Source organism: Janthinobacterium sp. GW821-FHT03C10 (assembly GCF_059420865.1).
In genome coordinates this window covers 55,874-112,763 of record NZ_JBWKUN010000005.1, presented here as the reverse complement: position 1 = coordinate 112,763, position 56,890 = coordinate 55,874, and the positions used below count along the sequence as shown (strand labels likewise).

General features: G+C 64.1%; 49 protein-coding genes (2 of these 49 cut by a window edge). 24 read left to right on the top strand and 25 right to left on the bottom strand.

The window, feature by feature from the left end; translation table 11 throughout:
- On the top strand, positions 1-1,065 hold the 3' portion of the coding sequence (locus tag AC07VH_RS17580; protein ID WP_494787626.1) for an NAD+ synthase. It extends 651 nt beyond the left edge of the window; 1,065 of the gene's 1,716 nt are visible here — the last part of the coding sequence; its start codon lies off the left edge, out of view; its stop codon occupies positions 1,063-1,065.
- Positions 1,062-2,117, top strand: coding sequence for a bifunctional nicotinamide-nucleotide adenylyltransferase/Nudix hydroxylase (locus tag AC07VH_RS17575; RefSeq protein WP_494787627.1), 1,056 nt, complete (start codon positions 1,062-1,064; stop codon positions 2,115-2,117). The genes AC07VH_RS17580 and AC07VH_RS17575 overlap by 4 nt, the downstream gene beginning before the upstream one ends.
- A 24-nt stretch (positions 2,118-2,141) precedes the next feature.
- Here the strand turns inward: AC07VH_RS17575 and AC07VH_RS17570 are convergent, their stop codons facing one another.
- Both AC07VH_RS17570 and AC07VH_RS17565 read right to left on the bottom strand, forming a co-directional pair.
- Positions 2,142-2,969 carry a hypothetical protein gene (locus AC07VH_RS17570; RefSeq protein WP_494787628.1) on the bottom strand — a complete coding sequence of 276 codons (828 nt, stop codon included), beginning with the start codon at positions 2,967-2,969 and terminating at the stop codon, positions 2,142-2,144.
- A gap of 115 nt (positions 2,970-3,084) precedes the next feature.
- The gene (locus AC07VH_RS17565; RefSeq protein ID WP_494787629.1) at positions 3,085-3,987 is read right to left on the bottom strand and encodes a LysR family transcriptional regulator; all 903 of its coding nucleotides are present in this window, start codon (positions 3,985-3,987) and stop codon (positions 3,085-3,087) included.
- 127 nt (positions 3,988-4,114) lie between these two features.
- Here AC07VH_RS17565 and AC07VH_RS17560 point away from each other — a divergent pair, with 127 nt between their 5' ends.
- Together AC07VH_RS17560 and AC07VH_RS17555 are read left to right on the top strand one after the other, a co-directional pair.
- The gene (locus tag AC07VH_RS17560; protein ID WP_494787630.1) at positions 4,115-5,536 is read left to right on the top strand and encodes an MFS transporter; all 1,422 of its coding nucleotides are present in this window, start codon (positions 4,115-4,117) and stop codon (positions 5,534-5,536) included.
- A complete protein-coding gene (locus tag AC07VH_RS17555; protein ID WP_494787631.1) occupies positions 5,533-5,931 on the top strand; it encodes a DUF4440 domain-containing protein in 399 nt (132 codons plus the stop codon). The genes AC07VH_RS17560 and AC07VH_RS17555 overlap by 4 nt, the downstream gene beginning before the upstream one ends.
- 1 nt (position 5,932) lies before the next feature.
- On the opposite strand, the gene AC07VH_RS17550 is transcribed toward AC07VH_RS17555, so the two are convergent.
- The 5 genes from AC07VH_RS17550 to AC07VH_RS17530 all read right to left on the bottom strand — a co-directional run bounded on the left by AC07VH_RS17550 (position 5,933) and on the right by AC07VH_RS17530 (position 12,692).
- A complete protein-coding gene (locus tag AC07VH_RS17550; protein WP_494787632.1) occupies positions 5,933-6,508 on the bottom strand; it encodes a DUF1349 domain-containing protein in 576 nt (191 codons plus the stop codon).
- A gap of 25 nt (positions 6,509-6,533) precedes the next feature.
- On the bottom strand, positions 6,534-7,922 hold the full coding sequence (locus tag AC07VH_RS17545; protein WP_494787633.1) for an efflux transporter outer membrane subunit: 1,389 nt from the start codon (positions 7,920-7,922) through the stop codon (positions 6,534-6,536).
- Positions 7,919-11,017: a MexW/MexI family multidrug efflux RND transporter permease subunit gene (locus AC07VH_RS17540; RefSeq protein ID WP_494787634.1), complete on the bottom strand. Its 3,099-nt coding sequence runs from the start codon at positions 11,015-11,017 to the stop codon at positions 7,919-7,921. The genes AC07VH_RS17545 and AC07VH_RS17540 overlap by 4 nt, the downstream gene beginning before the upstream one ends.
- Positions 11,018-11,029: 12 nt before the next feature.
- Positions 11,030-12,142, bottom strand: coding sequence for an efflux RND transporter periplasmic adaptor subunit (locus AC07VH_RS17535; protein ID WP_494787635.1), 1,113 nt, complete (start codon positions 12,140-12,142; stop codon positions 11,030-11,032).
- 67 nt (positions 12,143-12,209) lie between these two features.
- Positions 12,210-12,692, bottom strand: coding sequence for a DUF2165 family protein (locus tag AC07VH_RS17530; protein ID WP_475416996.1), 483 nt, complete (start codon positions 12,690-12,692; stop codon positions 12,210-12,212).
- Positions 12,693-12,815: 123 nt separating this feature from the next.
- On the opposite strand from AC07VH_RS17530, the gene AC07VH_RS17525 reads away from it, so the two are divergent.
- Entirely contained in the window at positions 12,816-13,475 is a 660-nt protein-coding gene (locus tag AC07VH_RS17525; protein ID WP_475416997.1) for a helix-turn-helix transcriptional regulator, read from the top strand.
- On the opposite strand, the gene AC07VH_RS17520 is transcribed toward AC07VH_RS17525, so the two are convergent.
- Positions 13,472-14,737, bottom strand: a complete 1,266-nt coding sequence (locus tag AC07VH_RS17520) for an MFS transporter (RefSeq protein WP_494787636.1) — start codon at positions 14,735-14,737, stop codon at positions 13,472-13,474. The two genes, AC07VH_RS17525 and AC07VH_RS17520, sit on opposite strands and share 4 nt — an antisense overlap.
- A 112-nt stretch (positions 14,738-14,849) precedes the next feature.
- Here AC07VH_RS17520 and AC07VH_RS17515 point away from each other — a divergent pair, with 112 nt between their 5' ends.
- The gene (locus AC07VH_RS17515; RefSeq protein WP_489629331.1) at positions 14,850-15,749 is read left to right on the top strand and encodes a LysR substrate-binding domain-containing protein; all 900 of its coding nucleotides are present in this window, start codon (positions 14,850-14,852) and stop codon (positions 15,747-15,749) included.
- Here AC07VH_RS17515 and AC07VH_RS17510 read toward each other — a convergent pair.
- Together AC07VH_RS17510 and AC07VH_RS17505 are read right to left on the bottom strand one after the other, a co-directional pair.
- Positions 15,746-16,498 (bottom strand): SDR family oxidoreductase, encoded by a 753-nt coding sequence (locus AC07VH_RS17510; RefSeq protein ID WP_489629332.1) that lies wholly within the window; start codon positions 16,496-16,498, stop codon positions 15,746-15,748. The genes AC07VH_RS17515 and AC07VH_RS17510 overlap by 4 nt on opposite strands.
- Positions 16,499-16,615: 117 nt before the next feature.
- The gene (locus AC07VH_RS17505; protein WP_494787637.1) at positions 16,616-17,659 is read right to left on the bottom strand and encodes a methyltransferase domain-containing protein; all 1,044 of its coding nucleotides are present in this window, start codon (positions 17,657-17,659) and stop codon (positions 16,616-16,618) included.
- Between the two features lie 127 nt (positions 17,660-17,786).
- Between AC07VH_RS17505 and AC07VH_RS17500 the strand changes: the two genes are divergently transcribed.
- Together AC07VH_RS17500 and AC07VH_RS17495 are read left to right on the top strand one after the other, a co-directional pair.
- Positions 17,787-18,677 (top strand): helix-turn-helix domain-containing protein, encoded by an 891-nt coding sequence (locus AC07VH_RS17500; RefSeq protein ID WP_494787638.1) that lies wholly within the window; start codon positions 17,787-17,789, stop codon positions 18,675-18,677.
- 57 nt (positions 18,678-18,734) lie between these two features.
- On the top strand, positions 18,735-19,139 hold the full coding sequence (locus AC07VH_RS17495; RefSeq protein WP_494787685.1) for a VOC family protein: 405 nt from the start codon (positions 18,735-18,737) through the stop codon (positions 19,137-19,139).
- A 123-nt stretch (positions 19,140-19,262) separates the two neighbouring features.
- Here AC07VH_RS17495 and AC07VH_RS17490 read toward each other — a convergent pair whose 3' ends face one another.
- Positions 19,263-22,133 carry an insulinase family protein gene (locus AC07VH_RS17490; protein WP_494787639.1) on the bottom strand — a complete coding sequence of 957 codons (2,871 nt, stop codon included), beginning with the start codon at positions 22,131-22,133 and terminating at the stop codon, positions 19,263-19,265.
- A 282-nt stretch (positions 22,134-22,415) separates the two neighbouring features.
- Here AC07VH_RS17490 and AC07VH_RS17485 point away from each other — a divergent pair, with 282 nt between their 5' ends.
- From AC07VH_RS17485 to AC07VH_RS17465, 5 genes are all read left to right on the top strand, one after another.
- Positions 22,416-23,828: a HAMP domain-containing sensor histidine kinase gene (locus AC07VH_RS17485; RefSeq protein WP_475417003.1), complete on the top strand. Its 1,413-nt coding sequence runs from the start codon at positions 22,416-22,418 to the stop codon at positions 23,826-23,828.
- The gene (locus tag AC07VH_RS17480; protein WP_494787640.1) at positions 23,825-24,367 is read left to right on the top strand and encodes a hypothetical protein; all 543 of its coding nucleotides are present in this window, start codon (positions 23,825-23,827) and stop codon (positions 24,365-24,367) included. Before AC07VH_RS17485 ends, AC07VH_RS17480 begins: the two co-directional genes overlap by 4 nt.
- On the top strand, positions 24,364-25,731 hold the full coding sequence (locus AC07VH_RS17475) for a sigma 54-interacting transcriptional regulator (RefSeq protein WP_121670765.1): 1,368 nt from the start codon (positions 24,364-24,366) through the stop codon (positions 25,729-25,731). The genes AC07VH_RS17480 and AC07VH_RS17475 overlap by 4 nt, the downstream gene beginning before the upstream one ends.
- A gap of 277 nt (positions 25,732-26,008) precedes the next feature.
- A complete protein-coding gene (locus tag AC07VH_RS17470) occupies positions 26,009-26,371 on the top strand; it encodes a BON domain-containing protein (RefSeq protein WP_034752546.1) in 363 nt (120 codons plus the stop codon).
- 200 nt (positions 26,372-26,571) lie between these two features.
- Positions 26,572-27,585, top strand: a complete 1,014-nt coding sequence (locus AC07VH_RS17465) for a bile acid:sodium symporter family protein (RefSeq protein WP_494787641.1) — start codon at positions 26,572-26,574, stop codon at positions 27,583-27,585.
- Here AC07VH_RS17465 and AC07VH_RS17460 read toward each other — a convergent pair.
- Positions 27,537-29,000: a UdgX family uracil-DNA binding protein gene (locus AC07VH_RS17460; RefSeq protein WP_494787642.1), complete on the bottom strand. Its 1,464-nt coding sequence runs from the start codon at positions 28,998-29,000 to the stop codon at positions 27,537-27,539. The genes AC07VH_RS17465 and AC07VH_RS17460 overlap by 49 nt on opposite strands.
- On the bottom strand, positions 28,997-30,229 hold the full coding sequence (locus tag AC07VH_RS17455; protein WP_494787643.1) for a putative DNA modification/repair radical SAM protein: 1,233 nt from the start codon (positions 30,227-30,229) through the stop codon (positions 28,997-28,999). Before AC07VH_RS17455 ends, AC07VH_RS17460 begins: the two co-directional genes overlap by 4 nt.
- Before the next feature lie 214 nt (positions 30,230-30,443).
- Here AC07VH_RS17455 and AC07VH_RS17450 point away from each other — a divergent pair, with 214 nt between their 5' ends.
- The 7 genes from AC07VH_RS17450 to AC07VH_RS17420 all read left to right on the top strand — a co-directional run bounded on the left by AC07VH_RS17450 (position 30,444) and on the right by AC07VH_RS17420 (position 38,776).
- Positions 30,444-34,607, top strand: coding sequence for a DUF8616 domain-containing protein (locus AC07VH_RS17450; RefSeq protein WP_489629341.1), 4,164 nt, complete (start codon positions 30,444-30,446; stop codon positions 34,605-34,607).
- Positions 34,604-35,023: a hypothetical protein gene (locus AC07VH_RS17445; RefSeq protein WP_489629342.1), complete on the top strand. Its 420-nt coding sequence runs from the start codon at positions 34,604-34,606 to the stop codon at positions 35,021-35,023. Before AC07VH_RS17450 ends, AC07VH_RS17445 begins: the two co-directional genes overlap by 4 nt.
- Before the next feature lie 216 nt (positions 35,024-35,239).
- Positions 35,240-35,611 (top strand): hypothetical protein, encoded by a 372-nt coding sequence (locus tag AC07VH_RS17440; RefSeq protein ID WP_489629343.1) that lies wholly within the window; start codon positions 35,240-35,242, stop codon positions 35,609-35,611.
- A 203-nt stretch (positions 35,612-35,814) separates the two neighbouring features.
- The gene (gene modA / locus AC07VH_RS17435; RefSeq protein WP_489629344.1) at positions 35,815-36,573 is read left to right on the top strand and encodes a molybdate ABC transporter substrate-binding protein; all 759 of its coding nucleotides are present in this window, start codon (positions 35,815-35,817) and stop codon (positions 36,571-36,573) included.
- Between the two features lie 16 nt (positions 36,574-36,589).
- On the top strand, positions 36,590-37,261 hold the full coding sequence (gene modB / locus AC07VH_RS17430; RefSeq protein WP_046681783.1) for a molybdate ABC transporter permease subunit: 672 nt from the start codon (positions 36,590-36,592) through the stop codon (positions 37,259-37,261).
- The gene (locus tag AC07VH_RS17425) at positions 37,258-37,968 is read left to right on the top strand and encodes a sulfate/molybdate ABC transporter ATP-binding protein (protein ID WP_326457877.1); all 711 of its coding nucleotides are present in this window, start codon (positions 37,258-37,260) and stop codon (positions 37,966-37,968) included. Before modB ends, AC07VH_RS17425 begins: the two co-directional genes overlap by 4 nt.
- Before the next feature lie 40 nt (positions 37,969-38,008).
- Positions 38,009-38,776 carry a TOBE domain-containing protein gene (locus AC07VH_RS17420; RefSeq protein WP_494787686.1) on the top strand — a complete coding sequence of 256 codons (768 nt, stop codon included), beginning with the start codon at positions 38,009-38,011 and terminating at the stop codon, positions 38,774-38,776.
- Between the two features lie 78 nt (positions 38,777-38,854).
- On the opposite strand, the gene AC07VH_RS17415 is transcribed toward AC07VH_RS17420, so the two are convergent.
- Positions 38,855-41,929 (bottom strand): response regulator, encoded by a 3,075-nt coding sequence (locus AC07VH_RS17415; protein ID WP_494787644.1) that lies wholly within the window; start codon positions 41,927-41,929, stop codon positions 38,855-38,857.
- A gap of 239 nt (positions 41,930-42,168) precedes the next feature.
- Between AC07VH_RS17415 and fnr the strand changes: the two genes are divergently transcribed.
- Positions 42,169-42,927 carry a fumarate/nitrate reduction transcriptional regulator Fnr gene (fnr, locus tag AC07VH_RS17410; RefSeq protein WP_475417246.1) on the top strand — a complete coding sequence of 253 codons (759 nt, stop codon included), beginning with the start codon at positions 42,169-42,171 and terminating at the stop codon, positions 42,925-42,927.
- A gap of 126 nt (positions 42,928-43,053) precedes the next feature.
- On the opposite strand, the gene AC07VH_RS17405 is transcribed toward fnr, so the two are convergent.
- The 6 genes from AC07VH_RS17405 to ccoN are packed head-to-tail and all read right to left on the bottom strand — an operon-like array spanning position 43,054 to position 48,195.
- Positions 43,054-43,578 carry a FixH family protein gene (locus tag AC07VH_RS17405; RefSeq protein ID WP_475417245.1) on the bottom strand — a complete coding sequence of 175 codons (525 nt, stop codon included), beginning with the start codon at positions 43,576-43,578 and terminating at the stop codon, positions 43,054-43,056.
- Between the two features lie 54 nt (positions 43,579-43,632).
- Positions 43,633-45,015, bottom strand: coding sequence for a cytochrome c oxidase accessory protein CcoG (gene ccoG / locus AC07VH_RS17400; protein ID WP_475417244.1), 1,383 nt, complete (start codon positions 45,013-45,015; stop codon positions 43,633-43,635).
- 4 nt (positions 45,016-45,019) lie between these two features.
- Entirely contained in the window at positions 45,020-45,940 is a 921-nt protein-coding gene (ccoP, locus tag AC07VH_RS17395; RefSeq protein WP_489629348.1) for a cytochrome-c oxidase, cbb3-type subunit III, read from the bottom strand.
- A complete protein-coding gene (locus tag AC07VH_RS17390) occupies positions 45,933-46,136 on the bottom strand; it encodes a cbb3-type cytochrome oxidase subunit 3 (RefSeq protein WP_314624960.1) in 204 nt (67 codons plus the stop codon). Before AC07VH_RS17390 ends, ccoP begins: the two co-directional genes overlap by 8 nt.
- A 1-nt stretch (position 46,137) precedes the next feature.
- Positions 46,138-46,752 carry a cytochrome-c oxidase, cbb3-type subunit II gene (gene ccoO / locus AC07VH_RS17385; RefSeq protein WP_215410209.1) on the bottom strand — a complete coding sequence of 205 codons (615 nt, stop codon included), beginning with the start codon at positions 46,750-46,752 and terminating at the stop codon, positions 46,138-46,140.
- A 15-nt stretch (positions 46,753-46,767) separates the two neighbouring features.
- Positions 46,768-48,195: a cytochrome-c oxidase, cbb3-type subunit I gene (gene ccoN, locus AC07VH_RS17380; RefSeq protein ID WP_046681775.1), complete on the bottom strand. Its 1,428-nt coding sequence runs from the start codon at positions 48,193-48,195 to the stop codon at positions 46,768-46,770.
- Positions 48,196-48,441: 246 nt separating this feature from the next.
- Here ccoN and AC07VH_RS17375 point away from each other — a divergent pair, with 246 nt between their 5' ends.
- The 3 genes from AC07VH_RS17375 to AC07VH_RS17365 are packed head-to-tail and all read left to right on the top strand — an operon-like array spanning position 48,442 to position 51,822.
- Positions 48,442-48,948 carry a T6SS effector phospholipase Tle3 domain-containing protein gene (locus tag AC07VH_RS17375; RefSeq protein WP_494787645.1) on the top strand — a complete coding sequence of 169 codons (507 nt, stop codon included), beginning with the start codon at positions 48,442-48,444 and terminating at the stop codon, positions 48,946-48,948.
- Entirely contained in the window at positions 48,887-50,350 is a 1,464-nt protein-coding gene (locus tag AC07VH_RS17370) for a T6SS effector phospholipase Tle3 domain-containing protein (RefSeq protein WP_494787646.1), read from the top strand. Before AC07VH_RS17375 ends, AC07VH_RS17370 begins: the two co-directional genes overlap by 62 nt.
- The gene (locus AC07VH_RS17365) at positions 50,350-51,822 is read left to right on the top strand and encodes a virulence factor (protein WP_494787647.1); all 1,473 of its coding nucleotides are present in this window, start codon (positions 50,350-50,352) and stop codon (positions 51,820-51,822) included. Before AC07VH_RS17370 ends, AC07VH_RS17365 begins: the two co-directional genes overlap by 1 nt.
- Here the strand turns inward: AC07VH_RS17365 and ccoS are convergent.
- The 5 genes in view from ccoS to AC07VH_RS17340 are tightly spaced (at most 25 nt apart) and all read right to left on the bottom strand, a layout consistent with a single transcriptional unit that may run on beyond the window.
- Positions 51,810-51,992 (bottom strand): cbb3-type cytochrome oxidase assembly protein CcoS, encoded by a 183-nt coding sequence (gene ccoS, locus AC07VH_RS17360; protein WP_100875003.1) that lies wholly within the window; start codon positions 51,990-51,992, stop codon positions 51,810-51,812. The genes AC07VH_RS17365 and ccoS overlap by 13 nt on opposite strands.
- A gap of 2 nt (positions 51,993-51,994) precedes the next feature.
- A complete protein-coding gene (locus tag AC07VH_RS17355; RefSeq protein WP_494787648.1) occupies positions 51,995-54,424 on the bottom strand; it encodes a heavy metal translocating P-type ATPase in 2,430 nt (809 codons plus the stop codon).
- Between the two features lie 22 nt (positions 54,425-54,446).
- Complete coding sequence (locus AC07VH_RS17350; RefSeq protein WP_475417241.1) at positions 54,447-55,220, bottom strand: sulfite exporter TauE/SafE family protein; 774 nt, start codon at positions 55,218-55,220, stop codon at positions 54,447-54,449.
- Between the two features lie 9 nt (positions 55,221-55,229).
- A complete protein-coding gene (hemN, locus tag AC07VH_RS17345; protein WP_475417240.1) occupies positions 55,230-56,678 on the bottom strand; it encodes an oxygen-independent coproporphyrinogen III oxidase in 1,449 nt (482 codons plus the stop codon).
- Between the two features lie 25 nt (positions 56,679-56,703).
- Positions 56,704-56,890 carry the 3' end of a methyl-accepting chemotaxis protein gene (locus AC07VH_RS17340; protein WP_475417239.1) on the bottom strand. Its footprint extends 1,472 nt past the window's final position, so 187 of the gene's 1,659 nt are visible here — the last part of the coding sequence; its start codon lies beyond the right edge, outside the window — the gene reads right to left on this strand; it ends in the stop codon at positions 56,704-56,706.

Sequence of the window (56,890 nt, the reverse complement as noted above, 5' to 3'; positions counted from 1 at the left end):
GGCCAGGACCAGCTGGTGTTCGACGGCGCCTCGTTCGCCATCGCGCCGGGCGATGGCGTGCAATTCGAGGCGGCCCGCTTCGTCGAGGATTTCCAGCTGCTGCGTTTTGCCGATGGGCGTTTCGCGCAGAAGGACGGCGCGGCGTTTCCCGTGCCGGACCCGGACGGCATCCCCGCCGTGGAGTTTGCGCGCCGCCAGATCGTGCTCGGTTTGCGCGACTACGCGCGCCGCTGCCGCTTTACGCAAGTCGTCGTCGGCTGCTCGGGCGGCATCGATTCGGCGCTGACCCTGGCCCTGGCCGTCGAGGCGCTCGGCGCGGATAACGTGGCGGCCATCACCATGCCGTCCGTGTTTTCCAGCGCCGGCTCCGTCACCGATTCCGTCGCCCTGTGCGCCAACCTGGGCATCGCCCTGACCACGCACCCGATCCGCGACATCGTGGCGAAGTACGAAGCCGGCTACGCGGCGGCCTTCGACGGCAAGCTGCAGGGACTGCCGCTGGAAAACCTGCAGGCCAGGGTGCGCGGCACGATATTGATGGAATACTCGAACGCCTTCGGCGCCCTGCTGCTCACCACCGGCAACAAGAGCGAAATCTCGGTCGGCTATTGCACCCTGTACGGCGACACGAACGGGGGCCTGGGCTTGATTGGCGACCTGTATAAAACCGAGGTCTTCGCCCTGTCGCGCCACATCAATGCCAGCGCCGGGCGCGAACTGATACCCGCCGCCGTGCTCGATAAACCCCCGTCGGCGGAGCTGGCGCCGGGCCAGCGCGACACCGACAGCCTGCCGCCGTACCCGGTGCTCGATGAAATCTTAAAGTGGCACATCGAGGGACGGCGTTTGCCGGCGGCCGAAAGCGCGCAGGCGCTGACCCTGGTCGACCAGTTGCGCGAGACGGACGAGGGGCGGGTTCTCGTGACGCGCATCCTCGGCATGGTCGCCCGCAACGAATATAAGCGGCGCCAGGCGGCGCCCATCATCCGCGTGCGTTCGCGCGCCTTTGGCAGCGGCCGTCAATTGCCGATCGCCGCCCACTACCCCACCGGAGACGACGCATGACCCTCGCCTATTCCGCCGACGCGGCCATCCTGATCGGCCGTTTCCAGCCTTTTCATAACGGCCATGCCGGCTTGCTGCAGAAGGCGCTGACGACGGCCGCGCAAGTGGTGGTGGTGCTCGGTTCCGCCTTCCATGCGCGCAGCCCTAAGAATCCGTTTACGTGGCAGGAGCGGGCCGCCATGATCGCCGCCACCCTGCCCGAGGATCAGCGCGCGCGCGTGCATTACGTGGCCGTGCGCGATTACTACGACGATGGCCTGTGGGCAGACGCCGTGCGGCGCGCCGTGGCGGGCGCCGTGCCTGCGGCGCAGCGCGTCACCCTGGTGGCCTGCTTCAAGGACGCCACCAGCTATTATCTGCACCACTTCCCGCACTGGCAGCTGCTCAATCTGGAGATCGACCCTGGCGCGCCGATCGGCGCGACGGCCATCCGCAACGTGCTGTTCGAGGCGGAAGACGTCGACGTGTCGCTGAGCGCCGTGGCGCAGCTGTTGCCGGCGGCCATCGGCCAGTATCTGAAAGCGTGGACCTTGCTGCCGTGGTACGCGCCGCTGGTGCAGGAATACCGCGCCATCGAGGCCTACAAGGCGCGCTGGCGCACGGCGCCGTATGCGCCCATCTTTTGCACCGTGGACGCGCTGGTGCAGACGGGCGGCCACGTGCTGCTGGTGCGCCGTGGCAGTTATCCGGGCAAGGGCCTGTGGGCCTTGCCGGGCGGCTTCCTGGAGCCGCGCGAGCGCCTGCTGCAGGGCGCGCTGCGCGAGCTGGCGGAAGAAACCCAGCTGGGCGTGCTGGCGCCCACCCTCGTCGAGGCGCTGGTGGGCGTGGCCGTGTTCGACCACCCGGACCGCAGCCAGCGCGGGCGCACCATCACGCATGCGCATTATTTCGACCTGAAGACGCGCCAGCTGCCGGCCGTGACGGCGGCCGACGATGCGGCGCTGGCGCAGTGGGTGCCGGTGAGCGCCCTGCAGGCCATGGAAGAGCAATTCTTCGAAGACCACTTCCACATCCTGAACCACTTCCTCAAGCTCACGCACGAGGGGCGCTGAGGGCAGCAACGCCCTCGGCGCGCGTCAGGACGTGATGCGTTCCCAGCCATGCTTGATGGCCGCCTTGAAGTTGTCCCACGCCGACTGGGGATACGTGTGCTCCCACGTGGAACGCAGGTCCGCTTCCACCTCGTCCCACGGGCGGCCCCGGTAGCTGTCGCTGTTGGCCATGGAATGGCCATAGCGGTAGGCGGGATCGTAGTCCTCGAAGCGCGCGCCGGTGGCGACATAGGTGGCGCTCCAGTGGCTGCGGTAGTACTGCTCGTCGTCGTAGCTGGTGCCGGGCAGGTTGTCGGCGCCCGGATAGCGGCGCACGTTGGCGCCCGCGCCGGACGGCGGCGATGCCATGCCGCCCGCAAACTGCTGCGACCCTGGCGCCTCGTTGATATTGCCAGCGGACGTGCCCTGCTGCGATGGCGCGCCGGACTGCATGCTGGCGCCCTGGCGCGTCGCGCTGTCGTTGTGCGGCGCGCCTTGCCAGCCGCCGGCGCGCCAGTGCTCGGCGTGCGCATCGATGTCGAGCGGCGCGTAGCGCTCGACGAGGTCGGTGGCGCGCTGGATATCGGCGTCGCTCGCTCCCTCCAGCGTCAGCACGACATGGCCGCGCCGCACGGCTTCCGCATAGATGTGGCGGTCGGCGTGGCTGCCGAACAGATCCTTAAAGAAATGCTTGATGTTGTCGAGCAGGCTGTCGCTGTCGTCGCGGCGGATATTTTCCGTGGCGGAAAATTCGTCGCTGCCCGCATCGTGCAGGCGGATGCTGGCGCCGGGGAAGCCCGCCGTGATCAGGTCGTGCCGGGCGCGCTCGGCCATGTCGCGCACGGCGAAAACTGCTGCCAATGTATGTGCCATGATGGTCTCCATTCGATGAACAACGTCCCTTCAGTGTAGGCCGTGCACACCGAAAGGGGCGCCCGTTTGCCCCTTGGAAATCGTTGTGTTTATCAAATATTGGGGAAGTGAAACCTTAGTCCGGCGTGCCCACGAACGTGCGCAAGAAGTCGATAAAGGCGCGCACCTTTTCCGCAATATGCTGGGTGTTCGGATACACGGCATACACGCCCTGCTGCGGGAAGACGACGCCGGGCAGCAGGCGGCGCAGGCGTCCCGCGCGCACCTCCCCTTCCACCAGCCACTGCGGCAGCAGGGCCACGCCGCAGCCGCCCAGGGCAAAGCCCAGCAGGGCCGAGGCGGAGTCGGAATGGATGGCGGCGTCGTCCTGCACGGCAAAGGCGGCCGGACCGTCGGGCGTCTGCACGTCCCAGCGCAGCGGCGAGGCCAGGCGGCTGTGCGCCAGCCAGCGCGCGCGCTGCAAGTCGTCCAAGCTGGCGATGTCCCTGCCGGGCAGGCTGGCCAGGTAGGCGGGCGAAGCGACGGGCCAGATCGCGTACGGCTCGATCAGCGCGGCGCGGTAGCTCGAATCGTTGAGGGACCCCATGCGGATGGCCAGGTCATAGCGGCCCGAGATCAGGTCTTCATGCGACGACGACGACGAATGCTGGATCTGCAGCTGCGGGTGGGCGGCGGCGAAGGCGATCAGCGCGGGAATCACCGTGCGGCTGCCATATTCGACGGTGGTGGTCAGGCGCAGGGTGCCGCGCAAGCCTTGCTGGCCCTGGCGCGCCGTCTCGATGGCGCCATGCGCTTCGCTCAGCACGCGCTGGCAATCCTCGTAAAAGCGCCGTCCCACGTCCGTCAGCGCCAGGCTGCGCGTGCTGCGCGTGAGCAGCGACACGCCCAGCTCCGCCTCCAGCTGTTTCAAATTAAAACTGACGACGGCCTTGCTCTGGCCCAGCACGGCGGCGGCGGCCGTCAGCGAACCGGCGTCGACGATGGCGATGAAAATACCCAGGCGGTCAAGACTGATCATGATGAAGAGTAGGTAGACATGCGGTTTGCAGGGGTTTGTCAAAATAAGTTTGACAGTGTAATCGGGGCTGGCCCGTTACGCAAATGGCGGTGAGCGCTTAAGCTGGCCGTTTGCCATTCGGAGCACCATGGACTATCGCAAAAAAGTGGCGGCCATCTATCTGCTGGGGTTTTTCGTCGACCTGATCAACATGTTCATCACCAGCGTCGCCTACCCCGACATCGGCCATGCCCTGCACGCCTCGGTGGCGCAGCTGGCCTGGATCAGCACCGCCTACATCCTCGGCCTGACCATCGTCATCCCGGCCAGCGCCTGGCTGGCTGCCTATTATGGCAGCAAAACCGTGTTCATGGCATCGTTGCTAACTTTTTTATGCGCGAGCATCGGCGCCGGCCTGGCGCCGTCGATCGAGGCGCTGATCGCCTGGCGCTGCGTGCAGGGGCTCGGCGGCGGCTTGCTGATCCCGCTGGGGCAAAGCATGACCTACCAGCTGTATCAACCTGCGGAGCGCCCCGGCCTGTCCTCCGTCATCATGCTGGTGGGTTTGCTGGCGCCCGCGCTGTCGCCCGCCCTGGGCGGCGTGATCGTCGACAGCCTGTCGTGGCGCTGGATTTTTTATTTGAACGTGCCGTTCGCGGCGCTGGCGCTGCTGCTGGCCGCCTGCTGGCTGCGTCCCGATCCGCCGCGCGCGGCCGTGCCCCGTCTCGACGTGGGCGGCCTGCTGGCGGGCAGCACGGCGATTTTGCTGCTGCTGCTGGGCTTGACCATGCTCGGTACGCCGGGCGAGTTGCTGACCGGCGCCGGCGTGCTGGCGCTGGGCGCCGCCTGCGCGTGGGCCTACGTGCGCGGCGCGTTGCGCAAGTCGACGCCGCTGCTCAACCTGCGCCTGGCCGCCGAACCGCTGCTGCGCATAGCCATGCTGATGTACCTGCTGGTGCCCGGTGTCTTCATGGGCGTGAGCCTGCTGGCCATGCTGTACCTGCAGGGCGTGCTGGGCATGCCGGCCTCGACGGCCGGTGCCTTGATGCTGCCGTGGGCGCTGGCCTCGTTTGCGGCCATTTCGCTGACGGGGAAAAGCTACCGCCGCGTGGGGCCGCAGCCCCTGTTCATCGCTGGCGCCCTGCTGCAGGCGGCGGGCATGCTGATGCTGCTGCGGGTGGATTCGGCGGGCCAGTTATTCTGGCTGGCCGGCGCGTATGCCGTGATGGGCTTTGGCGGCGGTTTGTGCAGCAGCACGGCGCAAAGCACGGCCTTCTTGCGCACGCCGGACGCGCAACTGAGCCAAGCCAGCGCCGTGTGGAATATCAACCGCCAGCTGGGCTTTTGCCTGGGCGTGGCGCTGCTCAGCGTACTGCTCAACGGCTTGCTGGCGGCGCAGGGCATCGGCAGCCTGGACGACCCCGCCCTGCATGCGCGCGCGGCGCAGGTGTTTCACTGGTGCTTTGCGCTGGCCGCCAGCGCGTGCGTGCTGCCTTTGGCGCTGTGCCTGCGCATCGATAACCGCGCCGTTCTCGACCTTTTACATCACCATGGAGCAAGCAAAAAATGAACGCTACAAATCCTTATTTTGACGACATCTTATCCACGCATGTGCTGATCCGCGAATGGCTTTCCGGCGCAGCCACGGCGCCCGAACATTGCGCTGATTTGCTCGCGCGTTTCTCGCCCGGTTTCACGATGGTGGCGCCCGCTGGCAAGCAGCTCGATGGCGCCGGTTTGGCGGCGTTTTTCCGCGCCGCCGGCGGCAGCCGTCCGGGTTTACAGATGCGCATTTCGGACATCGTTTTGATACAGGAAAGCGCGGCCGGCGCCACCGTCTCCTACCGTGAGTTTCAGTCCATGCCCGGCGCAGAAAACACGGAGCGCCTGTCGACCGTCGTGTATGAAAAAACGCCTGCCGGCGAGCTGCTGTGGCGCCATTTGCACGAGACGTGGGCGGTTTAACTTAACTCAAATCATGCAAGCCTTTTTGCAGCGCGGGACCGGTGGCAAACTGCGAAAACACCACCTCCAGGCCACCGCGTTCCGGCGTGCAGCACATGGGCCCGACGCGGTAGCGGGATGCCGCAGGAAACGGCGCCAGGCGCAGCAGCGGCCACAGCTTGCCATCGGTCGAATACTGCACCCGGAGCACTCCCTTTTCCACCGTCACGCGCAGCCAGAAACCGTCCGGCATGGCGGGCGCGATGCTGACGGCCCAGTCGGATTTGTCCAAGGTCAATACGCTGCTCAACAGCAGCTGGCCGTCGGAAAATTCGACGCCGCATTTGAGCCAGTGTTGCTCGTCGATGCGCACCATCATGCCGGCCTGGTCGTACAGCGCCGCGTACTGCGCGGCCACGTGCAGCTGCGCCGTAAAATCGCCATGGATTTCAGTGCCAAAAAAGTGGCCGCTGTCGCGGATAAAACCATACGAAGTCTTGCGCCAGAAATCCGTGTTCGCATCCGTCGTCACGCGTAATTGCGCGCCGTCGGCGGACCAGTTTTCCGGTGGATTGAGCCAGCTGCCTTGCGTGAACATCGGATTTCCTCCTGATCGAAAAATGCTACATAGTTTGCCCCCATCCCAGCGCCTTGTACAGGGCGATCGCATCGATGTAGGACGCCGTTTCCGCCAGCAGCGCTTCGCGCCGGATATCGTACAAGGCGCGCTGGTTTTCCAGCACCGCCTGGTAGCTGCCGGCACCGCCCTGATAGCGCGTGCTGGCGATGCCCAGGGCCGCGTTGCCATGGCGCGCCGATTCCAGCAGGGAGGCCAAACGCGTCTGGTTTTCCGCCAGCTGCGTGACGGCGTTTTCCACGTCTTCCTGCGCCAATAACATCGTCTGCTCATAGCGCGCCAGCGCGCCCTGCGCCTCGGCTTGCGTGCCGCGCAAGCGTGCCCTGACGCTGCCCAGGCGGAAGGCCGGATAGCTGACGGAGGGCGCCACCTCGACCGCGCGCGCGCCGCCATCGAACACGCCGCTGCCGCGCAGGGCGAAGAAGCCTAAAAAGCCGCCGAGGCTGAGGCGCGGATACAGGTCGGCCGTGGCGGCCCCCACGTCTTCGCTGGAAGCTGCCAGCAGGCGTTCGGCGCGCACCACGTCGGGCCGCTGCTTGATCAGGCGGTTCACGTCGCCGAGCGGCAGCTGGCCCGCCAGCGGCGCCTGCTGGCGCGGCGTGGTGGCCAGCGCGATGGCACCCGGCGCTTGGCCGCTCAAGACATCGAGCCGGTACTGCGCCTGCCGTAACCCCGCCTGCAGGGGCGGCAATGCCGCCTCGCTGCGCGCCAGGTTGGCCAGCGCGTTGTGGCGTTCTTCCGGCAAGCCGCTGCCGGCGCGGATGCGCGCGTCGGTCAATGCCACCGTGTCGCGCCAGCTTTGTATCTGCGCCTGCGTCAGCGCCAGGTTTTGCTGGTAGCCCAGGGCCTCGTAGTAATTGCGCGCCACCTCGGCGGCGATCGTCAGCCGCACCTGCCGCAAATCGGCCTGCGCCGCGTCGGCGCGCGCCTGCGCCGAGCGGGAAATATGCGCGAGGCGGCCGAACAGGTCGATCTCCCATTGCGCGTCGAAACCCACGCGCGTATTCGTGCTGGCGGCGCGGCTGTCGGGCGTGTCCTGCTGCACCGTGCGCTGCCATCCCGCCTGGCCCGTGACGATGGGCAGTTCGTCGAGCCGGCGCTCGTCGAAGACGGCGCGCGCGGCCAGCAGATTCGCCTGTGCCTGCGCGATATCGAGGTTGTGTTCGAGCGCGCTGGCGATCAGCTGCGACAGCCGTGCATCGTCGAAAAACGTCCACCACGCGGCGCTGCTGGCAGCCGTTGGACCTGGCGCAAACTGCGCCTGCTGCGGGCTGGCCAGGGCGATGGCGGGCGTGCCCGGCGTGACGTAGGCGGGGCCGACGGCGCAGCCGGCCAGCACGGGGAAAAGGGAGATGAGATAGCGGTAATTTTTCATGGGGATTCCTTCAGCGCCTGCGACAGGTCGCGGGCGCGCGGCGTGGCATGGTCGGCCGTGTGGCGGCGGGCCAGAAAGGTGTACACGGTGGGCAGCACGAACAGGGTAAAGAAGGTGCCGATCAACATGCCCGAGACGATCACCACGCCCAGGCCGAAGCGGCTGTTGGCACCCGCGCCGGAAGCGAACAGCAGCGGCACCAGGCCCACCACCATGGCGGCCGTCGTCATCAAGATCGGGCGCAGGCGGATCTGCGCCGCCTTGCGGATGGCCGTGATGCGGTCGAGCCGTTCATGCACCTGCAATTCGTTGGCAAATTCCACCATCAGGATGCCATGCTTGCTGATCAGGCCGATCAGGGTCACCAGGCCGATCTGCGTGTAGATGTTCACGGTGGCGTAGCCGAGGGCCAGCGGAATCAGGGCGCCGCAAATCGACAGCGGTACCGTGATCAGGATGATCAAAGGGTCCGTCAGGCTTTCATACTGCGCCGCCAGCACCAGGTAAATGACGACGACGGCCGCCAGGAAGGCCAGCAGCAACGCATTGCCTTCCGTGGCGAACTGACGCGCGTCCGATTGCCAGTCGTAGCTGAAGCCGGGCGGCAGGGTCTTGGCCACGCCATCGAGGAAGGCGACGGCGTCGCCCAGGGTCACGCCTGGCGCCGGCACGCCCTGGAAGGTGGCCGCGTTCTGCTGGTTGAACTGCGTCAGCATGTTCGGCTCGATCTGTTCCGTTACCGAGACGACGGCGGACAGGGGCAGCAGGCTGCCATCGTCGGCGCGCACGTACTGCTGCGTCAGGGCTTGCGCCGTGAGTCGCTGTTCGCGCGGGCTTTGCGCGATGACGTCGTACGCGCGGCCATCCATGCCGAAGCGGTTCAGATAATTTTCGCCCACCAGCACGGCCAGCGATTCGCCGATGTCCTGCATGCGGATGCCCAGGCTGTTGGCTTTCGAGCGGTCCACGCGCACTTTCACGACGGGGTTGTTGTAATCGAGATCGCTGTCGACGACGGCAAACAGGCCGCTGTCGCGCGCGCGCTGCTTGACGTCTTCCATGGTGCGGAACAGGGTGGCGTAATCCTGCGCGCTGCGCAAGACCATCTGCACGGGCAAGCCGCCGCTCGATCCCGGCAAGGGCGCCAGCTGGAAGGCGAAGATGCTGGTGCCTTCCACGTCGCCCACGGCGTGCTGCAATTCGGCCTGGATGACGGCCGCATTGCGCGCGCGTTCAGCCCATGGCGTCAGGTTGATGCCGCCGATGCTCGATGCGGGGCCTTCGCCGCCGTTGATGATCCAGCGCGAGTGCGTTTCGGGGATGTTCTTGTAGATGGCATCGAGCTTGTAGGAAAAGCGTTCGACGTAATCGAGGTTGGCATGCTGCGGCGCCTTGATGGCCGTCAGCACGCTGGCCTGGTCTTCCGCCGGCGCCAGTTCGCGCTGCGGCAGCAGGTACAAAAACGGCAGACTCACCATCACCAGCGCGGCGAAACCGGCACTGAGCCAGCGGTGGTGCAAGGAGCGGTCCAGCAGGCGCGCATAGCGGCTGGTCAAACCCTCGAAGAAATGCTCGGCGGCGCGCGCCATGCGCCCTTCCGATTGTTTCGGCTGCAGCAGCAAGGAACTCATCACGGGAGACAGGGTCAGCGCCACCACGCCCGATACCACCACGGCGCCGGCCAGGGTCAGCGCGAATTCCTTGAACAGCGCGCCCGTGAGGCCCCCCATCATGCCGATCGGCGCATACACGGCCGCCAGCGTGATCGTCATGGCGATCACGGGGCCGGCCACTTCGCGCGCACCGACCAGGGCGGCCGCCACGGGCGTCTTGCCTTCCTCGATATGCCGGTGCACGTTTTCCACCACGACGATGGCGTCATCGACCACCAGTCCCACGGCCAGCACCATCGCCAGCAGGGTGAGCAGATTGATGCTGAAGCCGAAGGCCAGCATCAGCGCCGCCGCGCCCAGCATCGACAGCGGTATCGTCACGACGGGTATCAGCACGGAGCGCAGGGAACCCATGCACAGATAGATGACGATGACGACGATCAGCAGCGCTTCGAGCAGGGTGTGCGCCACCTCCTCGATGGACGACTGGATGAAGCGCGCCGTCTCGAACGCCAGCTCCACTTTTACGCCGGGCGGCAGGGTTTTCTGGATCTCCGGCAGCAGTTTTTTGATGCCGTCGACGATCACCAGCGGGTTGCCGCCGGGCGTGGGCGACAGGCCCAGGTACACGGCAGGCACGCCATCCATGATGCCGCTCGTCTCCGTGGCGGCGGCGCCCAGTTCCACCGTGCCCACGTCTTTCAGGCGCACGAGCGATGCGCTGTCCTTTTCATCGCCGCCCTTGCGGATGACCATGTCGCGGAATTGTTCCACGCTGGTGAGATCCGTGTTGACGCTGATGTTGGAGACGACGAATTGTCCCTTCACCTTGCCGGGCGCCGCCTGGTAGTTATTGCGCCGCACGGCGTCGGCCACGTCGGCCGCCGTCAAGCCGCGCGCCGCCAGTTTGGCCGGGTCGATCCACAGGCGCATGGCCAGCTGCTGGCCGCCATACACGTCGACCTTCGCCACGCCGTCGATGGTGGCGAACATCGGCTGCACCACGCGCGCCAGATAATCGGTCAGCGCGGGCGCCGAGACGCTGTCGCTGGCAAAGCCCACGTAGGCGACGGCCGAGGAATCGCCGGCCGAGCGCTCGATGACGGGGTCGAAGGCGCCTTCGGGCAGCTTGTAGCGCACCTGGTTGACCTTGGCCATCACTTCCGTCAGCGCCTGCGTGGAATCGCGGTTCAATTCCATGCGCACGGTGACCGTGCTGCTGCCCTGCACCGACGACGAGGTCAGGTAATCGATGCCTTCCACCGACGATACGGCTTGCGCAATCGGCTGCGTCACAAAACCCTGCATCAGTTCCGCCGAGGCGCCCGGATACGTGGTTTTCACGGTGATGGTCGATGATTCGAGCATCGGGTATTGGCGGATCGGCAGCTGCAGGATGGCGATCACGCCCAGCATCAGGATCAAGGTGCTGATCACCAGCGCCAGCACGGGGCGGCGCACGAATAAATCGGTAAATTTCATCGTGTGCGCTCCTTAGGAACCGGCCTTGGGCGCGGCGCGCTTGGCCTCGTCCAGGGTATTGGCCACGGCTTGCACGGCCATGCCGTCGGCCAGTTTCAGCTGGCCCGAAGCGACCACGCGCTGCCCCTCGCGCAAGCCGTCCAGGATGGCGACACGGCCTCCTGCCCGCTCGCCCAGTTTGACGCCCACGCGCTTGACGGTGAGCGGCTGCTTGCCTTCCTGCTGCGCGACAAACACGGTGTCGCCGTAGGCGCTGTAGGTCACGGCCGTTTCCGGCACCGTCAGCTGCTGGCCCGCTTCGCGCGCCACGCGCACATTCGCGTACATGCCGGCTTTTAAGGCGCCGCGCGGATTGCTGAGCGCCGCCTGCACCTGCACCATGCGCGAGCGGTCGATCAGCGGGTCGATGGCGTTGATCTTCGCCGTGAAGATGTCATCGGGATAGGCGTCCACCAGCACCTGCACGGCCTGGCCCGGCGCCAGCTTCGCGCTGCTCTGTTCATCGAGGGCGAAGTTCACCAGCAAGGATTTCGTGTCGATCAGGCTGGCCACCGTGTCGGCCGCGTTCAGGTACTGTCCCGCGTGCACCTTGCGGATGCCCAGCTGTCCCGCGAACGGGGCGCGGATGGTCTTTTGCGCGATCAGCGCTTCCGTCTGGCGCACGTCGCCCAGGGCCGCGTCGCGCGCGGCCAGCGCAGTGTCGAGCTGCTCCTGCGTGGCCGCCTTGTCCTTGACCATCTGCGCCGTGCGGGCATGGCTGCTTTCCGCGTTTTTCAGCTGCGCGCGCTGGCGCAGCAGCATTGCCTGTTCCGGCGCGTCATTGAGCTGTACCAGCACGGCGCCGGCCGCCACGCTCTGGCCCGATGCGAAGCGGATCTGCGTGATCCGGCCGCCCGTTTCGGCGGCCACCTGCACCTGCCGCGCCGCTTCCAGTTCGCCCACGCCCGCAAAAAAGCGTTCCTGCGTGCCCAGCACGACGGGCACCAGCGCCACCTTGGTGGCGGGGTAGGCGGCGGCATCGGCCGCATGCGTAGCGGCTTGTGATGCAGCGCGCGGATACAGCGCGGCGCCCGCGACGGCCAGGGCGATGGCCAGCGCGGAGGCGCCGACGATTTTCGTATTCATGATGAAGTCCTTTACAGCAGTACAAAGGGAAAAGTACAAAGGGAAGAAGAGGCGCAGCGGAGGCTGATCAGGTCCGCTGCGCGTTGAAGGTGAAAAACAGCGCCATGGTCCACAGCAGCAGCACTAGGTGCGTCGTCTGCAAGCCTTCCTGCGCGATCCAGTAGCCGAACCACAGGCCGCCCAGGTGCATCAGCAGCAAAAAGGCGGCCATGGCGCACAAGGCCAGGTTCAGCCAGGGCAAGCCGGCGGCCAGGCCGCCGCCGAACAACAGCGCCACGCCCGTCCAGGCGGCGATGGCGGCCAGCAGTTGCAAGGCCAGCACCACGCCCAGCGCCAGCCGGTGCAAGGTCAATGAGGTGAGGGCGCGGCGCAGCAGCGGCGTCTGGATGGTCGGGTCCTGGCGCAGCGGGTCCATGCGCATGGTGTTGCCGATGGCCCAGACGGAGCCGTGGAAGGCGTGCAGGTTGTTGATGGCGGCCAGGGTCAGCCAGGTGGCCAGGCCGGTAGCGAGGATGGCGTGAAACAGCCAGATCGAGTGTTGCAGCTGCATGGGATTCCAGTCCAAAGAGTGTCTTGCCGGCATGCGGACGTGGAAACTCCTCGACAGCGGGGAGCTACCGGCCTATTATGCAAGCAATTAGTTGGTTAACTGGCCCCATGATAGTTGAGCGAAATGAATTACACAAGTAAACGTTTGGATAATAGCGAGGCGCCGCAAACGACGGAGCGCATCCTGTATTTCATCAAGACCAAGGGACCCGTCTCCACGGCGACCCTGGCCAAGACCCTGGACATGACGGGCGAGGCGGCGCGCCAGCAAGTGCAAAAGCTGGTGGCGGCGGGCCTGATCGAGGGGCGCCAGGAGGCGCAGGCGGGCGCGGGACGGCCGCGGCAGAACTGGGTCTTGACGGAGGCGGGCAATGCGCGCTTTCCCGACACGCATGCGCAGCTGACGATCAAGCTGATCGGCTCCGTGCGCCAGCTGTTCGGCGAGGCGGGGCTGGATAAACTGATCACGCAGCGCGAAGAGGAAAGCCGCAGCGCGTATGCCCTGGCGTGCTCGGCGCCGGACTTGCCCACGCGCTTGCGGCAACTGGCCGCCGTGCGCGATGAAGAGGGGTATATGGCGCGCGTGGAAGCGGAGGGCGACGACTGGCTGCTGATCGAAGACCACTGCCCCATCTGCGCCGCGGCGCGCACCTGCCAGGGCTTTTGCCGCTCCGAGCTGCAGCTGTTCCAGGAAGTGGTGGGGCCAAGCGCCAGCATCGTGCGCGAGCAGCACGTGCTGGCCAATGCGATGCGCTGCGTTTATCGCATTTCTCTGTTGCCCTAAGCGTCAGGAAACAGCGGCCAGGTCAGCAGCGCCACCAGCCCCGCCAGCCACCACACGACGGGCCAGCTGCTGGCCGCCAGCAGGTGCGGGATGGCGAGGGGTGTGAGGAACAGCCCCACGTAGACGGCCGTGTTCGCCATGCCCAGGGCCGTGCCCGCATTGGCGGCGCCGGCGCGGGTCGCCAGCTCCGTGTAGGCCACGCCATGCCAGGCGGACACGGCGATGCCGGCGAGCACCACGGCGGCCATCAGCAGCCAGCCCGGCGCATGCGTCCAGGCGATGCATCCGAGCAAAATGAACGCGGCCAGTGCCACCAGGGCCGAGCCGCGCAGGTAGGCCGGCCGGTTCGCGTGGCGGTCCGTGTGGCGTCCGCTCCAGATGCGCATCACCATGGCGCCCGCCTGCAGGGCCACCATCACGGCGGTGATTTCCGCCAGGCCCAGGCGGCCATGGTCGTGCAGGAACACGGTGGCATAGCTGAGCACGGCAAATTGGGGCACGCACAGCAAGCCGATGGCCGCCACCATGCGCCAGACTTTACGATTACGTAAAGGTTGCGGTGGCATCACCTCAGACATGCCCGTGGACGCGTTTTGCGGCCCCTTGGCGGCCTCGGCAGAGAAATCGGGCTCATGCATCCAGCGCCACGTAAAAAATGCCGACAGGCCGCATACGAGGGCCAGGGCGCCAAACACGGGCATGAAGCCGTAGGACGATGCCAGACTGGGCAGGACGAGGGCGCCGAGGCCGCCGCCCAGCGGCACGGCCGTCTGGCGGATGCTCATGGCGAAACCCCGTTCGCCCGGGCCGAACCAGCGCATCACGGCGCGGCCGCTGGCGCCGTTCACGCTGCCGCCCAGCACGCCGACCAGGGCCAGCCCGGCCGCCAGCGCCCATAAGGGCGGCACGGACCCGTCAGCGGGCGTGATCCACAGCAGCAAGGTCAACAGCGCCAGCATGGTGCCCAGCAAGCCGGTCAGCAGCACGGGGCGGTCGCCCCAGCGGTCGGTGGCCATGCCCCATGGTAATTCGGTCAGGGCCACGCCCAGGCCCATGGCGCCCAGCGCCACCCCCAGTTCTGTATTGCTCAGGTGATAGCCGCTGCGCAGCCAGATGGCCGTGGTAGGCATGCCATTGGCGGCAGCGGAAAAGCTGGCATTGGCCGCCACGCCGACGGCCAGTACTTTCCAGCGATGGGCGTCGCCCAGCACGGGCGCGGTGACGGGGACAGGAACGGAAATGGCTTGGCAACGGGGGCTCATGGCAGGGAGATAAAAGTGGTTGACCCTGACAGTGTCGCGCGCTACGATCATTCTGAATATCAGATAATTTACGCTGCACCATCCCAAAAAACCGGACGATTTCTTCCACGCCATGAGCCTGCTTAATTTCGACATCGCCTTTCTGCGCAGCTATGTGGCTGGCATCGAGCTGGGCAGCTTTGCCCGCGCGGCCGACAAGGTGGGCCGTTCCACCTCGGCCGTCAGCGCGCAGCTGAAAAAACTCGAGGAGCAGGCGGGCATGCCCCTGTTCCGCAAGGATGGCCGGGGCCTGGCGCTGACGCCGGCCGGCGACGTGCTGCTCGGCTATGCGCGCCGCCTGCTGGAACTCAACGACGAGGCGGCCGTCGCCTTGCGCGGGGCGGAACTGGAGGGGTGGATCAGGCTGGGTTTGCAGGAGGATTTTGGCGAAGCCTTGCTGCCCGACGTGCTGGGGCGTTTTGCGCGCGCCCATCCGAAAGTGCGCATCGAGGCGCATGTGGCGCGCAACACGGCCCTGATGGAAGGGCTGGCCATGGGCCAGCTGGACCTGGCCCTGCTGTGGGGCGGCGCCTGCATCGCCGACGTGGCCGAATATCCGCAGCAGCAGCGCCAGCATATTGCCGAACCGTCCATGCGCTGGATCGCCTCGTCCAGCCTGGCCTGGCGGCCCGAGTCGGGCGAGCCGCTGCCGTTGATTGCGTTCGACCGCGAATGCCTGTTCCAGCGCTGCGCCACGCAGGCGCTCGATGGGGCCGGTATCGCCTGGCGCACGGCGTTTACCAGTCCCAGCCTGGCGGGACTGTGGGCGGCGGCCGCCGCCGGGCTGGGCGTGACGGTGCGCACCAGCCTGGGCTTGCCCGCATCCGTGCGCGCGCTCGATCACGTGGAAGCGGGCTTGCCCGCCCTGCCCCCGCTGTCGCTGGAATTGCTGCGCGCCTCAAGCGTGTCCAGGCCGCCCGTCGAGCGCCTGGCCGGCCTGATCATCGAGTCGCTGCAAGAAGATGCCGCTTAAAACGCCTGCGCCGTCGGGCGCAGCACGATTTCATTGATATCCACGTCGGCCGGCTGCTCGATCGCATACGCGATGGCGCGCGCCACGGCATCGGCGGGAATGGCGATCTGGTAGAACTCCTTGACGGCCTTGGCGCTCTCGGCGTGGCTGCTGCCCTGGCTTAATTCCGTGTCGACGGCGCCCGGGGCAATGACGGTGGTGCGGATGGTGCCGCCGCTGGCCGCCAGCTCGTGGCGCAAGCCTTCCGAAATGGCACTGACGGCAAACTTGGTGCCGCTGTAGACGGTGCCGCCCGGGCTGAAGACTTTTAGCCCCGCCACCGACGAAATATTGATGAAGTGGCCGCTGTTTTGCGCCTGGAAATGCGGCAGGACGGCGGCGATGCCGTTGAGCACGCCTTTGATGTTGATATCGATCATGTTGTTCCACTCGTCGACCTTCAAGGCGCTCATCGGCGCGATGGCCATCAGTCCCGCATTGTTGATCAGCACGTCGACCTTGCCGAACACGGCCAGGGCCGTGTCGATCAGATTCTTGACGTCGGCAGGCACCGTGACGTCGGTCTGGGCAATGGCGGCCTGGCCGCCGGCGGCCGTGATTTCCTCGGCGAGGATGGTGAGCAAATCCATGCGGCGCGCGCCGAGCACGACGCAGGCGCCCAATGCGGCCAGGTGGCGCGCGGTGGCTTCGCCCAGGCCGCTGCTGGCACCGGTGATGACGACGACTTTCCCTGCAATAGCTTGACTCATGATGGGTTCCTTGTGAAGGCAGCACAGTGCTGCGGATGACATCGATCAATGCCGGCACAGCTTAGCGCATTTGCGTCCTTTCTTGCTATAAAAAAGATAATTATTAAATGATAATTGTTAGGCGCGAGCAATCAGCACTTGTACGGGCGCCATGGGAAAATCGCTGGCGCCGTATTGCTCCACTTGCCGCCAGCCCGTGTCGTGCAGCAGCTGGGCCAATTCACCGTGCCGTGTCACCGCGCGGCCCAGCATGCGCATCGGCAAGTAATACGGCAGCACGCGCGCTGCGTCGCCCGGTGCCGCCGCGATTTCCGCCTGCACGCAGACGAGCACGCCACCGGGTTTCAACGCCGCTTGCATCTTGCGCAAGGCGCCCGTCATGTCGGGCACGAAATGCAGCACGGACGAGCACCAGATGAGGTCATAGCCGCCGCCGATATCGTCGCTGTCCAGGTCGCCGCCCAGGGTCTCCAGGCGGCCGGATAGTTGCGCATGGGCGATGTTCGCGGCGGCCACGGCCACCGTTTCCGGCCAGTCGAAAACGCAGCCGTGCAAGCCCGCATGGGCTTGCGCCAGCGCAATGGCCACCCAGCCGGGGCCGCCCCCCACATCGAGCAGGCGCAGCGGCGTGTTGCCGTCCGCAAACGGCGCGACGCGCTGCATCACGCACAGGGCCGCGCGCATGGTGACGGCGCGCTGCTCCTGGCCGATCTGCTGCTGGGCGGCGGCGGCCCAGTTGACGCCATTGGCCGTGCTGTACGGCGCCGCCTTGCCGCCCTCGCGCACCAGCGTGTGCAGCTGCGTGGCGAAATGGCGCAGCGCGTGCAGCCGGTACAGCCAGGCGTCGCCGCAAAAGGCAACGGAGTCGCGGCAGAAATACTGCAAGGTGGTGGCCGTGCAACGGTAGCGTTGTGCGCTTGCATCCGTATCCGCATCGGCCCCATCGCGTTCCAATATTTGCATGCTCCAGAGTAATTCCAGCAGCAGGGCCGTGTGCGGCGCATGCAGCGACAGGGTTGCGGCCAGCTGCGCCGGCGTGTGCGGCGTGGCCAGCACCTCGAAAATGCCCAGTTCCAGGGCGGCGGCCAGGCCGTCCGCCTGAACGGGCGCGACGGCCAGGTCCCAGTACGGCTGCAAAGCGTGTTGCGTATCGAATGACATGATCTTCCTTTCGGCGTGGTGGGCATCAGGGTCATTTTATGCAACAATGAGAATAGTTATCATTTGCATTTGTATGCGGCAAGGCGCATTTCATATGCGCGACGGCGCGCGGAAAACGGGAGGAGCGATGAGGGAACAGGACAGGGAAGCGGCAGGCTGGACGCGGCGCCAGCTGGACCCGGGGTTGAAAGAGTGCCGCGCCGACCAGCGGCAAGTCGACCAGGGCTTGCTGCTCGTGCATTCCGATTACCGCCCGCACCTGGCGCTCGTCGAGCCATCGCAGCATGACGATGCAGGCGGTATGGTGATCACCATCGGCCTGGAAGGCGCGTCCGGCTACGTCACGCGCGATGGCGAACAATTGCGTTTCCAGGGCGGCCACACGACCATGACGGTGTTTCGCCACGTCAGCGGCGAGCGCCGTTTCGAGGCGCATCAACGGGCGGCGCAATTGCGCGTGCTGGTCGATGAAGACGCGCTGGCGCGCTACTGGCCCGAGGGCCTGGCGTCCCTGCTGCCCCACGGCGGCGCGCGCCAGCTGGCGCATGCGGCCACCACGGCGGCCGCTACCCTGCACGCCCGCTCGCTGCTGCGCGCGACGGACCCGCTGGCCGTGCATATCGGCGTGCTGAGTATCCTGGCGGAACAGCTGCGGACACTGCGGCCAGCGCCCGCGCCCGTGCCGCGCTGGAGCGAGGCCGACATCATGAAACTGGAGCGCGTCCACGCGCTGATGCAGGAGCAGATGGCGCAGGCACTCACGCTCGATTACCTGTGCGCGCAAACGGGCTTGAGTTTGTTCAAACTCAAGCAGGGATGGCGTTACCGCTACAACGACAGCCCGCAGCGCACGCTGCTGGCGCTGCGCATGCAGCGGGCAAAATTACTGCTGGAAAATGGTTGCCAGGTGGCACAGGCGGGCTGGCAAACCGGTTATCGCCACCCGGCCAATTTCAGCGCCGCCTTCAGCCGCTATTTCGGCTACGCACCGAAGACCGTGGGCCGCGCGGGCGTGTAAAAAGCCGGTGTAGAATCGGCGGGCAGCAACTATTCATACGACCCACAAGGAGACATGATGGCCCGCAAAATCTTTGTCAATCTGCCCGTCCAGTCGCTCGAGCGTTCCGTGGCGTTTTTCACGGCGCTGGGCTTCAGCTTCAATGCCCAATTCACGGATGAAACGGCGACGTGCATGATCGTTGCCGACGATATCTTCGTGATGCTGTTGACGCACGACAAATTCAAGCAATTCACGCCCAAGCAGCTGTGCGATACCACGGTGGCGACGGAAGTGCTCGTGTGCCTGTCGGCCGAGAGCCGCGGCGAAGTCGATGCGCTGGTGGCCAAAGCCGTTCAGGCGGGCGGCAGCATCTACAAGGAGCCGATCGATTACGGCTTCATGTATGGCCACAGTTTCCAGGATCTGGATGGACATCAATGGGAATTGATGTACATGGAAGCAGGCGCCGTACCTGGCTGATCGGTGGTGGTGTCGGATTACGCGGCGTGCCGCCGCTAATCCGACCTACGCTACGGCTCAGGCAGATCGGGTAGGTCGGATTAGCGCGGCAAATCCGCGCGTAATCCGACGTCTCCGGCCAGCTTAGGAAGCCAGCGCCAGCAGATCGACCACGTCCAGGCCGGCCAGGTCTTGCGTCGTGTTGCCCGCAAACGCGGCGCGGCTTTGCTGGCCGTTTTTCAGCCAGGTGCGCGTGACATCCTTGATCTGCGCCAGGGTGCAGTTCAGCACGCCGGTGCGGAATTGCTGGCGCACGGCTTCCGTCGTGCCCCGCTGCTGCATGTTCCACGCCGTCAGCGCTTCCGCGTACGGCGAGTGCGGCTTGTCGAGGCCCTTGATGACGCAGATGATGGCTTCTTCCACCTGCTCTTGCGAGAAATCGCCGTCGAGGATCTGGTCGAGCGTCGTGCCGAAGTCGGCATACGTGCCGGCCAGGCGCGGATCGCGGTAGGAACTGAGCGTGAACGTGCCGGCGCCGGCCGCGTAGCTGGCGCTGCCGCCATACGCGCCGCCTTTTTCGCGCAGGGCCGTATGCAGCACCTGGTTGGTCATCAGTTCGGCAGCCACGGCCAGGGCCGACGCGTCCGGATTGTGCACGCCGGGCACGGCCCAGGAAACGAAGCAATGGTTGATCTGGCTCGTCGCATGCAGGGCCGTGTTGGCCAGCGGCAAGGCGGCAGGTGCTGCGGCAACGGCGGGCGCGGCCGCCTCCGTGCTGGCGGCCGGCAACTCGAGCAGACGTGCCAGGGTGATGCCATCCTGTTCCAGGCCCGCGCACAGCACGGTCGGTTGCTGGGCGATGATGTGTGCGTGCAGGGTGTCGAGTTCGCGCGCGATTTCCTGCAAGCCTGCCGACGTCTTGCTCAGCTGCTGCAAACGGCGGTAGAACGGCAGCGCTGCCGGGCCGCCGACGATGTCGTCGAAGCGGCGCGTCGGCGACAGGGGCGCTGCCGAGGCCAGCATGGCGTAGCGGTTGCCCGATTCGGCCAGGCTGGAGAGTTTGTCTTGCACCAGGCTTTCGATCAAGAAAGCCAAGCGCTCTTCTTCATCGAAGCGGGGCTTGGCGATCCAGGCCGACAGCACGGCGGCGATGGCCGCGTGTTCTTCGCGCAAGCCGCTGGCCGAGAACGAGAGTTCCACGCGCATCGCTTGTTGCGGGCGGGGAATGGCTTCCAGGCCGATGTGGAACGACGGCACCATGCTCTGGCGCCAGGCGCTGGCGTCGTCGAACGACATGTCGCCCACGCCCAGTTCCGGCGCCAGGTCCGTATATAAACGCAGCCATGGCCACGACGCTTCCGGCAAGCCCGACACGTCGTACAGCACGTTGGCATAGCTGATGCCGTTCGAGGCAATGCTGAAGGCCACAGCGCCATCGACGGCCGGTGGAATCGGCAGGGCCGGGCGCGGCGCGGCGCTGACGTCGCCGGGGCGGATGCGCGGCAGCACTTCCGAATTCGACGGCAGTTGCTGGTGCGCTTCCAGCGCGGCGGACTCGGCCACGATGTGCTCGCGCTCGGCATCCGTCAGCTTCGCCTGCAGGGCGGCCAGCTTGGCGTCTTCCTGCGCGGCGCGGTCCGTGAAATAGGCGGCATCGGGCACCACGTGCGTCGTCAAGCGGGTAGGATTGGCGATCAGCTCGCGCACCAGCTGCTTGAAGAAGGCCGGATCTTCGATCTGCTGCTCCAGCGTTTCCAGGATGGCCGCATTGTCGAACGCATCCATCACGTTGCCGTCGTACATGGCCAGCGGCAAGGCGTGCAGCAAACGGCCCAGGCCGTAAGGCATGCGGCCGCTGCTGATTTCGCGCTGGCTGTATTTGATGTCGCGCAAGGCCGCGTGCAGCACGGCGGCGGGAATGCCCTCTTCCGCCGTTTCTTCCAGCGCCGTCCAGATGCGCTGGTGCGCATCGGCGATCTGTTCCTGCGTCAAGCCTTCCATGCCGATGTGGAACACCATCTGGCGGATGCCCGCGTCGCGGCCATTCATGTCCGATGGGCGGCCATAGCCGGCCGATTCCATGGCGCGCATGACGGGCGCCGACGATTCACCCAGCAAGCCGTGCGACAGCAAATGCGCGTGGTAGTAGGCGATGGGGTCGCTCGATTCGCCCATCAACCAGGCGAATTGCAGGCCGAATTCATCGTCGCGCGCTTCCTGCGACGGAATTTTGACGATGTTTTCCTGCGGCGCCGTCCACGCGGGCGCCAGCTGCGGCAGGCGGCGCGGGCTAAAGCCGCTGAGCTTGGACAGCACGCGCTCGGCGACTTGCTCCTGCACGGCCGACGCTTCGATATTGCCGGAGGTCATGATCACGGCTTGCGAAGGATGGTAGTGACTGGCGTGGAATTCTTTCAGCATGGCGTGCGTCAGCTCGGGAATGTTCAGCGGATCGCCGCCCGATTCCACTTCATACGTCGTGCCCTTGAGCAAGGCGCTGGCGATGCCGCTGTCGAGCGCGCGCATGGGGCTGTTGAAGGCGCCCTTCATTTCATTGAAGACGATGCCCTGGTACACCAGCTTGTCGCCTTCGAACGCGTGGCGCCAGCCTTCCTGGCGGAAGTTCAGATAATCGAGGTTGGGGAAGAAGGCCGCATCGAGGTAGACGTCGAGCAGGTTGAAGAAATCCTTGCGGTCGGTGCTGGCGAACGGGTACACGGTGCGGTCCGGATAGGTCATCGCATTCATGAAAGTGGCCGTCGAGCGGCGCAGCATCGAGAAGAACGGGTCGCGCACCGGGTAGCGCGACGAACCGCACAGGGCCAGGTGTTCGAGGATGTGGGCGCGTCCGTCGCTCACTTCCGGCACAGTGGGAAAGGCCACCAGGAACACCATCTCAGCCTGCTCGGTATGCATGTGGATATGGCGCATGCCCGTTGCTGGCTCGACATATTGCTCGATGGTTGCCTGCAAGACTGGAATGAAGTTGCTGCTGACTTTTTCAAATGTGCTCATGCGGTATGGGATCTCTGCGGTAGGTGATTCGGAGTGTCGGTGGGGCTGCATCACATGTGGGGGCAAAGCGGCGCAATGCCAGGGGCGGGGCCACTTTGATGCCTGCGTGAAGTTTTTCCCTATTGTACTAGGAGTATCCGCGCGCCGCCGCCGGGCCTTGCTTGTCGGCCGTAAAAGCAACAATGTTGCAAAATAAACTAATTTGGACAGGTGGCGCCCCAGGATGGGGGCTTAGCGTACCATGCGCCTTTTGCACTCCAGACTGAACCGAAGGCGCCTACCTTGTCCCGACTTTCTTTTCGCCAACTGTTATTTGCCGCCTTCATTTTGACGACGGGTATCTTGACGGCCACTTCCGTGCAAGCCCTGCTGACCCTGGAGCACCTGGCGCGCCTGGGGCGCGAGACGGCGGCGCAGGCGATCGCCCTGACGGAACAGTCGCAGCGCCTGTCCGAGCGCACCCTGGCCATGGAACGCAGCGCGCGCCAGTTCCTCGTGCTGGACGATCCCGTCTTTCGCGAGCGCTACGCGGCGGCGCGCGACGAAGCGGCGGCGGCGCTGCAAGTGCTGAACCGTGCCACGCCCGAATTCGCTCCACAGCTGGCCGACGAATGGACGGCGCAGGCGCAATCGGCCTGGGAAGTCCTGCAAGCCGGAAAACGCCGCAAGCGCGATGGCCACGCCGTCGTGTACCGCGCGTTTGCCCGCATGACGCAGATCAATGACAGCCTGGCGCGCGAAAGCAAGACGGAAATCGGCAGCCGCAACGACGCACTGCTGGCCGAGCTGGAACGCCAGCGCCGCCTGCTGGGCGTGCTGGTGGGCGGCGCCGTGCTGCTGGCGGCCGTGCTGGCCACCTGCTTCGGTTTTTTACTCTCGCGCCCGCTGCGCCGCATCGAGACGGCCATCGAGCGCCTGGGCGAGAAGCGCTACGACCAGCCCATCGTCGTCGGCGGCCCGGCCGACACGCGCCGCCTGGGCCAGCAGCTGGACTGGCTGCGCCAGCGCCTGGCGGACCTCGATGCCGACAAGGAACGTTTTCTGCGCCACATCTCGCATGAGCTGAAAACGCCGCTGGCGGCCCTGCGCGAAGGCGTGGCCTTGCTGGAAGACGAGGTGGCCGGCAAGCTCAGCGACAGCCAGCGCGAAATCGCCGGCATCCTGCAGCAAAACACGGCGTCCCTGCAAACCCAGATCGAAGACTTGCTGCGCTACAATACCGCCGCTTTTGACGCCCAGCACCTGGCGCACAGCAAGGTCGATTTGCTTGTCTTGCTGCAAGATGTGGTTGCCGGGCAGCGCCTGCAATGGCTGGCGCGCCGTTTGACGGTCGAGGTGCAGGGCGAGTCCCTGATCGTGCAGGCCGACCGCGACAAGCTGGCCACGGCCCTGGCAAACCTGCTGTCGAATGCCGTGCGCTTCAGCCCGGAAGGCGGCACCGTGCGCTTCAGCCTGGCTTGCGAAGGCGGCCGTGTGCGCATCGATTGCATCGACGAGGGGGCCGGCGTGGCGCCCGAGGATGCCGCGCGCATTTTTGAACCGTTTTACCAGGGAGTGCGCCAGGCGGCCGGCGCGCGCAACGGCAATGGCATCGGCCTGTCCATCGTGCGCGAATATATCGCCGCCCACGACGGCAGCGTCACTCTTTTACCGCGCCAGGCTGGCGCGCATTTTCGGATAGAACTGCCCTTATGATGACGAGAACTTCCCTGGCCGGCATGGCCGCCTGCGCGCTGCTGTTGGGCGCTTGCGCCGCCAAGCCCCCCACCCAGACGCCCGTGCTGGTGCAGACGCCGCCGCGCGTGGTGGTGGTGATGGACCCCCAGCTGGCCGAACTGCTGGCGTATCAAAGCGCCTTGCGCCTGATGACGCCGTCGGAACTGGCGAAAGCGCAGCTGGACCTGGCCAAGGCCGACCACGCGCCGCACAACACGATCCGCCGCGCCATGCTGCAGGCGACCGTGCGCGGCCCCGGCGACCTGGCCCGCGCGCAAGCCTTGCTGGAACCGCTGGCCACGGCCACGGGCAAGGACGCGCAACTGCTGGCGCCGCTGGCGCAATTGCTCGGCAGCCAGTACGCGGAACTGCGCCGCCAGGAAGACAGCATCGACAAGCTCAACACGCAGTTGCGCGACGCCCAGCGCCGCAACGACTTGCTCAATGAAAAGCTGGAAGCACTGAAAAACATCGAGCGCAGCCTGTCCGTGCGCCCTGCCGCGGGAGCGGCGAAATGAGCGAGCACGCCCACATTCTATTGGTCGACGACGACCCCGACCTGCTGCGCCTGCTGACCATCCGCTTGAAGGCGGGCAACTATCGCGTGACGGCCGTGGGCAGCGCGGAAGCGGCGCTGGCGCGCCTGGCCGTGGAATTGCCGGCCCTGGTTATTACCGACGTGCAATTGCCCGGCCGCGACGGCCTGGCCCTGTTCGATGAAATCCGCCGCCAGCACGCGGCCCTGCCCGTCATTTTGCTGACGGCGCACGGCACCATTCCCGACGCCGTCGACGCCACGGCGCGCGGCGCGTTTGCCTACCTGACGAAGCCGTTCGACGGCAAGCTCTTGATGGAAAAGGTGGCGTACGCCATCAACTTGTCCACCGTCATGCCGGCGCCCGCGTCCGGCGACGAAAGCTGGCGCGCCGAACTGATCAGCCGCAGTGCGCAGATGGCCGAGCTGCTGGCCGAAGCCAAGCTGGTGGCCGGTTCCGACGCCAGCATCCTGATCCGCGGCCCCAGCGGCACGGGCAAGGAATTGCTGGCGCGCGCGCTGCACAACGCCAGCCGCCGCGCCAAGGCGCCGTTCATCGCCGTCAATTGCGGCGCCATTCCTGAGCAGCTGCTGGAATCGGAATTGTTCGGCCACGTGAAAGGCTCGTTTACGGGCGCCGTCGGCAACCGCGAAGGTTTATTTCAGGCGGCCGATGGCGGCACCCTGTTTCTGGACGAGATCGGCGACATGCCGCTGCCGCTGCAAGTCAAATTGCTGCGCGTGCTGCAGGAACGGGCCGTGCGGCCCGTGGGCGCCGACCAGACGCGCCCGGTGGACGTGCGGCTCTTGTCGGCCACGCACCGCGACCTCGATGTGGCCATGGCGGAAGGGCAATTCCGCGAAGACCTGTATTACCGCCTCAACGTGGTCACCTTGACCCTGCCGCCGCTGGCCGAACGCCGCGAAGACATCGCCCTGCTGGCGAACCATTTCTTGCAGAAACTGGCGGCCAAGTACCAAAAAACCCTGAACGGCTTCGCGCCCGACGCGCTCACGGCCCTAGTGGCGGCGCCATGGCCCGGCAACGTGCGCCAGCTGGTCAATGTGGTCGAGCAAGTGTGCGCGCTGGCCACGGCGCCGCTGGTGCCCCTGAGCCTGGTGCAGCGGGCCTTGCGCGTGCCGTCGCTGGAAGCGCTCAGCTATAACGAAGCCAAGCAGCGTTTCGAGCGCGACTACCTGATCCAATTGCTGCGCCTGACGGATGGCAACGTGGCCGACGCGGCCCGCCTGGCCGACCGCAACCGCACGGAGTTCTACCGTTTATTGCAGAAATACGAGCTGACGCCAGCCCTGTTCCGGGCCGACGGCGACCCTGTCGCTGATTAGCGACAAAAATAAAGCGTGGATAATCAAAGGCTTACTGAAAAATATTGATGATATTGCCACAAGCTGTCGTCGTCAGGCGACAAAAAGCCCGGTTTTTCGGGCCGGATTCGCCTGAAACGCGCTGGAAAAATTGGCTTTGAATATAAGTGGTTGATTTTGAAGGGAAATTAAAAGCTGGCACGGTGCTTGCTGTATGGGTAGATGTGACGCTTCAAAGTGTTGCTGTTTATTGCTATAGCCAAGTAAGAAGCTTTTAACTTCATTGAGAGGAACTACCATGCAAACATCGAAACTGTTCAATACCCTGGTTGCCGCTATCGTACTGTCGGGCGCCTCGATCACCGCTTCGCATGCAGCTGACTCCGCCCCAAAAGCACAAGCTCCTGCTGACACCGTCGTGGCCGCCAACGCCGCCGCTGCCGTCCCTGATGAAACCATCACTTCCTCGGCCAAGGCCGCCCTGAGCGCCGATGCGCAAGCCGCTGCCCTGCCGGTCAAGGTAGCAACCCAGCAAGGTGTGGTCGTCCTGTCGGGCGACGTGCCGAGCGCCGAAGCGGGTGACCGCGTCGTGCAGATCGTCGCTTCCGTGAGCGGCGTGAAAGAAATCAAGAACGAGCTGAAAGTCAAAGCCGCCGGCTAAGCCCTCGCGCTGTACTTTACTCCGGGTTGCCCTGTCTGCGGACAGGGCATTTTTTTGTGCCATTGTGTCCACAAGCCACGCCTGCTTCCAGGCAGATAGCTCGGCAATGGGGTTAGAATAGCCAGCACTGGCGCCGTTTCCGGCGCTTTTTGTCATCCATGGCGCAGTGTTGCAAGGCTGGGCCGCTACCAGGCTACCGCATGTCTTCATTCTTTCCCGCCGCCCTGCTGCGCAATCTGAAACCCGACAACTTCACCATCGCCCTGCTCGTCACCGTGGCGCTGGCCAGCTTCCTGCCCTGCACGGGCCAGACGGCCGTGGTCTTCGGCAATGTCACCACTGTCGCCATCGGCGCCCTGTTCTTCCTGCACGGGGCCAAGCTGTCGCGCGAAGCCGTGGTGGCCGGCGTCATGCACTGGCGCCTGCATTTGCTGGTGCTGGCCAGCACGTTTATTTTGTTCCCCCTGCTGGGCCTGGCCCTGCGTCCGCTGGCGCTGACCTTCCTCACGCCCGAGCTGTACGTGGGCATCCTGTTCCTGTGCGCCTTGCCATCGACCGTGCAATCGTCGATCGCCTTGACGGCCATGGCGCGCGGCAATGTGCCAGCCGCCATCTGCAGCGCTTCGGCCTCGAATTTCATCGGCATTTTCCTTGCGCCCATCCTGGTGGGCTTGCTGGTGGCCAAGGGCGCGGAAAGCAAGTCGTCGGTCGACGCGGTATTGTCGATCGTCATGCAGCTGCTGCTGCCCTTCCTGGCCGGCCAGTTCCTGCGCCGCTGGATCGGCCGCTGGGTCGACCGCCACAAGGCCATGCTGAAATTCGTCGACCAGGGTTCCATTTTGCTGGTGGTCTACACGGCCTTCAGCGAAGCCGTCAGCGAAGGCCTGTGGCACACGATCTCGGTGGAAACCTTGGTCGCCCTGGGCGTGTTCAGCATCGTGCTGCTGGCCCTGGTCCTGGGCCTGATGACCTTCATCAGCCGCCGCCTGGGCTTTAGCAAGGAAGATGAAATCGCCATCGTCTTTTGCGGTTCGAAGAAAAGCCTGGCCAGCGGCGTACCGATGGCCAAGGTCTTGTTTGCCACGCACTCGCTGGGCATGGTGATTTTGCCGCTGATGCTGTTCCACCAGATTCAATTGATGATTTGCGCCGTGATTGCGCAGCGCTATGCGCGGCGCGACGAGGGGCAGGAAGTGCCGGCGGCGGCGCCGTGATGCGGGTCCAGCAGCAGCTGCAACGCCTGTCGCAAGCCGCTGACGATCACCGCGTACGCCTGGCGCCGGCTCGCCGCATCGGCTGCGCGCAGCACATATGACGGGTGATACACGGTGACCACCCAGCGCCCGTCGTGTTCGATGGGCGTGCCGATCAGCGGCGTCATGCTGGCCGCGCCATCCTGCAGCACGGCTTTCAATGCCGTGCTGCCCAGCGCCACGATCACCTGCGGTTGCACGCTTCGTAGTTCTTCCTCCAGCCAGCCGCGGCAGGCGAGGATCTCGCCTTGGGCCGGGGTTTTGTGCAGGCGACGCTTGCCGCGTGGTTCCCATTTGAAATGCTTGACGGCATTGGTCAGATAGATGCTGTCGCGCGCCATGCCCGCTTCCTGCATGGCCTGATCCAGCAGCGCACCGGCCGGGCCGACGAACGGCAGTCCGGCCAGATCTTCCTGGTCGCCCGGTTGTTCCCCGACGAGCATGATGCGGGCGGTGTGCGGGCCTGTGCCGGGCACGGCTTGCGTGGCGTGCTGCCACAATGGGCAGCGGCGGCACTGCTCCAGCGTCGTGGCGATCTCGCGCACCGGCTGGGCCCGTTCTGCGCTGATCGGGATCATGGCGGCACCCTGGCGCTGTCCCACGCTGGCGGTCTGGCCCGTGCGGCGCTCGCCGTTGGCGGCGCCGCTCAGCATGGCGGGCACGATGGCGCCTTCGGGCAGGTTTTTCCAGAAGCGCGAGGGGATATGGCTGTGCAGCAAGTCAGCATTCACGCGGGCCGGATTGAAGATGCTGCGGTAATACGTCAGCCACAGGGCTTCGCCCGCATCGTCGATGTCGGCCGCTCCCTGCATCAGCGGCGGACCCGCGTGCAAGGTGGCGCCATCCCACAGCATGCTGGCGCCGGGCGTGGCGATCAGCCAGCTGGTCGATCCCATGCGGCGCGCGAAGTGGCGCGCCACTTGCGGCAGCACCGCGTGCGTGGGTTCGAACCAGGCCACGAAGCGGGGGGCGCCGTCACTTTCCGGCCGCTCGCGGAAGCGCACGTAGGCATGCATGTCGTGCTCTTCGCGGTGCACGGCCTTGACCATGGCGTGCAGGCGCGCGCCGTCCGCGTCGGCCGGTGAAACCACGTCGTGCTGGCCCAGCTGCCAGCGCCACAGTACCTGGTACAAAAAGGCCCAGCGATCCGGGGCGCTGAAACAGGCGGCGCTCTCCAGCAGCTCCACCAGCTGGCGGGGCAGGCGCAGCGGTGGCGCGCCGGTATCCGTGGCCTCCGGCGTGGAGGAAAACAGGTCGCCGTCGCCGGGCTGCGACTGCCAGGCCACATCGGCAGGCGGCACGCCGCGCGCGATTAGTTCGCGTGCAGCCGCGCGCCACGCGTCGAACGATTGCGCCAGCCGCACGAACGTAGTCATGCGGCCTGCAGCTCCGGCCATAAGTTCAATTGCTGCGGGGCGTCCGCCATGGCGCGGCGCAGGTGTTCCGAGGCGATGGTGTCGCGCGCGGGAAAGTAGTCGGCCGTGATGATGAAGGGGGCACTCTTTTTCATGCTGCAGCGCAGGCGCGACAGGTCGGCATAGCGCACTTGCCGCAACCGGCGCAGATCGACGATGCGCTGCGCGTTGCGCAGGCCGATGCCGGGCACGCGGGCGATCATGTGCTGCGCCGCGCGGTTCAAGTCCAGCGGAAAATGTTCGCGGTGCGCCAGCGCCCACGCCAGTTTCGGATCGATATCGAGCGCCAGGTTGCCGCCGCTGGCGGGCAGCAATTCGCTGGCCTGGAAACCATAGCTACGCAGCAAGAAATCGGCCTGGTACAGCCGGTGTTCGCGCAGCATCGGCGGTGGCGCCAGCGGCACGCTTTTCGGGCTGTCGGGGATGGGGCTGAAGGCCGAGTAGTACACGCGCTTGAGTTTATAGCTGCCGTACAAGGTTTCGGCCGTGGCGAGGATCTGCTGGTCGTCGCTGGCGTCGGCGCCGACGATCATTTGCGTGCTTTGCCCGGCCGGCGCGAAACGGGGCGAGCGCGGTTCTTCCGCCTTTTCATCGAGCTTGCGGCGGATGGCGCCCATGGCCAGCTTGATCGTGTGCACGCTCTTTTCCGGTGCCAGCTTTTGCACGCTGTCCTGGGTCGGCAGTTCGATATTGACGCTGAGCCGGTCGGCATAGCGGCCCGCCTGCGCGATCAGGGCCGGGTCGGCGTCGGGGATGGTTTTCAGGTGGATGTAGCCGCGGAACTGGTGTACCTCGCGCAACTCGCGCGCTACCTGCACCAGTTGCTCCATCGTGTAGTCGGCCGAGCGGATGATGCCGGAACTGAGGAAGAGGCCGTCGATGTAGTTGCGCAGGTAAAAGTCGCTGGTCAGTTTCACCACTTCGGCCACCGTAAAGCGCGCGCGCGGCACGTTCGAGGTACGGCGGTTGACGCAGTACTGGCAATCGTACAGGCAGTAATTCGTCAACAGCACTTTCAGCAGCGAGACGCAGCGCCCGTCCGGCGTGTAGCTGTGGCAAATCCCCATGCCCGAGGTGGCGCCAAAGCCGTCCTTGCCGATGGAATCGCGCTTCGGCGCCCCGCTGCTGGCACAGGAAGCATCGTACTTGGCCGCATCGGCCAGGATTTCCAGCTTGTCCGTCAATTCCATGGCTCACCTCGATATACTGTGTTTATATACAGTATATCAGGGAATGCCGTGTGCTATCACTTGCATGAAGCTGGGTTGTTGATCCAGGGAGGAATGGCCTTCACACCGTAAGGACATTGCATATAAGTAATGAAATATAGTGCTAGGATGTAAATGTTAGCTGGAGTTTCATTCTTGGAGACTCTTAGCCAAAAAATACCTCCGATCCACTCTCATGTTCAGCCTATTCCAGAAAAAACTCGTTTTAGTATTCCTCGTCCTCTTCTTCCAGAGCCCGTTTGTGCAAAGCTACACCATGCCGACGATCACCGTCACCGCCGAGCGCGAGCGGCAGGCGTATGAAGACTGCGTTGCCATGAGCGGTGTATTTTGCCGCTGGCCCGGCGACATGTTCGACGTCTACAACCGTCCCTCGCGCGGTGCCGGCACGCCAGGCCCCGCCAATACCGATGCCGCGCCATCGAATGCCAATACGAATATCAATCGCTGCGGCGCCATGACGGCGCACCCGGTGGTCATTGCCACCGGCGAGAAGATCAAACCCGAGGTGGATTTCCAGTCATTGGGTCTGTACGGCCTGGGGTTGAAGAGAACTTATCGCAGCAAGCATGCGGTCGGTACTTTATTTGGACCACAGTGGCTCTCCAACGTGGATGTGCCCAGGTTGAATGAACCGAATTGCGGCAATACGGGAACGGGGCGATGCATACCCCGTTCTGTGACGGTGACCGATCCCACCGGCAGCACGACCAATTATCAATTTGTCGGAGAAAACGAGTTTCCCTCCACCTTGGACCCGAAAGCCGGTTCTTACTTATACCTGTCAGGAAAATCGGCACGCAGGGGAGAAATGGTCTACACGCCAGGAATGGGATGGGTCCTGTGGGCCAACGGCAATACCTACACCTACAACAAGGTGGGGGCCATCGTCTCCATCGTGGAAGGTGCCGGCGCGCAACTCAATTTCCAGTACGGCGCCAATCCGAATCAGCTTGCCAGCGTCAGCAACAGCAGCGGCCAGCTGATCCAGTTCACCTGGGGCGGCAATGGCAAGGTGAGCCGAGTGCGTGATCCTGCAGGCAACGACTGGAACTATGAATACCATGCCAGCGGCATGCTTGCCAAAGTCACTGCGCCCGCCAGCCAGGAGGTGCGCGAGTATCACTACGAGACGGCACATCCCGCTTTATTGACCGGTATCAGCATCAATGGGCAGCGCCATAGCCGCTATGCGTATTTTGCCGATGGCCGGGTCAGCGAGAGCGGCCTCGAGGGTGGAGAGGAGCGCGAGACGTTCGTCTATGGCGCCAATCAAACGACGGTGACCGATGTGCGTCAACAAGCGACCACCCACAAGTTTGCCCTGATCGGTGGCGAGCTGAAGCCGACATCGGTTTCCCGCGCCGGCACGGCGACGTGCGCCGCGGCGGCCGCCAGCACCGCGTATGACGCCAACGGCTACGTCGACTATACGCTGGACTGGAATGGCAACAAGACGGACTACAGCTATGACAAGGATGGCCATCTGTTGAGCAGGACTACGGCGGCAGGCACGGGCGCGGCGCAAACGGTCGTGCATAGCTGGAATGGGAATGAGATTGAGAAGACCGAATACCGCAATGCGGGCAACGTAGCCTATTTGCGCGTCAGCTACACGTATTACCATGCATGGGCCCCATCGGGAAAGCTCGAGAGCGAAACCTGGGATGACCTGAAGACCGGCAAGCAAAAGAAATTCGTGCACACGTACACGTTTTATCCGAACAGCACCATGTCAAGCTGGACAGTATCGCGCAGCCTGCCTGGTGGCGCGGCAGTCACGCGCTATGACTACGACACGCGCGGCAACTTGACCAGCATGACGAATCCGCTGGGCCACCAGCAAGCATGGGCAGGCCATGACGGCATGGGGCGTCCATCGGGCTATACCGACAGCAATGGCGTCGCCAGTACCTATGCTTACGATGGCATGGGCCGCCTGCTGGCAACGACGCTCAATGGCAGCCAGACGACGCATCTTGCCTATCATGCGGGCGACCTGGTGCGTTCCATCAGTTATCCGGACGGCAGCATGACGCAGTATCAATACACTGCGGGCGGCCGGGTCGAATATGTCGGCAATGCGCTGGGGGAATTTACGCATATTGCCGTGAATGTTCCTGACAACAGCGTGCGTGTGAGTTCCGCCCTGCATCACGCGGAGGTGAGTGCTGGCCTGCCAGTTCCAGTTGCTGCGGGAGAGTTGAGCACCACGACGGAAATGGATACGCTGGGCCGTCCGTTTGGCGAGCTTGGCAATCATGGCCAGCGCCTCGACAAACGATACGATCACAATGGCAATCTCGTGAGCGTCACCGATGCGGCTGGGCGCTCAACCTTATATGCGTATGACGCGGCGAATCGTCTCGTCAAGAGTACCGCGCCCGATGGCGGGGTGACTGTACTGGCCTACGATGCCGAGGGTATGTTGGCATCGGTAACCGATCCGCGTCCATTGCAAACGCGCTATACCTATAATGGTTTTGGCCAAGTCATTAGCGTGGTCAGTCCGGATACGGGTACCACCACATATGGCTATGACACTGCGGGCCGGTTGGAAAGTGAAACACGTTCCGATGGCAGAGTTACCCGCTACACCCTGGATAGTCTGGATCGTCAAATTTCACGCAGCAATAGCGGTGAAACCGAGAAATTTACCTATGACGAGGGACGGTTTGGCAAGGGGCGTCTGACTGGTTTCACGGATCTTACGGGGTACACCGGCTACGCCTACAACGCATATGGGCAGCTCACTGTACAAGCCAATAATATATACGGCAGCAACTATACGACTGTCTGGGACTATGATGCTGCGGGCCGCCTGGAGGGTATCCATTACCCATCGGGCACACGTACTTTTTATTCGTACGATGCATACGGCCGCGTGAGTGAGCTCTTGACGAATGTGACTGGCGTATGGACAAAACTGGCTGACTCAGTGCTGTATCAGCCAGTCAGCGGTAAGCCCCATGCTTGGCGTTACGGGAATAATTTGCCGCGCAGGGTGACGCTGGATGTGGATGGCCGAATTACGCGCATTTCCGGCAATGTGGAAAACGTGGAATATCGCCATAACAATACGAATCAGATCATTGCCATGATCGATGCGGGCAATGAACATATGACCCAGGGAATTGACTATGATGCGGCTGACCGCGTAGGACTGGTGACGCGCCGGATCGATTATCAGAGTTTCTCCTGGGACCAGGCTGGCAACCGGACAGGCCAGTCCCGGAAGGGCAGCAATTATGGTTTTGCGCTCGACAGCGGCAGCAACCGGCTTGCATCCTGGAGCGGCAACGGTGAATTCCGTAACTTCAGCTACAACCCCGTGGGCACGCTGGCCAGCGAAATGCGCCATGATGGCAGCCGTTCCTATACCTACGATGGATTCAACCGCATGCGCGGCATTCTGGTGAATGGCCGTTATGTCGGAGACTATCGCACCAATGCGCTGAACCAGCGTGTGCAAAAAGATGGGGCTGGTGGCATCACGCAAGCCATTTATGGTCCAGGCGGTGAACTGCTGGCTGAAATTGGAGCGCAAACCAGTCATTATTTCTGGTTCAATGGCGAGATGATCGGCATGGCGCGTGCCAACCAGGTTTATTTTAGCCATAACGACCACCTGGGCCGTCCCGAAGTCATGAGCAATGCCAGCGGTGCTGTCGTATGGCGCGCCGCCAATGCCGCATTTGACCGCACCGTCATCGTCGACACAATTGGCGGCTTGAATATCGGATTCCCGGGCCAGTACTACGATGCCGAATCGGGCCTGTGGTACAACTGGCACCGCTACTACGATGCATCGCTGGGACGGTATTTGCAGAGTGATCCGATCGGGTTGGCGGGAGGGATGAATACCTATGCCTACGTCGGGGGCAATCCACTTAGCAATATTGACCCATCGGGGCTGGCAGATCTGAATCTGTTTAATCCGAACGGTCTATATCATGACACGGTTACTTATCCTGGTGGAAATGCGTGGTCTGTGCCTTGGGCATATACCGTGGCCGGTCACGGAAATCCGGGCAATATGGAGGATCGCCGCGATGGTATCAAGCCGATTTTTGCCAACGATCTCGCAAACATGATTCGCAATGATCCCAATTGGAAAGGTCAGCCTGTCATCCTGGGGGCGTGTAATACTGGCGTCAGCCGTAATGGCAAGCCATCATTTGCGCAGCAGGTGGCCAACAAACTTGGCGTCGATGTGACAGCACCGATGGATTTTAGCTGGTACGCTCGGTCAGGCATGCTGGGCGCTGGCCCTTATCCAAGCGGACCACCGATTGGCCAGCCAGGACCCTGGAAATCATTTTCACCCATACGCCAATGAAAATACTTACCTTGTTAATCTGTCTGCTGATTGGCCTGTGTAGTGGATACTGGTTCTTAAAAAAAGAGCGGGATGCAATGGCCGTCAGTCCAACTGTGGAATTCAATTTGACGCCGCGAGATATCGCGAGCCTGGAAGCGCGCTCGCTTGGTGGAGATTGCGGGGCGGCTTATCAGCTTGCCAGATACCATAGCAATTTCACGCTGAAATCTGAAGAAGCCATTCGCTGGTTTCGTTTGGCGGTCAGATGTCCCGATATCAATCCCAAGGTGGAATTGATTGCTTTACTAATCGGTGACAAGAATCCGGCACATAGGGAGGAAATCAGGCAGCTGATTCAAGAGATAGGCAAGACTGATCTTCCCGCTGCCAAGCGAGCCGAAGAAGCTGTGCAAGCTGCGGACGGCGGCAAGTAAATCTGTGGTTGGACAATAGCTTACTGACTTATTCAGTGAGCTTGATCAACTCGTGTCCGCGTGCTACCACCGCACGCGGACCGGTAACATGCAGAGTATGAGTGCCGAAGGAGAATGGTCACGAGAATTGCCGTGCTCTAGGAAACAAGCAGATGGATCTTGGCAAGCCCGGCACGTCGTGATGTTTTGGTCCTTGCAATGCAGGAGGCTGAGGCCATGAAGCTGGCAATAAAACTAGGCACAGGCGCCGTTCTGCTGGTTCTTTTTGCGTATTGGGTCATGCAGGAGCGGCGTACGAGCGGTGAGGAACCTGTCGTTACGCCACTGGCACAGCGGGCGATCGATGGCGATGGGCAGGTCATTGCCGAACTGCGCCAGGAATATCTGGAGAAAGGCGAAGTCTCCACAGCGAATTACTGGCTGTATGCGGGAGCGCTGCGCGGAAATGCCGAATTGGTGGAGGAATATGCGCAACGGTTTGCGGCGATGCCGGAAGACAGGCAGGCGGCGCAAGTACAAAGTATCAGGACAAGTTCCGCATCGCCTGCGCAAAAACAGGCATTGCTGGAGAGACTGGGGAAGAATTGATCGCCTAATTCGAGCGACGAAATTGACCGGCTATGTGTTGTCACACTTCATCGGCGTACCGCAGCCGGCCTGTCCTCTCCCGGCGCTGGCTGCATTTTTCCTCATTTGCTCTTTGCCATTGCTTGATCCATGCGATGGCAGAACGCTATATATAAGTGTATATTACGCTCCTTGTTCACCGTTCACTTTACAAGGATACGATCATGCGCCTCACCTCCCTCGCCCGCCTGCTTGGCGCCGCCCTGTTCGCCACCGCCGCTACCTCCGCCCTTGCCGGCGAAGTGGTGGTGTCGGCCGCGGCCAGCCTGACGAATGCGTTCAAGGATGCGGCGCAAAGCTACGAGGCGCAGTATCCGGGCAGCAAGGTGTCCTTGAACTTCGCCGCCTCGGGCGTGCTGCTGCAGCAGATCGTCAAGGGCGCGCCCGTGGACGTGTTTGCCTCGGCCGACCAGGAAACCATGGATGCGGCGCAAAAGCAGGGCCTGGTATTGCCGGCCGACCGCATGGACTTCGTCGGCAACAGCCTGGTGCTGATCGTGCCGCACGATAGCAAGCTGGGCATCAAGGCTTTGGCCGACCTGGCGCACAAGGGCGTGACCCGCGTGGCCATCGCCAACCCGGCCAGCGTGCCCGTCGGCCGTTACTCCGAAGGCGCGCTGAAGAAGGCGAAGCTGTGGGACGCCGTGCAAGCGAAGGCCATCGGCACGCAGAACGTGCGCCAGTCGCTCGATTACGTGGCGCGCGGCGAAGTCGATGCGGGCTTTGTCTACGCCACCGATGCGGCCATCATGAAGGATAAAGTGAACGTGGTGCTGGAGGTGCCGCTGGACGCGCCCGTGCTGTACCCGATCGCCACCATCAAGGGCAGCGGCAATGCGGCCGAAGCGAAGCGCTTCGTCAGCTATCTGCAGACGGCGCCGGCGCAAGCCATCCTGGCCAAATACGGGTTTAAAAAGCCATAAAGTAGAACGACTGCACATGGATATCGCCTGGACCGCGCTGGCCCTGTCGCTGAAAGTTGCGGCCTGGGCCACGGCGCTCAATTTGCTGCTCGGCATCGGTACGGGCTATCTGCTGGCGCGCACGCGTTTTCCCGGGCGCGAACTGCTCGACGCCCTGTTGACCCTGCCGATGGTGATGCCGCCCACCGTGCTCGGCTATTACCTGCTGGTGCTGCTGGGTCGGCGCGGCACCCTGGGCATCTGGTTGCAGGACAACTTCGGCATCAACCTGATCTTTACGTGGCAGGGCGCCGTGATCGCTTCCACCGTGGTCGCCTTTCCCCTCGTCTTCAAGCCCGCGCGCGCCGCCTTCGAGGCCGTCGATGGGCAGCTGGAGCAGGCGGCCCGCGTGCTGGGCATCTCGGAGTTGGCGATTTTCTTCCGCGTCACCTTGCCGCTGGCGTGGCGCGGCATCCTCGCCGGCGTGCTGCTGGGATTCGTGCGCGCGCTCGGCGAATTCGGCGCCACCCTGATGGTGGCCGGCAGCATTCCCGGCAAGACGCAGACCCTGTCGGTGGCCGTGTACGAAGCCGTGCAGGCGGGCCAGGACGACGTGGCCAACACCCTCGTGCTGATCACCTCGGCCGTGTGTATCGTGGTGCTGCTGTCGGCTGGCCGCCTGGCGCCCGGGCGCATCGCTCATAAATGACCGCTATGCAACTCGACCTCGACATTCGCGCCACCTTGCGCTCCGGCAAACGCCGCTTCGACCTGCAGGTGCAATGCACCTCCGGCAGCCAGCGCATCGCCATGTATGGCCCCTCCGGCGCCGGCAAGAGCATGACCTTGAAAGCCATTGCCGGACTGTTTACACCGGACGCGGGCCATATCCGCCTGAACGGGCGCACCCTGTTCGATTCGGCCGCCGGCATCAATTTGCCGCCGCAGCAGCGTAATGTCGCCTACCTGTTCCAGGATTACGCGCTGTTCCCGCACCTGACGGTGCGCCAGAACGTGGGCTTCGGCCTGGCGCGCGGCTGGTTCAATCCGCGCGCGCGCGAAAAATTGCAGAAGGTCGAGCATTGGCTCGACGCGTTTCACTTGCAGGAACTGGCGCACCAGTTCCCCGACGAGTTGTCCGGAGGCCAGCGCCAACGGGTGGCGCTGGCGAGGGCGCTCGTGGCCGAACCGAATGCCCTGCTGCTCGACGAGCCGTTCGCCGCCCTCGATCCGGCCCTGCGTGTCAAAATGCGCCTGGAACTGAGCCAGTGGCAGCAGCGCCTGGACGTGCCCATGATCCTGATCACCCATGATCCGGAAGATGCGCGCATCCTGGGCGAGCATGTGCTGTACTTGCGCGACGGACAGATTGATAACAGGGAAGAACACATGGCATTGGGTGAACGCATTGGATAAATCAGCGGCAGCGGAAATCGGCCTGCAAGGCTCGGTATGGATGACGGTGGGCGGCGAGCACCTGGGCGGCGCCGGCCGGGTGGAATTGCTGGGCGCGATCGCCGAATGCGGCTCCATCACGCAGGCGGCCAAGCTTGTGAAGATGAGCTACAAGGCGGCCTGGGACGCCATCGACGCGATGAATAACCTGGCGGGTGAGCCGTTGGTCGAGCGCTTGACGGGCGGCAAGGGCGGCGGCGGCACGCGGCTGACGCCACGGGGGCGCCAGCTGGTCGACAATTTCCGCATCATCGAGCGCGAGCATGCCCGCTACCTGCGCCAGCTGGGCAGCCAGGCGGAAGGCATCGCCGACGATCTTTTACTCATACGGAGAATGGCCATGAAAACCACGGCACGCAATCAATTCCTGGGCAAGGTGGCCGAACTGAAACAGGGTGCCGTCAACGACGAAGTCACCTTGGAATTGCCCGGTGGCCAGCACATCGTTGCCATCGTCACGCAGGGCAGCAGCGCCAGCCTGGGCCTGGTGCCGGGCGCGGAAGCGTTTGCGCTGATCAAGGCGTCGTCGATCATCCTCGTGGCCGACAGCGCAGGGGCGCGCTTCTCCGCGCGCAACCAGCTGGCCGGGCTGGTGACGCGCGTGCAGACGGGCGCCGTGAACACGGAAGTGGTGCTGGACTTGCCGCGCGGCGGCACCATCGCCGCCATCATCACCAATCAGAGCAGCACCGAGCTGGGTATTGAGATCGGCAGCAAGGTGACGGCGATTTTCAAGGCCTCCAGCGTGATCCTGGGCGTGCCGGCGTAAATGGGGTAGGTCGGATTAGCGCGCAAGCGCGTAATCCGACAAGGTTCCGGGGTCTGACCCCGGTTTTACGTTGCAGGCTTAATCTTTCAGCCTGGACAACCAATCCGCTGCCGCCGCCAGCGCCTGTTCCAGCTCCTGCGCCGTCTGCGCCAGCAGCGCCGGCACCTCGTCGAGCCGGCCCGCATCGATGGCTTCCTCGGTGGCGAAGGCGGCGCGGATCAGGCGTTTCGTGCCCAGGGTGCCGACGGAGCCGCGCACGCCGTGCAGGATGCGCGCCACGTCGCTGTGGCGGCCCGCCTGCAACGCCGTTTCGGCGTCGCGCACGGGCGTCATGCCCTTGTTCAGCGCGTCTTCCACCATGCGCCGCAGCACGCCGCGCCCTTTCGCGTCGCGCCCCATCACGCGCATCAGCGGCGCCATGGAAAACACTTCCTCATCGGCAACGGGCGCCGGCCCTGCCGTCTGCACTGGCGGGCGCTTGGGCAGGTGGCGCAGGATGACTTCCATCATCTCTTCCACCACCACGGGCTTGGCGATGAAATCGCTGATGCCGGCCGTCATGCAGCGTTCGCGCTCGGACGCCAGCACGCCGGCCGTCATGGCGATCACGGGCAGGTTCAAGCGCAGTTCCGTGCGGATAATGTGGGTGGCGCTGAAGCCGTCCATGACGGGCATCTGCATGTCCATCAGCACGATGTCGTAGCGCAGCGCTTCCGTGCGCAGCCGTTCCACGGCTTGCAAGCCGTCGCCCACCACGTCCAGGGTGGCGCCCATGTGTTCGAGGATGCCGCGCGCCACGGCCTGGTTCAGATGGTTGTCTTCCACCAGCAGGAAATGCACGCCGGCCAGCTCCGTGCCCAGCGGCTGGTGCAGGATGCGCTGCTCGCCGCCGTCGTGCTTGGCAATCAGCGCCTGGTGCAGGGCATCGAACAGGCTCGAGCCCGTGATCGGTTTCATCAGCACGACGTCGGCCTCGGCCGCGCTGGAGATTTCCTCCAGGTGGTTGCGGGCGAAGGCGTTGACCATCACCACGATGGGCTGGCGCTGGCCGGCGGCCGCCTGGCGGATGGCCTTGGCCGTGGCCAGGCCGTCCATCACGGGCATGTGCCAGTCGGCCAGCACCACGTCGTACGGTTGCTGCTGCGCCAGGCGTTCGCGGTACAGTTCGATGGCGGCAAAGCCGGAGTCCACTTCGTCGGCCAGCCAGCCCCATGCCTCGATCAGCTTGACGATCAGTTCGCGCGTGGTGCGGTTGTCGTCGGCCACCAGCAGGCGCAGCTGGCCCAGGGTGGGCGTGCGCCGCGTTTCGGCCGGCTGCGCCAGCATGTCGAACGGCACGCTGAACCAGAAGCGGCTGCCCTTGCCTTCGCTGCTGGCGACGGCGATGTCGCCGCCCATCATGTGGATCAGCTGTTTGCTGATGGCCAGGCCCAGGCCCGTGCCGCCGAAGCGCCGCGTGATGCTCTGGTCGCCCTGCGAAAACGCGGCAAACAGCTGCTGTTGCTGCAGTTCCGTCATGCCGATGCCCGTGTCGCGCACTTCGAAGCGTAGCCAGGCGCGCCCGTTCTCTTTCTCGGCCAGGCTGACGGCCACCACCACTTCGCCGCTCTCGGTAAACTTGATGGCGTTGCCGGCCAGGTTGACGAGGATTTGCTGCAGCCGCTGGGCGTCGCCCACGAGGCGGCGCGGCACATCGGGCTCGACGGCAATCGCCAGTTCCAGCTCCTTTTCGCCCGCATTCATGGTCATCGTCGTGGCCAGCGTGTTCATGACCTCGTCGAGGTCGAATTCGACGGGCGACAATTCCATGCGGCGCGCCTCGATCTTCGAATAATCGAGCACGTCGTTGAGGATGCCCAGCAGCGACTGGCCCGCCACGCGCACCATGGTCAGATACTTGCGCTGTTCCGTATCGAGCTTGGTATTGCCCAGCAAATACACCATGCCCAGCACGGCATTGAGGGGCGTGCGGATTTCATGGCTCATGTTGGCCACGAAATCGCTCTTCGCGCGGTTGGCCGCCTCGGCCCGGTCGCGCTCCTGTTCCAGCTCCGCCGCGCGCGATTCGAGTTCCTGCTGCAGCCGGTCGCGTTCGCTCATCAGGCCGTTGAAGGCTTCCGTCAGCTCGCCGATCTCGTCGCGCTGCTGCACGGGAACGGGGGTGAAACGGCTGCCGCTGGTGCGCAGCGCCTGCAGGGTGTCGCGCAGGCGCACCAGGGGCGACAGCAGGCGTACGGTGACCCAGCCCAGCACGGCTGCGGCCAGCAGCGAGGCGAGGATGCTCCACAGCACCAGCCGGTACAGCACGCCGTCGAACGGTTCGAAGGCGTCGTCGAGGGGCAGCGAGGCGGCCAGCAGCCAGTTCACCGATTTCAGGCGCTTGAAGCTGTTGACGGCCGTGATGCCGCGGCTGTTGGTGCTGACCATGCTGCCTTCGCCATCGTCCTTCAGCAGCTGAGTGGTCGTCAGGTTGGCGTTCGGCAGGCGCGGCTGCAGCAAACGGCTGGTATCGGGGTGCAGCACGTAGCGCGGCACGGCGCCGCGCGTGAGGATGAAGTAATAGCCGCTCTTGCCGATCTTTTCCGAGCGCAAACGCCCCAGCAGGTTGTCCTTGTACAGGCGCAGCACGCCGATCACCACGCCGGCCACCTGGCCGTCGGCGGCCAGCACGGGCGCCACCATCTGCACGATGGGCATGCCGCTCGATTTGCCCAGCATCGGCTCGGTGATCATGGGCTGGCGCGTGCGCAGCACGGTCTGGAAATACTCGCGCTCGGCGACGTTGATGCCGGCGCGCCCCGCCACTTCCGGCATGTCGGCCACGACGGCGCCGTGCGCGTCGAGCACCAGCACGTCGTCGAACAGCACCAGCATCGAGCGGCGCGAATAGTATTCGCGCAACTGGGCGGGCTGGGCGATCAGTTCCGGCGGCTGCTGCCGGGCCGTCAGGGTGACGATCTGCAGCAGCATCCCCAGCTTGTCGTCGAGCTCGGCGGCGGTGCGGCTGATCAGGGACGACTGCTGGCTCAGCAGTACCCGGGTGAAATCGTCGCGCATGTGCTGCACCTGGATCATGGTGACCAGCGCGATCATGGCGATCGAGGTCAGGCTGGTGGCCAGCGCGACTTTTGCTTTGATGCCGAGAGGCTTCATGATTTCCTTTTCAGTACCGGGCGGCACAGGCGGCAAATAATGCTGTCAGGAATTTTCCTATCAATACCCCAGCTTGGCAAGCGCCGCCACGCAAATTGCCCTCTCCGCATGGGCTTTTGACGATGTTGCCATATAATTAAAGGCGGGACGTCGTTTATTCGGTGAAATTGCGGTGAAATTGGCACACGGCAACCCTGTATGCAGTAAACTTGTTGTTGCATTTTCTAAAAGGTACCGACATGACTGAAGCGCTACTCACTCCAACCTTGCCCACAGTGACCGTGGAAGCGTTGCGTGCGCGATGCTCGACCTGCAGCATGCATCAATTGTGCCTGCCGATGGGCCTCGATGTGGGCGACATGGACAGGCTGGACCAGATCATCGGCCGCCGCCGCAAGATCGTGCGCGGCGCCTCGCTGTTCCGCATCGGCGACTCGTTCCAGAACCTGTACGCGATCCGCCTGGGCCACTTCAAGACCTACCAGATCAATCCGGGCGGCGAAGAGCAGGTGACGGGTTTCCAGATGGCTGGCGAACTGCTGGGCATGGACGCCATCAGCGCCGACCGCCACCACTGTAATGCGGTGGCCCTGGAAGACAGCGAAGTGTGTGAAATCCCGTTTTCCAGCCTGGAACAATTGCTGGGCAACATGCCGACCCTGCTGCGCCATTTCCACCGCATGATGAGCCAGGAAATCACGCGCGAGCAAAGCGTGATGCTGTTGCTGGGCAATATGCAGGCGACGCAGCGCTTTGCCGCCTTCATCGTCAACCTGGCGTCGCGCTATGAAGCGCGCGGCTATTCGAGCAGTAAATTCCAGTTGCGCATGTCGCGCGAGGAAATCGGCAACTACCTGGGCCTGACCATCGAAAGCGTCAGCCGTTTATTGTCGAAATTCAAGAAGGAAGGCTGGCTGCGCGTCTCCAACCGAGAGATCGAGATCCTGCAGCCGGCGAAATTGAAGGCCATTACGGCCGGCACGGACGTCTGCAAATAACAGCACCGTCAAAACCTACTGCGCGTCGCGCTTTGCGGCCTGCGATGCTCGCTGTGCTCTAGCACAGCTGCGCTTCTCAGCCACAAATCACTGCCGCTCGCTACGGTTTTTTCCCGGCGCTGTACGTTATAGCTCTTCATCCGCGTGCAGCGCGATGCTGCGTTGTAGCGGCCAGGTCCAGATACCGGACAGGCGCCACTCGCGCTTGTCATTTTCCACCAGCACCTGCCAGCGGCTGCGTTCGAGCATCGGCAGCGCCACGGAAAAATTGCCGGCCGCATCGGGCTGCACCAGCAGCTTGATATCCTTTTCCGGCAGGGTCGCATGCGCCAGGTGCAGCAGCAAAGGCCTCTGGTACGCCTTGCCGAAGCTGTGCACGGAACCGCTCAGGCGCGCTGCGGCGACGTCATACGCCAGGGTCGTATCCATGGCCAGGTCGCTGGCGATCGTGTCGCGCTTCAAATCCTGGTTGATGGCCTTGCCCTGCTTGTAATAGTCGCCCACCACCAGCGCATCGGGTTGTGTAAACGCGATATAACCCATGAAGCTGCCGACGACCACGGACAGGCCGGGACCGATCATCAGCAGCCATGGCCAGCGGTGCTTGTACCACGGGGCAACGGGGGCTTGCAGTTTCAGACTGTCGGACATGCTATTTCTCCTGTGTAAATGGCCGGCCCCCATGCGGGGACCGGCCTTCCTGCATTAGCGCGGCACGATGAAGACCGCGCTTTCGCGCACGTGCAGCGACGGGTCGTCCAGCGAGTGCAATTCGATTGCAATCTTGTTCGAACCCTTCTCGCCGACGCCGTGCGGCACGCGCAGGCGGATCGGCCAGCCCAGCGTTTCCGTCGGCTGCAACGTCACTTCCTCGCGTGTCAGCAAGGTCAGGCCCGGCAAGCCGGATGCGCTGATTTTGAAATGCTGGCTTTGCTCGGAGGTGTTCATGATCTGCAGGCGGTAGACGTTTTCGATCATGCCGTCTTCCACTTCGCGTCCCATCGAACCGCGGTCGCGGATCACGTCCATTTTCAGCGGCGTGCGCAGGGCCAGCGAAGTACACACGGCGATGATGATCAGGGCCAGGATGGAAGTGTAGATCAGCACGCGCGGGCGCATGGCGCGCTGGCGGATCTGCTTCGAATTGAAGTTGTTTTCCATCGCATGGTCGGTGCTGTAGCGTATCAGGCCACGCGGCCGTTCGACCTTGTCCATCACGGTATTGCAGGCATCGACGCAGGCGGCGCAGCCGATGCATTCATACTGCAGGCCGTTGCGGATATCGATGCCGGTCGGACACACCTGCACGCACAGGGTGCAGTCGATGCAGTCGCCCAGCTTGTCGTTGTTGCCAGCCTTCTTGCTCATGGCGCCGCGTGGTTCGCCGCGCTTGGCATCGTAGGTGATGATCAGCGTGTCCTGGTCGAACATGGCGCTCTGGAAGCGCGCGTAGGGGCACATGTATTTGCACACCTGCTCGCGCAGCCAGCCTGCGTTGCCGTAGGTTGCCAGGCTGTAGAACAAGACCCAGAACCATTCCCAGGGACCGAAATTGAGGGTGGTCACCTCGCGCGCCAGTTCCTTGATCGGCGTGAAGTAGCCGACAAAGGTAAAGCCCGTCCACAGGGCGATGGCGCCCCAGACCAGGTGCTTGGCCGTCTTCTTGAATGCCTTGCGCACGGAGGGACCCTGCCTGTCGAGGGCCATGCGCGCGCTGCGCGTGCCCTCGATGCGGCGTTCGACCCACAGGAAGATTTCCGTGTATACCGTTTGCGGGCAAGAAAAGCCGCACCATACCCGCCCGGCAATGGCCGTGACGAGGAACAACAAATACGCACAGATGATCAGCAGGGCCGCCAGATAGATGAAATCCTGGGGCCACAGCACGACGCCGAAAATGTAGAACTTGCGCGTGGTCAAATCGAACAGCAGGGCTTGCCTGCCATTCCAGGTCAACCACGGCAAGCCGTAGAACGCGAGCTGGGTAAGCCATACGCATACCCATCGCCAGGTAGCGTAGCGTCCTTTGGCCTCGCGAGGGTAGATTTGCTCGCGGGCCGCATACATCTTGATGACTTGAGGTTCCATTACATCATTTCACGGGCGTCTGGGGATTCGACAGGCTCCAGACATACGCCGACAGCACGTGTACCTTGGATTCGCCGAGGAAATCGCTGAAGGCCGGCATGGTGTTGCTGCGTCCCTTGCGCACGGTTTCCATGATGGTATCGGCGCTGCCGCCGTACAGCCACACCTTGTCCGTCAGGTTAGGCGCACCGAGCATCTGGTTGCCCTTCGCATCGGCGCCGTGACAGGCCATGCAGGCGCCAAACTTGGCCTTGCCCAACACGGACTTGACGGGGTCCGAGGTGGAACCGGACAGGCTCAGCACGTAATGGGCCACGTTCTCGACATCCTTTTCGGAGCCCAGCGCGGCGCCCATCGGCGGCATCTGCCCATTGCGGCCGTGCATGATGGTGGTCTTGATGATGTCGGGTTCGCCGCCATACAGCCAGTCCTTGTCCGTCAGGTTGGGGAAGCCCTTGTTGCCGCGCGCATCCGAACCGTGGCATTGCGCGCAGTAGGTCAGGAACAAACGCTGGCCGATGGCTTGCGCCTGCGGATCGGCCGCCACCGTCTTCAAGTCCTGGCTCAGGTACTTGTTGAACAGGGGACCGTAGTCGGCTTCCGCCTTCTTCAGCTCTTCCTCGTACTGGCCCGTCGATTTCCAGCCCAGGCTGCCGGCGTAGTTGCCCAGGCCCGGATACAGGAACAGGTAGGCCAGCGCGAAGACGATGGTGATGTAGAACAGCCACATCCACCAGCGCGGCATCGGCGTATTGAGTTCCTTCAAGTCCTCGTCCCACACGTGGCCCGTGGTGCCGTCGGCGGGGGCGCCGGCGGCCACTTTCACTTTCGACTGGGAGTACAGCAGCACGCCGCAGCCGATGATGCCCAGCAGGGACAGCACGATGACATAGATATTCCAGAAGCCATTGGTAAAGTCAGCCATGGTTGCGCTCCTTCGCCAGGTTCATTTCGGCCTCGGCCGGATAGTCGAGCGCGTCGTCGGCGAACGGCAGGCGCGCCGCCGCGTCGAAGTCGCTGTTGCTGCGGCTGAACGTCCACCACAGGATGCCCACGAACGTCGTAAAGGAAACCACCGTCATGACGCTGCTGGCGCTGTCAAACAGGTTTTCGATTGCCATGCTAATTCCTTGTTTTGATTAATGTACCGAGGCCTTGCAGATAGGCGACCAGGGCGTCTTCTTCCGTCTTGTCCTGCAGCTGCGCGGGGCCGGCGGCGATTTCCGCATCGCTGTACGGCTGGCCCAGGCGTTGCAGGGCGCGCATCTTCGGCATGATGTCGTCAGGCACCAGCTTGGTCTTCGCCAGCCAGGGGTAGGCCGGCATGTTCGACTCGGGCACCACGTCGCGCGGGTTGTTCAAGTGCGTGCGGTGCCATTCGTCGCTGTAGCGGGCGCCCACGCGGGCCAGGTCGGGACCCGTGCGCTTGGAACCCCACTGGAACGGACGGTCGTAGACGAACTCGCCGGCGACCGAATAGTGGCCATAGCGTTCCGTTTCCGCGCGCAGCGGACGCACCATCTGCGAATGGCAGTTGTAGCAGCCTTCGCGCACGTAGATGTCGCGGCCCGCCAGGCGCAGCGGCGAATACGGCTTCAGGCCGGCGACGGGCTCCGTCGTGCTCTTCTGGAAGAACAGGGGAACGATCTCGACGGCGCCGCCGATGCTGATCACCACCGTGACCAGGGCGATCAGCAGCCAGGGGTTTCTCTCAATCCATGCATGTGAAAATTTCATTTGCTTTTGCTCCTATCAGGCGTGCGCCGCGTTCAGTTCCGGAATGCGGGCGACGGGGAGTTTGCTGCCGCGCAAGGTCATCCAGGTGTTGTAGCCCATGATGCACATACCCGACAGGTACAGCAGGCCACCGGCCACGCGCACCACGTAGTACGGATACGTCGCTTTCACGCTCTCGACAAAGGTGTAGGTCAGGGTGCCGTCCGGATTGACCGCGCGCCACATCAGGCCTTGCATCACGCCGGCGATCCACATTGCCGCGATGTACAGCACGATGCCGATGGTGGCTACCCAGAAGTGCACGTCGACCAGGCGCGTGCTGTGCATCTGCGTGCGGCCCGCCAGGCGCGGCAGCAGGTAGTAGATCGAACCCATGGTGATGAAGCCCACCCAGCCCAGGGCGCCCGCATGCACGTGGGCAACGGTCCAGTCGGTGTAGTGCGACAGCGAGTTGATGGTCTTGATCGACATCATCGGACCTTCGAAGGTGGCGATGCCGTAGAACGACAGCGAGACGATCATGAATTTCAGGATCGGGTCGGTGCGCAGCTTGTGCCAGGCGCCCGACAGGGTCATGATGCCGTTGATCATGCCGCCCCAGCTTGGTGCCAGCAGGACCAGCGAGAAGACCATGCCGATCGATTGCGTCCAGTCAGGCAAGGCCGTGTAGTGCAGGTGATGCGGGCCCGCCCACATGTAGGTGAAGATCAGCGCCCAGAAGTGGACGATCGACAAACGGTACGAGTACACGGGGCGCTCGGCCTGTTTCGGGATGAAGTAGTAGACCATGCCCAGGTAGCCGGCGGTCAGGATGAAGCCCACCGCGTTATGGCCGTACCACCACTGGATCATGGCGTCCTGCACGCCCGCATACGCGGAATACGACTTGGTGAACGAGGCAGGCATGACGGCGCCATTGACCACGTGCAAGATCGTCACGGCCAGGATGTAGGCGCCGAAGAACCAGTTGGCCACGTAGATGTGCTTGACCTTGCGCTTGATCAGGGTGCCGAAGAAGACGATGGCGTAGGCGATCCAGACGACGGCGATGAGGATGGCGATAGGCCATTCCAGCTCGGCGTATTCCTTGCCGCGGGTCAGGCCCATGGGCAGGCTGACGACCGCGCACAGGATCACGGCTTGCCAGCCCCAGAAGGTGAAGGCGGCCAGCTTGTCGGAAAACAGGCGCACCTGGCAGGTGCGTTGCACCACGTAGTACGAGGTGGCGAACAGGCCGCAGATGCCGAAGGCGAAAATCACCGCATTCGTGTGCAGCGGACGCAGACGCCCGTATGTCAGCCATGGTATGTCGAGGTTCAGGGCAGGCCAGGCCAGCTGAGCGGCGATGATAACGCCAACCAGCATGCCGATGATGCCCCATACCACAGTAGCGACCGCGAATTGCTTCACGATCTTGTAGTTATAGTTCAGCGATTGATCCACAAAGACTCTCCCTGGAATTACTATTTATGATGGTGGCCAGAGAGTAAGTGTTTGACCGCGAAAAAACTTTGATGTGGATCAAAATTCCCCGGATGAAATAAGCGTAGCGAACTGGCATCGAAATAAAGTGATATTCCGGTCAAAAAAGCCATGCAAGATCCCTGCAACAGCTGGCTTGACATGGCGTAAAACGTGCATGGAAGCAATGACTTACAGTGGCTTGTCCAGACACGCCCAAGGCCCGCCATGGAAGACCCCGAACGCCGCGACCCGTTTGATGCCCAGGTGGACCTGGTCGTCGGCAAGGCCGAGGGCACGACCCTGTTCAGTCACTGCCTGCTCGATTGCCTGCAGCAGATGCCTTCGCCGGGCATCGTCATCTTCGTGCATGGCGTCAATTCCGACGGCGAGTGGTACGGCGCGGCCGAAGCCGGCTTGTGCCAAGGCCTGAACACGCGCATGAAGCGCTGCGACGAGCACATGGCGCATGCCACGGCGCAGGCGGGGCAGCTGACGCCGGTGGGCTATCGGAGCGAACTGAGCGATGACGGCTATGTCGATCCCGACTACACGGCTGCCACCTTCATCGGGCCGCCAGCGCATTTCTCGCCCGTGATCCAGTTCCGCTGGGGCGACAAGGCCAGCGACAGGGAATTGCAGCAATATGGCGATTCGGTCTACCTGAACGAACATGCTGGTTTGTCACAGCCAGGGCAATATGGTGGGCATGGCGGCCGCATTTCTGGGCAATAAGATGGCCAAGGTGCAGGATGCGGCAGGCAAAAGCGGGCGCTGCGTGGCCGATACCTATGTCTTGTGCAACCCGCCCTACAGCCTGTTGCGCAGAAACGATACGGAAGGCTGGCTGCAGGGGCAGGTCAGGGATGTCGATGGCAATGTGGGCCGGCAGAGCGGCGAGGCGCGCCGCAAGACCCTGGCGGCGTTTTTCGACATCGTGCGCGGCCAGGCCACGGAGCCGCCCATGTCTGCCGCGCTGGCGGACATGGCCGCCAACGTGCGCCATGATTTCACCCTGGACAAGGACAGGGCCGCCTATGCCTGCGGCCCGCAGCCCACGACGCGCGGTCGCGTCACCCTGTATTGCAATCCGCACGACCAGGTGATTTCCGCCACGCCCATCCAGGGCATGGGCTGGTTGGGTCTGAGCGCCGAAGAGATCAAGGCCACGCGCGGCGCCGGCGTGTTTACTCAGCGCGTGTTTGCGCAAGGCTTTCCCGTTGGCCAGCACGGCGATTATGACTATTGGAGCAATCACTATCGCCAGCCCGCGCGGGGCAGCGCCGATTTCTGGCATCCCCGTTCGCCGATTTCCAGATACGACCCGGACAAGGGCATGCGCGCCAGTACCAGCGCGGCCGGAAAGGCGGGGACCGTGCGCACGGCCTCCGCCATGTCGGCCCTCATGAAGATGCTGAAGACGCCCATCAATGCCGTGCCGCCGGACGACTGGCGCATCCCCGTGACGGCGCCCGCCTTGCCGGAAGTGTTTACACCGCAGGCCGTGCGCTTTGGCGTACCTAGTCCGCAGTTCGACCAGAATCTCGATCCGCCCGGCACGCATCGCCATGCGGGCAAGGCACGTCAGAAAGGCGAGCCGTATGCCGATACAAGCGTGGGCGGCACGCCGCAGGGCGACCGCAATACCGAGGCGGCACTGCGCTACGAAGACCATGCCCGCCTGCGCATGAAGGCCCGCCGCGGGAAGCTCGACGGCCTTGACGGCAAGGCGATGATGGAAGACGACCTGTCCACGGCCACGCCGGAATATTTGCAATGGCGCAAGCAGGAAATCCAGGGGCAACTGGCGGCCACCTGCGACACGCATGCGACCGACCACTCCACCATCCTGAGCAATCCCCGGCATGCGGAAATGGCGCTGGCGTATGACGTGGCGATTGCGGTGTGTCATATCGGTGAGGAGGCGATGCGGGAATTGAGAGTGATTGCGGATTGGCGATTGTTGAAGGAGTTGGAAAAAAAGGGTAATTCAAACAGAATTTTTCTTGAATATTTCAAGCTTGGTTTGTTTAAAAAAAAGCCGTTATTGGAGTGGGTTCAAAGTGATGGCAGCGCTGGAAGCATGCCGCCCGAGATAGTGGATGAGCGCATGTACAAGCGCCGGGAGACCACCTGATGCGTAACTTGATTGCTACCTTTCCGCGCAGGCTGGGCTGGAGCATATTTGTTTTCAGTCTTGCGTCTGGTATTGCACTCTGGTCTGTATTGCAGGCCCCGCCAGTCGACGTTCCTCTTGAAGAAGGATTGCTGATGAAACGACTATTGTTGATGCCAGCCCTGCTGGCGCTTGGCGTGCTTTTTCTGACCTCGGCCTGCGCCAGCAAGGTTCCGGTCGCGGCACCGGTTGCCGCCGTCATCCCTGCTGCGCCCGCGCAGCCGTACATGGCGCAGGTGGTGGGTGTGCAGTGGCTCAATCCCCTGCAGCGGCGCGATTATCCGACCGAATGGCAATTGCTGTGGACGCTGGGCCTGGCCAAGCCGAACAAGGACGATAGCAAAGTGAAAGAGAATCCTGTGCGTTTTGGCAAGGTGCAATCGATCGGCATGATTGCTTCTGGCAACAAGGGGCGGGAAACATTCAATGGATATCATGAAAAGTATGTGGAGGAATTGATCACGCTGTTTCATGATATTTATTTCTCGAGCGAAGAATATTTTTATAACGCCCATTCGTTGACTGATAAATCCACGCGCCGTGAATTGGCCGGCATCCATGTTGAATATGCCCTACCGGCCGGGCGGCTTGATCCCGTGGAAGCGGCGGAATATTTGCGCGAGGAGATTGTCGATACCTTCAGCATCGGCAACCCCCATTTCCCCGATTCCTGGACCACGGCCACGCCGCCCGACGTGCGCGTCACCCTGGGCGGCGCCAACGCGGGTTTTACGTCCCTGGCAGCGGGGTTGTCTTACCTGCAGGCCAATCCCGACAAGACGGTGTGGGTGATGAACTGGGATGCGCCCAGTTATCCGCCCAGGGATGAGCAGATCAATGAAAACATGGTCCTGCTGGTGCTGGCCGGTCCCGGCTACAAGACGGAGCGCGCGCCGCTGGCGTGGCTGGGCTTTCCCGCCACGTGCAAGGTCGCCGATTTCACTGCCGGCAAGGGCGCTTCCCCGCGCACCGTGCAGGCGTGGAGCGCTGCCATCGACGCTGCCGCCCGGAACGCGCAACTGGCCGACAGTGCCATCGGCTACGTCATCCACGATGCGGGCAGCAGCTATCCTGTTTCGTCGGAGCGCATTGGCCCGCTGGCTCAAAGTCTGACGCAGCAATTGCCCGATTTCGATTTCAACAAGCAGACCTTCAACATGCCGGCGCTGCTGGGTGAAACGGGCGCCGGCACGGCGCTGACCAACGTGGCGCTGGCCATCGGTTATGCCAACCACGTGGGCCGGCCCGTGCTGGTGGCGGGCAGCAGCGACAGCGAGAGCGCGACTGCCGTGGTGGTGGCGCCGCCGGCCGTCTTGCGGCCCATCGACCACGAGCAGCCGTGGTTCCGCGCGCGCGGCGGCAATACCGTGTTCTTGCCGTGGTGGGGCCGGCGCTTCGATGCGCGGCCGGGGTCGCAAGGCTATTCGCGCTGAGGCGCGGGCGGGGCGGCCGCTTCCGGCGGCGTGTCGTCATCCTGCAGCACGCGCAGGCCCGGTCCGACGAGGTCGTCGAACTGGCCGCTGTCCGAAGCCGTGAAATACACCCACAGGGCGATAAAGACGACCACGACGCTCAAGGGGATGAGGAGATACAGTGCTTCCATGTTCAGGCTTTCCGCAGGCGCAGGGCGTTGGCGATGACGACCGCCGAGCTGGCAGCCATGCCGACGCCGGACAGCCAGGGGTTCAAAAAGCCCAGCGCGGCGGCCGGGATGGCCGTCAGATTGTACAGCGTGGCCCAGCCCAGGTTTTCGCGGATGATGCGCATGCTGCGCGCCGCCGTCCTGGCCGTGTCGAGCACGGAAAGCAATTGGCTCGACAGCAGCACCGTGTCCGCATGCGCCTGCGCCAGCGCGGCGCCGGAACCCATGGCGAAGGACACGTCGGCGCCGCTCAGCACGGCGGCGTCGTTGATGCCGTCGCCCACCATCGCCACGACGGCGCCCGTCGCCTGCAATTGCTGCACGAAATCGAGCTTTTCATCGGGCAGGCATTCGCCGCACGCCGTGTTGATGCCCAGTTCCGTCGCCACGCTTTGCGTCAGCGCTTCCTGGTCGCCGCTGAGCAGCACGACCTGCTTGCCGCGCCGCTGGAAATACGCGACCACGTCGCGCGCCTCGGGGCGCAGCGCATCGCTGAGCAGGAAACGCGTCAGCCACCGGCCCTGCGTGCCCAGGTACAGCGGCGTCATGCCCTGCATGCCGACGGCCGTGTCGCCCAGCGGCGGCCCCGCGATGGCGGCGACAAAGGCCGCATTGCCCAGGCGGTAGCGCACGCCGTCGACGACGCCCTCCAGGCCCTGGCCCTGCACTTCCTGTAATTGTTCCGCATGCATGCGCGGCGTTTCTCCCGCTGCTGCCAGGATCGCCTGCGCCAGCGGATGGGCGCTGCCCGCTTCCAGCACGGCGGCCACCTGCAGGCAGTCGTCTTCCGCCATGCCGCCCAGGCCCTCGATCTGCCGCAGCACGGGCCGGCCCAGGGTCAAGGTTCCCGTCTTGTCGAAGACGATGTGGGTGGCGCGGTGCAGGGTTTCCAGCACGTGCGGCTGGACGATCAGCACGCCGCGCCGCAGCAGGCTGTCGGTGGCGGCCGCCAGCGCCGTCGGCGTGGCGAGAGACAGCGCGCAGGGGCAGGACACGACCAGCACGGCGATGGCCACGGGCCACGCCTGCGACGGCTCGTGCCAGCTCCAGAAGGCGAACACGGCGACGGCAAACAGCAGCAGGCCCAGCACGAACCAGGCCGCGACCTTGTCGGCCCACTGCGCGATCTGCGGCTTGCCGCTGCCGGCCCGTTCGATCAGTTTCAACAGGTCCGACAGGGTGCTGTCGCGCGCCGGCTTCAGCACGCGCAGGATCAATGCCGCGCTGGCGTTGATGGCCCCGCCCGGCACCCGCTCGCCCGTCTTGCGGCGCTGCGCCGCGCTCTCGCCCGTCAGCAGCGATAAATCGAGCGCGCTCGTGCCTTCGATGATGACGCTGTCGGCGGCGATCGCCTCGCCCGGTTTCACCAGGATGATGTCGCCGACGGCCAGGCTGCCGGCCGGCACCAGGGTGGTGGCGCGGTTGTCGGGGAAGTCCGCCATCAGCGAGGCGGACGCGGGCAAGGCATGCTGCAGCCGCTCCAGTGCGGAAGCGGCCTTGCGGCGCGCCTGCAGCTCGAAATAGCGGCTGCACAGCAGCAGGAAGATGAACATCGTGGCCGAGTCGTAATACACCTCGCCGCGGCCCGTGAAGGTCGCCACCACGCTGCCGAAGAAGGCCGCCAGGATGCCCAGCGCCACAGGCACGTCCATGCCCAGGGTGCGCGCGCGCAGGCTGGCCCAGGCGCCCTGGAAGAACGGCATGGCCGAATAGCAGATGGCCGGCAAGGTCAGGAGCAGGCTGGCCCAGCGCATCAGGCTGGCCATATTCTCGTCCAGCGTGCCGTCCTCGGCGGCCAGGTAGGACGGCGCCACGTACATCATCACCTGCATCATCGACAGGCCGGCCACGAACAGCTGGCGGCCCAGGGTCTTGCTGGCCTTTTGCAGGCGCTCGCCATGGCGCACGGCGTCATACGGATAGGCCGTGTAGCCGACTTGCCGCACGGCCTGCAGGATGTCGCCCGGCTCGCACTGCGCGCGGCTCCAGCGCACGTACAGGCGCTCGGTGGCGACGTTCAGGCTGGCCGCCTGCACGCCGGGCAAACGCGTCAGCTGGCGTTCGATCAGCCAGACGCAGGCGGCGCAGCGGATGCCTTCGACAGAGAGCGTTGCTTCGCAGCTGCTGGCGTCGCGCGCGAATTGCGCGTCGTCATTGCTGTACAAACGCAGTTCGGGCGGCACCATGGTGGCGTCAGCCGCGTTGACGGCGTATTCGTCGCGGTCGCGGTAGTAGGCGCTCTGGCCGATGTCGACGATGGTTTGCGCCACCGCTTCGCAGCCGGGGCAGCACATGGCGCGCGGCACGTCGTCGATGGTGACGAGCCAGTTGGAGCCGGCCGGGACGGGCAAGCCGCAATGGAAGCAGGCGGAGGGTTGTAAAACTGCATTCATAGGTTTGTTTTCATGCGTCTTTTCATGGATGGCCCGTGACGCACAGGGCGTCGAGCCAGCCCAGCGACACGCCATTCGCGGCGCGCAGCAGGCCCAGCAGGCCAAAGCCCAGCACCAGCACGCCGCTGGCGATGCGCACGGGACGGCGCTGCATCTGTGCGCGCAGGCGCGTGCCCAGCAGTCCCATGCCCAGCAGGGTGGGCAGGGTGCCCAGGCCGAAGGCGGCCATGGCGGCCGCGCCGCTCAGGGCCGAGCCTTGCATCATGGCCGTCAGCAGGGCGCTGTAAACCATGCCGCACGGCACCCAGCCCCACAGGCCGCCCACGGCCAGCGCCTTTAGAGGGGTATCCATCGGCATCAGCGGTTTCAGCAGGGGGCGCACGCGGCGCCAGACGACATTTCCCGCCGCTTCCAGGCGGGCCAGGCCGCGCCAGGCATCCATCAGGTACAGGCCCAAAGCCACCAGCATCAGGTTGGCCAGCCAGTAGCCGGCCACTTGCAGGGACGCCATGTGCAGCATGCCCGCGCCCGCCAGGCTGCCGGCCAGGGCGCCGGCCAGCATGTAGCTGCCTATGCGCCCGCCGTTGTAGGCCAGCACGCGCAGCACATTGGCTTGCACGGTTGTCTGCAATGCCGGGCGCGCCACGGCGATGGCGATCACCGGGCGGGCCGGCGCCGCCGCTGCGCCGCCGCCGCTGATCGACAGGGCGCCCACGATGCCGCCGCACATGCCGATGCAGTGCACGCTGCCGGCCAGGCCGACCAGGAACATGGGCACGAGGCTGAGGGCGTTCATCGGGCGGCGTTACACCGTTTTCGAGTAGCGCAGCGGCTGCACCGCGTCCGGCGTGGCGTTGGCGCGCGCCAGGGTCAGGTAGCGGTCGAAGACCATGCAGATATTGCGGATCAGCAAGCGCCCTTTCGGCGTCACCGTCAGCCAGTCTTCCTCGATGACGAGCAAGCCGTCGCGCGCCAGTTCGCGCAGCTTTTCCAGCTCGGCGGCGAAATAGCTGCGGAATTTCACGGGATGCGCCTGCTCGATGGTGGCGATCGACAATTCGAAATTGCACATCAGCATCTGGATGATGATGCGGCGCAATAAATCGTCCGTATCGAGCTTGATGCCGCGCGCGATCGGCAGCACGCCTTCGTCGAGCTTTTCGTAGTAGGCGTCCAGCGTCTTTTCATTCTGGCTGTAGACGGCGCCGACGGAACTGATGGCCGACACGCCGCAGGCGATCAGGTCCGCTTCCGCGCGCGTCGAGTATCCCTGGAAATTGCGGTGCAAGCGGCCCTGGCGCTGCGCCACGGCAAGGTCGTCCGTCGGCTTGGCGAAATGGTCCATGCCGATGTAGACGTAGCCGGCGGCCGTCAGGCGCGCGATGCACAGGCCCAGCATGGCCAGCTTGGTGGCGCTGTCGGGCATGTCGGCGTCAAGGATGCGGCGCTGCGGCTTGAACAGGTGCGGCATGTGCGCGTAGTGGTACAGGGCGATGCGGTCGGGGCTGGCGTTGATCACCTTGCGCAGGGTTTCCGTCATCGTCTCCAGGCTTTGCTTGGGCAGGCCGTAGATCAGGTCGATGCTGATCGAGCGGAAGCCGGCGTCGCGCGCCGCCTGCATGATGGCCACCGTTTCCGCTTCCGGCTGGATGCGGTTGACGGCCTTTTGCACGTCGGCGTCGAAATCCTGCACGCCCAGGCTGATGCGGTTGAAACCTTGCGCGCGCAGCGAAAATACGCGTTCGCGCGACACGGTGCGCGGGTCGATCTCGATCGAATATTCGCCGTCTTCATCGGAGGCGAACTCGAAATGCTGGCGCAGGTGCGCCATCAGTTCGTCCATCTGCTTTTCGCTCAGGTAGGTGGGCGTGCCGCCGCCGAAGTGCAATTGCTCGATCTGGTTCATGCCGGCAAACAGCTTGCCCTGCATGGCGATTTCCTGCTTCAGGTAGCTGAGGTAGGTGGCGGCCTTGCTGCGGTCTTTCGTGATGATCTTGTTGCAGGCGCAGTAGTAGCACAGGGTGTCGCAGAACGGCACGTGCACATACAGCGACAGCGGACGGCGGCCGCCGCGCATGCGCAGCGCGGCCAGCGCTTCGAGGAAATTGCCGTAGCCGAAGTCGGCATTGAAACGGTCGGCCGTCGGGTACGACGTGTAGCGGGGGCCGGACTGGCTCATCTTGCCGATGATGACCGGGTCGAATTCGACGACGGCGTCCAAGTCGGCGGAAGCACTGCTGAGGAGTGTAGGCATGATGTGTTTGTATGTCTTGAAAGGTTTAGGCGGCCAGGCGTTTCATGGCGGGTTTGCCGGCGTTCGCGGCACCCGATTTGCCGCCGGGCATGGCGACGCGGCGCGGGGGCGGCATCTTGCCGAAATTGAACAGGCTCACGGCTTGCGACAGGCTGGCTGCTTCTTCCGCCAGGCGCGTGGCGGCCGCGGCGGCTTCTTCCACCAGGGCCGCG

Coding starts and splice junctions, on each gene's coding strand:
- AC07VH_RS17575 (WP_494787627.1), top strand. CDS start 1,062: ATGACCCTCGCCTATTCCGCCGACGCGGCCATCCTGATCGGCCGTTTC.
- AC07VH_RS17570 (WP_494787628.1), bottom strand. CDS start 2,969: ATGGCACATACATTGGCAGCAGTTTTCGCCGTGCGCGACATGGCCGAG.
- AC07VH_RS17565 (WP_494787629.1), bottom strand. CDS start 3,987: ATGATCAGTCTTGACCGCCTGGGTATTTTCATCGCCATCGTCGACGCC.
- AC07VH_RS17560 (WP_494787630.1), top strand. CDS start 4,115: ATGGACTATCGCAAAAAAGTGGCGGCCATCTATCTGCTGGGGTTTTTC.
- AC07VH_RS17555 (WP_494787631.1), top strand. CDS start 5,533: ATGAACGCTACAAATCCTTATTTTGACGACATCTTATCCACGCATGTG.
- AC07VH_RS17550 (WP_494787632.1), bottom strand. CDS start 6,508: ATGTTCACGCAAGGCAGCTGGCTCAATCCACCGGAAAACTGGTCCGCC.
- AC07VH_RS17545 (WP_494787633.1), bottom strand. CDS start 7,922: ATGAAAAATTACCGCTATCTCATCTCCCTTTTCCCCGTGCTGGCCGGC.
- AC07VH_RS17540 (WP_494787634.1), bottom strand. CDS start 11,017: ATGAAATTTACCGATTTATTCGTGCGCCGCCCCGTGCTGGCGCTGGTG.
- AC07VH_RS17535 (WP_494787635.1), bottom strand. CDS start 12,142: ATGAATACGAAAATCGTCGGCGCCTCCGCGCTGGCCATCGCCCTGGCC.
- AC07VH_RS17530 (WP_475416996.1), bottom strand. CDS start 12,692: ATGCAGCTGCAACACTCGATCTGGCTGTTTCACGCCATCCTCGCTACC.
- AC07VH_RS17525 (WP_475416997.1), top strand. CDS start 12,816: ATGAATTACACAAGTAAACGTTTGGATAATAGCGAGGCGCCGCAAACG.
- AC07VH_RS17520 (WP_494787636.1), bottom strand. CDS start 14,737: ATGAGCCCCCGTTGCCAAGCCATTTCCGTTCCTGTCCCCGTCACCGCG.
- AC07VH_RS17515 (WP_489629331.1), top strand. CDS start 14,850: ATGAGCCTGCTTAATTTCGACATCGCCTTTCTGCGCAGCTATGTGGCT.
- AC07VH_RS17510 (WP_489629332.1), bottom strand. CDS start 16,498: ATGAGTCAAGCTATTGCAGGGAAAGTCGTCGTCATCACCGGTGCCAGC.
- AC07VH_RS17505 (WP_494787637.1), bottom strand. CDS start 17,659: ATGTCATTCGATACGCAACACGCTTTGCAGCCGTACTGGGACCTGGCC.
- AC07VH_RS17500 (WP_494787638.1), top strand. CDS start 17,787: ATGAGGGAACAGGACAGGGAAGCGGCAGGCTGGACGCGGCGCCAGCTG.
- AC07VH_RS17495 (WP_494787685.1), top strand. CDS start 18,735: ATGGCCCGCAAAATCTTTGTCAATCTGCCCGTCCAGTCGCTCGAGCGT.
- AC07VH_RS17490 (WP_494787639.1), bottom strand. CDS start 22,133: ATGAGCACATTTGAAAAAGTCAGCAGCAACTTCATTCCAGTCTTGCAG.
- AC07VH_RS17480 (WP_494787640.1), top strand. CDS start 23,825: ATGATGACGAGAACTTCCCTGGCCGGCATGGCCGCCTGCGCGCTGCTG.
- AC07VH_RS17475 (WP_121670765.1), top strand. CDS start 24,364: ATGAGCGAGCACGCCCACATTCTATTGGTCGACGACGACCCCGACCTG.
- AC07VH_RS17470 (WP_034752546.1), top strand. CDS start 26,009: ATGCAAACATCGAAACTGTTCAATACCCTGGTTGCCGCTATCGTACTG.
- AC07VH_RS17465 (WP_494787641.1), top strand. CDS start 26,572: ATGTCTTCATTCTTTCCCGCCGCCCTGCTGCGCAATCTGAAACCCGAC.
- AC07VH_RS17460 (WP_494787642.1), bottom strand. CDS start 29,000: ATGACTACGTTCGTGCGGCTGGCGCAATCGTTCGACGCGTGGCGCGCG.
- AC07VH_RS17455 (WP_494787643.1), bottom strand. CDS start 30,229: ATGGAATTGACGGACAAGCTGGAAATCCTGGCCGATGCGGCCAAGTAC.
- AC07VH_RS17450 (WP_489629341.1), top strand. CDS start 30,444: ATGTTCAGCCTATTCCAGAAAAAACTCGTTTTAGTATTCCTCGTCCTC.
- AC07VH_RS17445 (WP_489629342.1), top strand. CDS start 34,604: ATGAAAATACTTACCTTGTTAATCTGTCTGCTGATTGGCCTGTGTAGT.
- AC07VH_RS17440 (WP_489629343.1), top strand. CDS start 35,240: ATGAAGCTGGCAATAAAACTAGGCACAGGCGCCGTTCTGCTGGTTCTT.
- modA (WP_489629344.1), top strand. CDS start 35,815: ATGCGCCTCACCTCCCTCGCCCGCCTGCTTGGCGCCGCCCTGTTCGCC.
- modB (WP_046681783.1), top strand. CDS start 36,590: ATGGATATCGCCTGGACCGCGCTGGCCCTGTCGCTGAAAGTTGCGGCC.
- AC07VH_RS17425 (WP_326457877.1), top strand. CDS start 37,258: ATGACCGCTATGCAACTCGACCTCGACATTCGCGCCACCTTGCGCTCC.
- AC07VH_RS17420 (WP_494787686.1), top strand. CDS start 38,009: ATGACGGTGGGCGGCGAGCACCTGGGCGGCGCCGGCCGGGTGGAATTG.
- AC07VH_RS17415 (WP_494787644.1), bottom strand. CDS start 41,929: ATGAAGCCTCTCGGCATCAAAGCAAAAGTCGCGCTGGCCACCAGCCTG.
- fnr (WP_475417246.1), top strand. CDS start 42,169: ATGACTGAAGCGCTACTCACTCCAACCTTGCCCACAGTGACCGTGGAA.
- AC07VH_RS17405 (WP_475417245.1), bottom strand. CDS start 43,578: ATGTCCGACAGTCTGAAACTGCAAGCCCCCGTTGCCCCGTGGTACAAG.
- ccoG (WP_475417244.1), bottom strand. CDS start 45,015: ATGGAACCTCAAGTCATCAAGATGTATGCGGCCCGCGAGCAAATCTAC.
- ccoP (WP_489629348.1), bottom strand. CDS start 45,940: ATGGCTGACTTTACCAATGGCTTCTGGAATATCTATGTCATCGTGCTG.
- AC07VH_RS17390 (WP_314624960.1), bottom strand. CDS start 46,136: ATGGCAATCGAAAACCTGTTTGACAGCGCCAGCAGCGTCATGACGGTG.
- ccoO (WP_215410209.1), bottom strand. CDS start 46,752: ATGAAATTTTCACATGCATGGATTGAGAGAAACCCCTGGCTGCTGATC.
- AC07VH_RS17375 (WP_494787645.1), top strand. CDS start 48,442: ATGGAAGACCCCGAACGCCGCGACCCGTTTGATGCCCAGGTGGACCTG.
- AC07VH_RS17370 (WP_494787646.1), top strand. CDS start 48,887: ATGCTGGTTTGTCACAGCCAGGGCAATATGGTGGGCATGGCGGCCGCA.
- AC07VH_RS17365 (WP_494787647.1), top strand. CDS start 50,350: ATGCGTAACTTGATTGCTACCTTTCCGCGCAGGCTGGGCTGGAGCATA.
- ccoS (WP_100875003.1), bottom strand. CDS start 51,992: ATGGAAGCACTGTATCTCCTCATCCCCTTGAGCGTCGTGGTCGTCTTT.
- AC07VH_RS17355 (WP_494787648.1), bottom strand. CDS start 54,424: ATGAATGCAGTTTTACAACCCTCCGCCTGCTTCCATTGCGGCTTGCCC.
- AC07VH_RS17350 (WP_475417241.1), bottom strand. CDS start 55,220: ATGAACGCCCTCAGCCTCGTGCCCATGTTCCTGGTCGGCCTGGCCGGC.
- hemN (WP_475417240.1), bottom strand. CDS start 56,678: ATGCCTACACTCCTCAGCAGTGCTTCCGCCGACTTGGACGCCGTCGTC.